General features: G+C 71.5%; 38 protein-coding genes, 2 CRISPR repeat arrays and 1 riboswitch. Of the genes, 28 read left to right on the top strand and 10 right to left on the bottom strand.

Annotated features, from left to right (window positions below; genetic code table 11):
* Nucleotides 1-49: 49 nt before the first annotated feature.
* Complete coding sequence (locus AB0P17_RS34885) at nt 50-700, bottom strand: peptidoglycan DD-metalloendopeptidase family protein (RefSeq protein WP_365817490.1); 651 nt, start codon at nt 698-700, stop codon at nt 50-52.
* A gap of 167 nt (nt 701-867) precedes the next feature.
* On the opposite strand from AB0P17_RS34885, the gene AB0P17_RS34880 reads away from it, so the two are divergent.
* Nucleotides 868-5,358, top strand: a complete 4,491-nt coding sequence (locus tag AB0P17_RS34880; protein ID WP_365817488.1) for a serine protease — start codon at nt 868-870, stop codon at nt 5,356-5,358.
* A 105-nt stretch (nt 5,359-5,463) separates the two neighbouring features.
* Here AB0P17_RS34880 and AB0P17_RS34875 read toward each other — a convergent pair whose 3' ends face one another.
* A complete protein-coding gene (locus tag AB0P17_RS34875; RefSeq protein ID WP_365817486.1) occupies nt 5,464-6,633 on the bottom strand; it encodes a cobalt-precorrin-5B (C(1))-methyltransferase in 1,170 nt (389 codons plus the stop codon).
* 17 nt (nt 6,634-6,650) lie between these two features.
* Here AB0P17_RS34875 and AB0P17_RS34870 point away from each other — a divergent pair, with 17 nt between their 5' ends.
* Nucleotides 6,651-7,493 (top strand): cobalt-precorrin-6A reductase, encoded by an 843-nt coding sequence (locus AB0P17_RS34870; RefSeq protein WP_365817496.1) that lies wholly within the window; start codon nt 6,651-6,653, stop codon nt 7,491-7,493.
* Here AB0P17_RS34870 and AB0P17_RS34865 read toward each other — a convergent pair.
* Genes AB0P17_RS34865 through cobG form a run of 3 tightly spaced genes read right to left on the bottom strand, consistent with a single transcriptional unit; the run spans nt 7,382 to nt 11,105 of the window.
* Nucleotides 7,382-9,094, bottom strand: a complete 1,713-nt coding sequence (locus AB0P17_RS34865; protein ID WP_365817484.1) for a precorrin-2 C(20)-methyltransferase — start codon at nt 9,092-9,094, stop codon at nt 7,382-7,384. The two genes, AB0P17_RS34870 and AB0P17_RS34865, sit on opposite strands and share 112 nt — an antisense overlap.
* Nucleotides 9,091-9,732 carry a precorrin-8X methylmutase gene (locus tag AB0P17_RS34860; RefSeq protein ID WP_365817482.1) on the bottom strand — a complete coding sequence of 214 codons (642 nt, stop codon included), beginning with the start codon at nt 9,730-9,732 and terminating at the stop codon, nt 9,091-9,093. The genes AB0P17_RS34865 and AB0P17_RS34860 overlap by 4 nt, the downstream gene beginning before the upstream one ends.
* Nucleotides 9,729-11,105 (bottom strand): precorrin-3B synthase, encoded by a 1,377-nt coding sequence (gene cobG / locus AB0P17_RS34855; RefSeq protein WP_365817480.1) that lies wholly within the window; start codon nt 11,103-11,105, stop codon nt 9,729-9,731. Before cobG ends, AB0P17_RS34860 begins: the two co-directional genes overlap by 4 nt.
* A gap of 133 nt (nt 11,106-11,238) precedes the next feature.
* Nucleotides 11,239-11,317: riboswitch (cobalamin riboswitch) on the top strand.
* Nucleotides 11,318-11,372: 55 nt separating this feature from the next.
* Between cobG and cobN the strand changes: the two genes are divergently transcribed.
* From cobN to AB0P17_RS34820, 7 genes are all read left to right on the top strand, one after another.
* On the top strand, nt 11,373-15,050 hold the full coding sequence (cobN, locus tag AB0P17_RS34850) for a cobaltochelatase subunit CobN (protein WP_365817478.1): 3,678 nt from the start codon (nt 11,373-11,375) through the stop codon (nt 15,048-15,050).
* A gap of 1 nt (nt 15,051) precedes the next feature.
* Entirely contained in the window at nt 15,052-15,258 is a 207-nt protein-coding gene (locus AB0P17_RS34845) for a hypothetical protein (RefSeq protein ID WP_365817476.1), read from the top strand.
* A gap of 96 nt (nt 15,259-15,354) precedes the next feature.
* The gene (locus AB0P17_RS34840) at nt 15,355-15,636 is read left to right on the top strand and encodes a hypothetical protein (RefSeq protein ID WP_365817474.1); all 282 of its coding nucleotides are present in this window, start codon (nt 15,355-15,357) and stop codon (nt 15,634-15,636) included.
* A complete protein-coding gene (locus tag AB0P17_RS34835; RefSeq protein WP_365817472.1) occupies nt 15,633-16,016 on the top strand; it encodes a hypothetical protein in 384 nt (127 codons plus the stop codon). The genes AB0P17_RS34840 and AB0P17_RS34835 overlap by 4 nt, the downstream gene beginning before the upstream one ends.
* A 70-nt stretch (nt 16,017-16,086) precedes the next feature.
* The gene (locus AB0P17_RS34830) at nt 16,087-16,590 is read left to right on the top strand and encodes a UTRA domain-containing protein (protein ID WP_365817470.1); all 504 of its coding nucleotides are present in this window, start codon (nt 16,087-16,089) and stop codon (nt 16,588-16,590) included.
* The gene (locus tag AB0P17_RS34825) at nt 16,587-17,420 is read left to right on the top strand and encodes a GntR family transcriptional regulator (protein ID WP_365817468.1); all 834 of its coding nucleotides are present in this window, start codon (nt 16,587-16,589) and stop codon (nt 17,418-17,420) included. Before AB0P17_RS34830 ends, AB0P17_RS34825 begins: the two co-directional genes overlap by 4 nt.
* 118 nt (nt 17,421-17,538) lie before the next feature.
* Nucleotides 17,539-18,687 carry a winged helix DNA-binding domain-containing protein gene (locus AB0P17_RS34820; RefSeq protein ID WP_365817466.1) on the top strand — a complete coding sequence of 383 codons (1,149 nt, stop codon included), beginning with the start codon at nt 17,539-17,541 and terminating at the stop codon, nt 18,685-18,687.
* Between the two features lie 18 nt (nt 18,688-18,705).
* On the opposite strand, the gene AB0P17_RS34815 is transcribed toward AB0P17_RS34820, so the two are convergent.
* The gene (locus tag AB0P17_RS34815; RefSeq protein WP_365817464.1) at nt 18,706-20,040 is read right to left on the bottom strand and encodes a geranylgeranyl reductase family protein; all 1,335 of its coding nucleotides are present in this window, start codon (nt 20,038-20,040) and stop codon (nt 18,706-18,708) included.
* A gap of 252 nt (nt 20,041-20,292) precedes the next feature.
* Nucleotides 20,293-21,069, bottom strand: a complete 777-nt coding sequence (locus AB0P17_RS34810; protein WP_365817462.1) for a hypothetical protein — start codon at nt 21,067-21,069, stop codon at nt 20,293-20,295.
* A 668-nt stretch (nt 21,070-21,737) separates the two neighbouring features.
* Between AB0P17_RS34810 and AB0P17_RS34805 the strand changes: the two genes are divergently transcribed.
* From AB0P17_RS34805 to AB0P17_RS34775, 7 genes are all read left to right on the top strand, one after another.
* Nucleotides 21,738-23,822 carry an FAD-dependent oxidoreductase gene (locus AB0P17_RS34805; protein WP_365817460.1) on the top strand — a complete coding sequence of 695 codons (2,085 nt, stop codon included), beginning with the start codon at nt 21,738-21,740 and terminating at the stop codon, nt 23,820-23,822.
* On the top strand, nt 23,819-25,714 hold the full coding sequence (locus AB0P17_RS34800; protein WP_365817458.1) for a thiamine pyrophosphate-binding protein: 1,896 nt from the start codon (nt 23,819-23,821) through the stop codon (nt 25,712-25,714). Before AB0P17_RS34805 ends, AB0P17_RS34800 begins: the two co-directional genes overlap by 4 nt.
* A 158-nt stretch (nt 25,715-25,872) precedes the next feature.
* Entirely contained in the window at nt 25,873-26,382 is a 510-nt protein-coding gene (locus AB0P17_RS34795) for an inclusion body family protein (RefSeq protein ID WP_365817456.1), read from the top strand.
* A gap of 288 nt (nt 26,383-26,670) precedes the next feature.
* Complete coding sequence (locus AB0P17_RS34790) at nt 26,671-27,288, top strand: hypothetical protein (RefSeq protein WP_365817454.1); 618 nt, start codon at nt 26,671-26,673, stop codon at nt 27,286-27,288.
* 130 nt (nt 27,289-27,418) lie between these two features.
* A complete protein-coding gene (locus AB0P17_RS34785) occupies nt 27,419-29,551 on the top strand; it encodes a flotillin family protein (RefSeq protein WP_365817452.1) in 2,133 nt (710 codons plus the stop codon).
* 226 nt (nt 29,552-29,777) lie between these two features.
* Nucleotides 29,778-34,757: a DNA repair ATPase gene (locus AB0P17_RS34780; protein ID WP_365817450.1), complete on the top strand. Its 4,980-nt coding sequence runs from the start codon at nt 29,778-29,780 to the stop codon at nt 34,755-34,757.
* Nucleotides 34,758-35,422: 665 nt separating this feature from the next.
* Nucleotides 35,423-37,720 (top strand): M4 family metallopeptidase, encoded by a 2,298-nt coding sequence (locus tag AB0P17_RS34775; protein ID WP_365817448.1) that lies wholly within the window; start codon nt 35,423-35,425, stop codon nt 37,718-37,720.
* An 84-nt stretch (nt 37,721-37,804) separates the two neighbouring features.
* Here AB0P17_RS34775 and AB0P17_RS34770 read toward each other — a convergent pair whose 3' ends face one another.
* Nucleotides 37,805-38,269 carry a lamin tail domain-containing protein gene (locus AB0P17_RS34770; RefSeq protein ID WP_365817446.1) on the bottom strand — a complete coding sequence of 155 codons (465 nt, stop codon included), beginning with the start codon at nt 38,267-38,269 and terminating at the stop codon, nt 37,805-37,807.
* 149 nt (nt 38,270-38,418) lie between these two features.
* On the opposite strand from AB0P17_RS34770, the gene AB0P17_RS34765 reads away from it, so the two are divergent.
* Nucleotides 38,419-40,659, top strand: a complete 2,241-nt coding sequence (locus AB0P17_RS34765) for a M4 family metallopeptidase (protein ID WP_365817444.1) — start codon at nt 38,419-38,421, stop codon at nt 40,657-40,659.
* A gap of 204 nt (nt 40,660-40,863) precedes the next feature.
* Here the strand turns inward: AB0P17_RS34765 and AB0P17_RS34760 are convergent, their stop codons facing one another.
* Together AB0P17_RS34760 and AB0P17_RS34755 are read right to left on the bottom strand one after the other, a co-directional pair.
* Entirely contained in the window at nt 40,864-41,175 is a 312-nt protein-coding gene (locus AB0P17_RS34760) for an SCO5918 family protein (RefSeq protein WP_365817442.1), read from the bottom strand.
* 212 nt (nt 41,176-41,387) lie between these two features.
* Nucleotides 41,388-42,779: a DEAD/DEAH box helicase gene (locus AB0P17_RS34755; RefSeq protein ID WP_365817440.1), complete on the bottom strand. Its 1,392-nt coding sequence runs from the start codon at nt 42,777-42,779 to the stop codon at nt 41,388-41,390.
* Between AB0P17_RS34755 and AB0P17_RS34750 the strand changes: the two genes are divergently transcribed.
* The 11 genes from AB0P17_RS34750 (at nt 42,778) to cas2 (ending at nt 55,699) form a co-directional block, all read left to right on the top strand.
* Nucleotides 42,778-43,722, top strand: coding sequence for an RHS repeat domain-containing protein (locus AB0P17_RS34750; RefSeq protein WP_365817438.1), 945 nt, complete (start codon nt 42,778-42,780; stop codon nt 43,720-43,722). The genes AB0P17_RS34755 and AB0P17_RS34750 overlap by 2 nt on opposite strands.
* Before the next feature lie 79 nt (nt 43,723-43,801).
* A complete protein-coding gene (locus AB0P17_RS34745) occupies nt 43,802-44,179 on the top strand; it encodes a hypothetical protein (RefSeq protein ID WP_365817436.1) in 378 nt (125 codons plus the stop codon).
* 209 nt (nt 44,180-44,388) lie between these two features.
* Nucleotides 44,389-44,574, top strand: a complete 186-nt coding sequence (locus tag AB0P17_RS34740; protein WP_365817434.1) for a hypothetical protein — start codon at nt 44,389-44,391, stop codon at nt 44,572-44,574.
* A gap of 600 nt (nt 44,575-45,174) precedes the next feature.
* Nucleotides 45,175-47,231: a CRISPR direct-repeat array (repeat unit 29 nt; unit sequence GTTGCGACCCCTCCAGGGGTGATGACGAC).
* A 395-nt stretch (nt 47,232-47,626) separates the two neighbouring features.
* Nucleotides 47,627-48,277: a CRISPR-associated endoribonuclease Cas6 gene (gene cas6 / locus AB0P17_RS34735; protein WP_365817494.1), complete on the top strand. Its 651-nt coding sequence runs from the start codon at nt 47,627-47,629 to the stop codon at nt 48,275-48,277.
* Entirely contained in the window at nt 48,274-49,740 is a 1,467-nt protein-coding gene (locus tag AB0P17_RS34730) for a hypothetical protein (protein WP_365817432.1), read from the top strand. Before cas6 ends, AB0P17_RS34730 begins: the two co-directional genes overlap by 4 nt.
* The gene (cas7i, locus tag AB0P17_RS34725) at nt 49,740-50,798 is read left to right on the top strand and encodes a type I-B CRISPR-associated protein Cas7/Cst2/DevR (RefSeq protein WP_365817430.1); all 1,059 of its coding nucleotides are present in this window, start codon (nt 49,740-49,742) and stop codon (nt 50,796-50,798) included. The genes AB0P17_RS34730 and cas7i overlap by 1 nt, the downstream gene beginning before the upstream one ends.
* On the top strand, nt 50,795-51,490 hold the full coding sequence (locus tag AB0P17_RS34720) for a CRISPR-associated protein Cas5 (protein ID WP_365817428.1): 696 nt from the start codon (nt 50,795-50,797) through the stop codon (nt 51,488-51,490). The genes cas7i and AB0P17_RS34720 overlap by 4 nt, the downstream gene beginning before the upstream one ends.
* Nucleotides 51,472-53,922 (top strand): CRISPR-associated helicase Cas3', encoded by a 2,451-nt coding sequence (gene cas3, locus AB0P17_RS34715; protein ID WP_365817426.1) that lies wholly within the window; start codon nt 51,472-51,474, stop codon nt 53,920-53,922. The genes AB0P17_RS34720 and cas3 overlap by 19 nt, the downstream gene beginning before the upstream one ends.
* The gene (locus AB0P17_RS34710; RefSeq protein ID WP_365817424.1) at nt 53,919-54,449 is read left to right on the top strand and encodes a CRISPR-associated protein Cas4; all 531 of its coding nucleotides are present in this window, start codon (nt 53,919-53,921) and stop codon (nt 54,447-54,449) included. Before cas3 ends, AB0P17_RS34710 begins: the two co-directional genes overlap by 4 nt.
* A complete protein-coding gene (cas1b, locus tag AB0P17_RS34705; RefSeq protein ID WP_365817422.1) occupies nt 54,449-55,429 on the top strand; it encodes a type I-B CRISPR-associated endonuclease Cas1b in 981 nt (326 codons plus the stop codon). Before AB0P17_RS34710 ends, cas1b begins: the two co-directional genes overlap by 1 nt.
* A gap of 12 nt (nt 55,430-55,441) precedes the next feature.
* Entirely contained in the window at nt 55,442-55,699 is a 258-nt protein-coding gene (gene cas2 / locus AB0P17_RS34700) for a CRISPR-associated endonuclease Cas2 (protein WP_365817420.1), read from the top strand.
* A 103-nt stretch (nt 55,700-55,802) separates the two neighbouring features.
* Nucleotides 55,803-57,526: a CRISPR direct-repeat array (repeat unit 29 nt; unit sequence GTCCTCATCAGCCCAGGAGGGTTCGCAAC).
* Nucleotides 57,527-57,671: the final 145 nt, after the last annotated feature.

Raw genomic sequence — 57,671 nt, 5'->3', positions numbered from 1 at the left:
GAGGAATCTTCCTTTCCGTCGTGGTGTACGTGGCTGTGCGGAGCCGTGTTCACCAGGACGGCTTGCGGACGTTCCCGTAGCCGCCGCCATGCGGCCGGTCCTCCAGGTGCAGGTGCGGGCCGGTCGAGTTGCCGGTGGAGCCGACCTCGCCGAGCTTCTCGCCCGCCTTGACCTTGTCGCCGACCGAGACGCTGCGCTTGGAGAGGTGGCAGTAGACGTAGGTCCTGCCGTTGTCGGCCTTCAGGTGGATCCAGGTGCCGTACGAGTCACCGTTGTTGTTCGACACGGCGATGGTGCCGGCGCGTACGGCCACGACCTTGGTCCCCTTGGGCGCCGGGTAGTCGCTGCCGGTGTGGAAACCGGCGCTGTAGTTTCCGGGCTTGCCGTACGGGTTGCCCGCGTTGATGCCGTAGCCGGGCACGGGTGAGGCCACCCTGGTGCTCGAACTCCCCGACTTGTGGCCGCCGTCCTTGAGCCCGAGGAGGTCGAAGGTCTGCGGTCCCGGGAGCCCGTCGGCGTTGCTGCCGGTCCACCCCTGGGCCTTCTGGAACTTGGCGCAGGCGGCCTTGGTCTCCGGGCCGTACAGACCGGTGGGGCCGGACGGGATCTTGCCCCCCTTGGCGATGAGCGCCTTCTGGAAGCTTTTGACGCACGCGTCCGTCTTGCCGTATTTCACGTGATCGAATTCGATCGTGGCCATGTCAAATCCCCCTTGACGTGTTCACTTCGATGACCTGACGGGCAGCCATCTGTGCGTCATCCTGGGTAAGGCAAAGAAACGTTCAATAAATAGCCAATAAACGTCCACGTGGTCCTGGGTGTTGTAAAGGGTTGCCCGCCGCCCGGGGCGCACCGAGGGGGAGTTCCGTGTACGCCGCCGAACCACCGCTTGCCGCCGCCGTTCTGAGGGTCCGGGTTCCCGATGACGGCACGGTCGTCGGCGCGGGCTTTCTCGTCACCGGTGAACTGGCCCTGACCTGCGCCCATGTCGTCGCCTCCGCGCTCGGGCTGAGCCCCGGCGAGCGTCCCGCGGCGGGGGCGGTGGTCGAGGTCGACCTGCCGCTGGGCGACGGGTCGGGGGTGACCGCCTCGGTGGAACTGGCGCACTGGCCGGCGGACGGCGGCGCGTCCGGCGCCGAGGACATCGCCGTCCTGCGCTTACGGGCCCCGCTGCCCGGCGCCGTACCCCTGCGCATGACCGAGGCCGACGACGTGTGGGGGCATCCCGTACGGGCCCTCGGTTTCCCGGCGGGGTACCCGGACGGCGTCTGGCACGCCGGGGTGCTCCGGGCGCGGCAGGGAACGGGGTGGCTGCAGTTCGAGCGGGCGGTGGACGGCAACCACGAGATCAGCGGCGGCTTCAGCGGCGCGCCGGTGTGGGACGACCGGCTGGCCTCCGTCGTCGGCATGGTGGTCGCCGCCGACGGCACCCGGCCCTCCGCCTTCCTCATCCCGACCCGGGCGCTGCTCGGCGCCGTACCGTCGCTGCGGACGGCCGTGCTGCCGCCGTCACCGTTCCGGGGCCTGTCGGCGTTCCAGGAGACCGACGGCGACGTCTTCTTCGGCAGGGACGAGGAGAGCGACGAGGTCGCGGCGCTGGTGACCGAGCACCCGGTGGTCGCGGTCTTCGGCCCGTCGGGCTGCGGCAAGTCGTCGGTGGTACGGGCGGGTGCGGTGCCCCGGCTGCGGCGGGCCGGGTACGCCGTCGTGGTGGTACGCCCGAGCGGCCCTTCCGGCCTTCTCGGCGGCCTGGCACGGGAGTTGGCGCGGCTCACCCGGCCGGAGCTGACCGGCGGCGCGCTGCGGAGCGAGAGCCGCGCGGTGGAGGCCGAGATCGCCGAGCACGGGCTCGCGGGGATCCTCGCCGAACTGACGGAGCGCCGACGGGACGACGGGGAGGGAGAGGAGGAGGGGGTACGGGGCCTGGTCGTCGTCATCGACCAACTGGAGGAACTGCTGGCGGACGAGCCCGGGCCCGAGTCCGATTCCGGGCCGGGTTCGGTCGCGCGGGCGGTCGCCGTTCTCTTCCCCGCCCGGCCGCCGGCCGCGCTGCGCGTCGTCTCCACGCTCCGCGCCGACTTCCTGGAGGCGGTCACCGCCCGGCCCGGCCTCGGGCGCGCCGTACGCGGCAAGTCGCTGCTCCTGCTCCCGATGTCCGGCGAGCAGGTGCGCGAGGCCGTCGTCCGGCCGGTCGAGGCCGTCGCCGCCGTCCGGTACGCGGACGGCCTGGCGCAGCGCATCCTCGACGACTGCGGCGACGGACAGGGGGTGCTGCCGCTGCTGGAGTTCACGCTCGACCAGCTCTGGGAACGGCAGCGCGGCGGCCTGCTCACGCACCGGGCGTACGAGGAACTCGGCGGCGTCAGCGGCGCGTTGGCCGAGCGGGCGGAGGCCGTGTGGCGGCGCGAGGTGCGCGGGGCGTCCGGGACGGCGGATCCGGGCCCGGGCGGACAGGCCGACCTGGCCGGCCCGAGTGGACAGACCGGCGGCGCGACCGGCGGGGAGGACATCGCGCGGCGGCTCTTCACCCGCCTGGTCCGGCTCCCCCTCGGCGGCCCCGGGGCCACCCGCCGCGTCGTCCCCCGTGCCGAACTGGGCGAGGCGGAGTGGAGCCTGGCCCGCGCGCTGGCCGGGGAACGGCTGGTGGTCATCGGCCTCGACGGGGAGCGGCGGGAGACCGTCGAACTGGCCCACGAGGCGCTGATCAGCGCATGGGGCCGGCTCGGCGCGTGGGTGGAGCGCGACCGGGACTTCCTCGCCTGGCGGGAAGCGCTCCGCCACGACCGGGAACGCTGGGAGGCCGCCGGCCGCTCGCCCGACCTGCTCCCGGCGGCGTCGGCGCTGGACGCGGCGCGGCGCTGGGAGCGCGAGCGGGACGCGGAGCTGAGCGAGGCGGACAGCGACTTCCTGCGGCGGGGCCGCGACCACGAACGGCGCCGGACCAGACGCAGACGCGGGCTGTTCTCGGTGATCGGTACGGTGCTGGCGCTGGCGGCCGTCCTCGGCACCCTCTTCGTCTACCAGACCGGGGTGACCGAGGAACGTACGGCGGAGGCGGGCTCCCGCTCCCTGGCGGCGGCCTCGACGGACCTGCGCACCACGGACCCCGCGCTCTCGGCGCTGGTCGCGGTCGCCGCGTACCGCCGCTCACCCACGGAGTCCGCGCGCGACGCGCTGCTCCAGAGCTACCTCACGTACGGCCGGACGGGCTCGCTGCTCTCCGGGGCGCTCGGCCGGATCGAGCGGATCGCCGCGAGCGACGACGGCCGGGTGGTGCTGGCCGTCAGCGTGCTGGGGCGGGCCACGCTCTTCGTACGGGGCGACGGGGAGGGGGAAGCCGAACAGGTACGGCGGGTCCACCTCCCGGCGGGCACGAAGGCGCACTACCCGGTGGTCGCGCGGGACGGGACGGGCGCGGGGTACGTCGGCACGGACGGGACGCTGGTCTGGCACGATGTGCGCGCGGAGGGGAGCGGGAACCCGGACTCGGACCCGGACTCGGACCCGGACTCGGACGCGGACCCGGACTCGGACGCGGACCCGGACCCGGATGCAGGCGCCGGCGCGCTGATCGGCCGGGCGTGGACGGCGCCCGGGGGACCGCCGGTGACCCGTGAAGGGACCTCCGTCCGGAGCGCCGCCGTCTCGCCGGACGGGAGCCGGGTCGCGGCCGGGATCGACGGGGACATCGTCATCTGGGACCTCACCGACCGGAGCGCCCGCGTCCGGACGATCCCGCCACCGGCGGGCATGGCGCGCTTCGACGCGGTCTGGTTCGGCCGGGACCGGGACACCGTACTGGCCGCCGGAAGGCCACCCGCGGATCTGACCACCGGCCCGGACGCGGACCGCGCGAACAGCACGTCCGTGCTGGCCTACGAGGGCTCGCGCCCGCCCCGCACCGTGGTGACCGGGGTGGCGCGGGCCCAGGTGTCCGGCGACGGTACGGCGCTGGCCTACTGCCGGGTCCTCCCGGCGAAGGAGAAGGGCGTCCACCACGTGATCCGGGTGGCGGACGGGAAGGAGCGCGGACGGTACACCGGCAGGCAGTGCGAGGAACACCTGGCGCTCGACCGTACGGGCCGGCGCGTCGCCGTCGCCCAGAACCTCTCCGGTTCGGTGATGGAGATCGCCGACACCCGGGACGACACGTTCCTCTACGCCGCCGGTACGGAGAGCGAGACCGGCACGGCGGGTTCCGTGCCGGCGGGCCTCGGAAGCCGGCGGGTGATCCACGGACAGCTGGTGGACGACGAGGGCCGGCTCGGGCTGCTGAGTCACGACGGGGCCGGTGTCACCCTGAACGCCGTACCTTCCCAGGAATCCGACGAGCAGGAGACCCTGCCGCAAGGACCGTTCTTCTATGCCGCGCTCACACCCGACGGCTCCACCGCGATCAGTGCGGCGGGGGCCCTGAGGCTGCTGCGGACGGACAAGGTGGGCCAACGGTTCGAAGAGATCGCCGCGGCCGAACGGCCGTCCCCGGAACTGGGCCGGGAGACGCTCCGTACCAACAGCGACGGCTCCCTCGTCGCGGAACCGGTCGCCGGCCGGGAGATCCAGATCCGCGAAGTGCCGTCGCTCCGCCTGGTCAGCAGCATCCCCGTCGAGGCGACCGCCTCGTCCGACTTCCGGTTCGACGGCGAGGGCCACCTCCTCGTCACCACCGGGAGCGTCGTCGAACGCCGGGACGCACGAAGCGGCCGCCGTACGGACGCCGTCGACCTGCGCGACCTGGGCATCGCGGGGGACGACACCGGTTCGTTCGCCCAGCCCGTCACCTGGCCGTACCCCGAGGCCGGGCATGTCGCGGTCCTCGACGGCACGTCCGTCCGTGTCGTGGACGTCCGCGCGGGCCGCGAGGTGAAGGGGCTGCGGATCGACATCGGCGGCGGCGCCACCGGCGTCCGGTTCGACAAGGGCGCGCGGTTCATGGCGGTCTTCCGTACGGGCGGGGTCTGGGAGCTGTGGCGGCTCGATCCCCTGCGCAGAGAACTCGGCCCGATGCGCGGGATCGGTGAGTGGGAGGGGCGGTACGCCGCCGAGTTCATCGACGAGGACGGGGGCTTCCTCGTGGCGGACACCGGAAGGGTACGGATCTACCGCGCCGGACAGCGCTCGTACGAACGGTCCTACGACTTCGGGGCGGCGTACCGGCGCGCGGGCGCCTTCCCGGCCGTGTCCGCCGACGGCTCGACGGTCATGGCCACCGACGGCCGCCAGGTGATCGCCGTACGCCTCGACCCCGAGGCGTGGATCCGCACGCTCTGTACGGTGACGGGGCAGCGCGCGCTCACGGACGAGGACCGCGCGGCGGTGGCGGCGGACGTCCCGGCGGGACCGGTGTGCGGGACGTGAGCCCCCGTGGGCCTACGACGTGCCGCGGGCCCACGAGACGTGCCGCGGCTTACGCCGTGCCTCGGGCCTACGAGACGTCCCGCGGGCCTACACCGTGTCGCGGGCCTACGCGGGCCCCTCGCCCCCGGTGCTCGGCTCGCTGCGTCCCACCACCGCCCCCGCCCGGTCGACGCAGATCACGTCCACCGCCACCGGCGCCCCCCGCAGCACCGCCAGCGCCTCCGCCCTGGCCCGTACCGCCACCGCGTCGCCCAGCGCCACACCCGCCGCCTCGCACAGGCGCAGCGCCTCCAGGCCCGTGTTGGACTCCGCGACCCGGGCCGCCAGTGCCGCGTCCGCGCCTGCCGCCGAGGCCAGTTCCGCCAGGAACGCCTTGTTCACCTGGGAGCGCCCCGAGTGCAGGTCGAGGTGGCCCGCCGCCAGTTTCGAGAGCTTCGCGAAGCCCCCGCAGAGCGTGAGGCGGTCCACCGGGTGACGGCGGATGTACTTGAGGACCGCCCCCGCGAAGTCGCCCATGTCCAGCAGCGCGTCCTCCGGCAGCCCGTGCACGGCGCGGACCGTCTTCTCCGAGGTCGAGCCCGTGCACCCCGCCACGTGCCGGCGTCCCGCCGCGCGCGCCACGTCCACACCCCGCCGGATCGAGTCGATCCACGCCGAGCAGGAGTACGGGACGACCACCCCCGTCGTGCCGAGGACGGACAGGCCGCCCAGGATGCCCAGGCGCGGGTTCCAGGTCGACCGGGCGATCTCCTCGCCGTCGTCCACCGCGACCGTGATCTCCACGTCGCCCGTGCCGCCGTACCGCCGCGCCACCTCCGCCACATGGTCCCGCATCAGCTGACGCGGGACCGGGTTGATGGCCGGTTCGCCGACCTCCAGGGGCAGCCCGGGACGCGTCACCGTCCCCACGCCGGGGCCCGCCCGGAAGACGACGCCCGCGCCCGGCGGCAGCAGCCGCACCGTGGCGCGGACCAGCGCGCCGTGCGTGACATCCGGATCGTCGCCCGCGTCCTTGACCACGCCCGCCATGGCCGCCCCGCCGGACAGCTCCTCCGTCGCCAGCGCGAACGCCGGGGTCTGCCCCTTCGGCAGCGTGACCGTCACCGGGTCGGGGAAGCCGCCGGTCAGCAGGGCGGTGTACGCGGCCGTCGTCGCCGCCGTCGCGCAGGCACCGGTGGTCCAGCCGGGCCGCAGACCGGTGTGCTTGAGTTGGGCGTCGCGGCCGCCCCCACCCGCGCCCGCGCCCGTAGTCGTATCCGTACCGCCGTCCGTCATGGAGAGAACCGTTGCCCTTGCACGTGCTGATCCTCGGCGGGACCACCGAGTCGCGCCGCCTCGCGGAACTGCTCCACCCGCGGCTGCGCGTGACGACGTCCCTCGCCGGGCGCGTCGCGCGGCCCGTGCTGCCGCCGGGGGAGGTGCGCGTCGGCGGGTTCGGCGGGGCGGACGGGCTGGCGCGCCGGCTGCGCGAGGACCGGGTGGACGCGCTCATCGACGCCACCCATCCCTTCGCCGCGGCCATCAGCCGGAACGCGGCCCTCGCCGCCGCCACCGCCGCCGTCCCCCTGCTGGCGCTGCGCCGCCCCTCCTGGGTGCCCGTGCCCGGCGACGACTGGCGTACGGTCGGGGCGCTGGCCGGCGCCGCCGAGGCGCTGCGCGGGCTCGGCGGCGCCCGCAGGGTCTTCCTCACCACCGGGCGGATGGGGCTCGCCGCCTTCGTGGGCCCGGAACTCGACCGCCACTGGTTCCTCGTACGGTCCGTGGACGCGCCCGAACCGCCGTACCCGGCCCGCACCGAGACCCTGCTCGACCGGGGGCCCTTCACGCTCGACGGGGAGCGCGAGCTGCTCCGGCGGCACCGCATCGACGTCGTCGTGACCAAGGACAGCGGCGGCGCGGCGACCGCGCCCAAGCTCACCGCCGCCCGGGAGGCGGGGATTCCGGTCGTGGTCGTGCGGCGGCCGCCCGTGCCGTCGGGGGTGACCGTCGTGGAGACCGCCGAGGACGCGGCGGCGTGGGTGGCTCACCTCTCGGAGGGGGCGGGCGAATCAGCGGTCGGGAACGGCTCCGGAGATGGAGCTGGAGACGGAGACGGAGACGGAGACGGCGCGTGGGACGGAGAAGGCTCCGGGTAGCGGCGCGGGGTCCAGACGATCTCCTCGCCGCCGCCGTCTCCGTCGCTTCCCCCTCGCCGTACGGTCACCGTCTGCGACGAACCGACGATCAGGATCGTCCGCATGTCCACCTGCGCCGGGTCGAGTTCCGCCAGCCGTACGATCCGCACGCTCTCCTCCGGCCCGCCCACATCGCGTCCGAGCACGACTGGGGTGTCCGGGGCGCGGTGCTCCAGCAGCAGCTCGCGGGCCTTGCCGACCTGCCAGTCGCGGCTGCGGGAGCCCGGGTTGTAGAGCGCCAGCACCAGGTCCGCGCGGGCCGCCGCGCGCAGCCGTTCCGCGATGACCTCCCACGGCTTGAGGCGGTCGGAGAGCGAGAGCACGGCGTAGTCGTGACCGAGGGGCGCACCGGCGCGCGCGGCGGCGGCGTTGGCGGCGGTCACGCCCGGGAGGACCCGTACGGGTATCTCCCGGTACGGGTCGGCCGACGCGGCCTCCAGAACGGCCGTGGCCATCGCGAAGACCCCCGGGTCACCGCCGGAGACGACGGCCACGCGGCGGCCCCGCCGCGCCAGGTCCAGGGCGAACTCGGCGCGCTCGGACTCCACCTTGTTGTCGGAGCCGTGCCGCCGCTGGCCGGGGCGGACCGGCACCCGGTCCAGATAGGTGGTGTAGCCGACCAGATCCTCGGCGGCGGCCAGCGCGCCGCGCGTCTCGGGCGTGAGCCACAGCGGACCCGCCGGGCCCGTGCCCACCACCACGACCTCACCGGAGCCGGAGCCCGAGCCGGGTGCCGCCGGCGAAGGTGCCGGGGACCGCGTCGCGGCCACGCGGCTCGGCAGCACCGCCACCGAGAAGTACGGCACCGAGTCCGGGTCCGTGTCCGCCAGTGCGCCCGTACGCTCCCCGCTCATCGTCGCGCGCTCCACGTACCGCGCGTCCGCCAGCCGCCCCGCCCGCTCGACCGCTCGCCGTACCGTCGGGAACGTCCTGCCCAGCTTCATCACCACCGCCGAGTCCGCCGAGGCCAGCCGGGCCGTCAGCTCCTCCTCGGGCAGGGTGCCCGGCAGGACCGTCAGCACCTCCTCGCCCTCGACGAGCGGGGTGCCGAGCCGCGCGGCGGCGGCGCTCACCGAGGTCACTCCGGGGACGACCTCGGTCGGATAACGGTCGGCGAGCCGTTTGTGCATGTGCATGTACGAGCCGTAGAAGAGCGGATCGCCCTCCGCGAGCACCGCGACGGTGCGCCCCGCGTCGAGATGGGCGGCGAGCCGGGCGGCGGACTCCGTGTAGAACTCGTCCATCGCGCCCTGGTAGCCGCCGGGATGGTCGGTGGTGCCGGTGGTGACCGGGTAGACCAGCGGCTCCTCGATGTGGTCCGCGCGCAGGTGCGCGGCGGCTATGGAGCGCGCGATGGAGCGGCCGTGGCGGGCGCTGTGGTACGCGATCACGTCCGCCTCGGCGATGACCTGGACCGCCCGTACGGTCATCAGGGACGGGTCGCCGGGGCCGAGGCCGACGCCGTACAGCCGGCCGGTGCGGAGGCCACCGGTCTCGTCCGTCGCGTCGGCCGTGTCCGTCGCGTCGGACGGGTCCGTCGTGGCCGTGGTGTTCTCGGTCATTCCACTTCGCTCGCGATCGCGTTGATGGCCGCCGCCGCGAGGGCGCTGCCGCCGCGCCGTCCCCGTACGACCAGGTGTTCCAGGCCGGCGGGGTGGCCGGCCAGCGCGTCCTTGGACTCGGCCGCGCCGATGAAGCCGACCGGGACGCCGATGACGGCCGCCGGGCGCGGTGCGCCCGCCTCGACCATCTCCAGCAGCCGGAAGAGCGCGGTCGGCGCGTTGCCGACGGCGACGACCGCGCCGTCCAGCCGGTCCCGCCACAGCTCCAGCGCGGCGGCGCTGCGCGTCGTCCCCAACTCGGCGGCGAGGGCGGGCACGGCGGGGTCGGAGAGCGTGCAGAGCACGTCGTTGCCGGCGGGCAGCCGCTTGCGCGTGACCCCGCTCGCGACCATCTGCACGTCGCACAGGATCGGCGCGCCCGCGCGCAGCGCCGCGCGGGCGCGGGCCACCACACCGGGGGTGAAGGCCAGGTCGCGCACGAGGTCGACCATGCCGCAGGCGTGGATCATCCGCACCGCGACCTGGGAGACATCGGCGGGCAGCCCGGCGAGGTCCGCCTCGGCGCGGATCGTGGCGAACGACTGGCGGTATATCGCCGCGCCGTCCTTCTCGTAGTCGAACACTGTGGTTCCGCTCATCTCGTCACGGCTGCGTTGTCTGCGTTGTCTGCGTTTGGACCGTTGTCGTGCCGGTGCACGGAGACGGTGTAGCGGCCCTCCCCGGTCGCGACCCGGTCCACATGGTCGCCCCGCGGACGACCGCACCGCCGCGCGCATCCCGACCAGTACACGGGCAGGCCGTTCCCGTCCACGCCCGGGGCGGCGGCTTCGGCCACGGCCGCCGCGGCGTCGGCCCGTACGTCGGCGAGCGCCTTGGCGCACCCCGGCCGCCCGGTGCAGGCGCCGACGCCGAGCCAGGGCGAGCCGGGATCGGTGACCAGTCCGGCGGTACGGAGGTGCCCGAGGAGACCGGCGGCGGCCGCGGGAGCCAGGCCGGGGACGATCACCCCGCGCCAGGGCGTCAGCCGCAGGCCACGGTCCTCGGTGAGCAGGAGCCGCCACTGGGCCACGCTCAGCCTGCCGAGCCGGGGGTACGCGGAGAGCGCCACCGTTCCGTCGGGGGAGGGGATCGGCCCGGGGGCAGGGGTGGGGGCCGGAGTGGGGGCCGGGCCGGGGGCCGCCGCGTCCGAGCCCGCGTCCCCCGGCAGGACCGGGATCCCGGCCGCCGTCAGGCGCTCCGTCACCGCCGCCGTCAGCCCCCGCGCGGACTCGGCCGGCAGGTCCTGCACGCGCCAGGCGCCCGTGCCGCTCGCGCCCGCCACGGTGAGGAAGACCTCCGCCGCCAGCAGGGCCGCGCGCGGGGCGTCGGCGGCCGGGACCCGTACGTCCGGGACCCGTACGTCCGGGACCCGTACGGCAGGATGGTTCGCCCCGGTCCGTACCGTCACCGTGCCGTCCCGCCGTGCGAGCAACGTCACATCCGCGCCCAGCGCGGCCACATCGCCCCGGCCGTCGTCCAGCGCGAAGAGGAAGCGCCCGGAGAGCCCCGTCGCCGCGTCGCTCGCGCACAGCAGCTCGTCCAGCCGCCGGGCCCACAACTGGACGTCCCCCGCGCCGAGTCCGTCGAGGCCGGCCAGTGGCGAGGCGACGATGTTCCGTACCCGCTCGTGCGCCTCCGACGGCAGCAGGTCCGCCCCGTGCAGCAGCGCCGCCAGCTCCCCGCCGCAGCCCGCGTCCAGCCCCCGGAGCTGCACGTTGCCCCGGGACGTGAGGTCCAGATGGCCGTCTCCCAGGCGCTCTGCCGCGTCCGCCAGGACCTGTGCCTGACGGTGCGTCAACACCCCTGCGGGCAGCCGGAGTCTGGCCAGCGCCCCGTCGTCGGCGGCGTGCAGCCGCAGCGCGCCGGGGCAGGCGTCACTCCGTGCCCGTACGGCATCGCGCACCGCGCCCGGGGACGGAGCGCGCGCGGTGGCTTCGTCCCGGTTCACGGGTGTTGGCGAGGTGGGCGGCATGGCCGCGAGCATACCCACGTGGTCCTCGCCACGGACCCACTCGTCCGGGCGCCCTCCCCGCCCGTGACCTCAGCACTTACTATGCAGACGGCGGGCCCGTCAGCCCGCCGCACGCCAGTGACGGCGTCATGGGGAGGAAGCCCGGTGCGAACCCGGCGCGGTCCCGCCACTGTGAACCCGGCAGCTCCGGCCGCCGGGTGAGCCAGGAACTCCCGCCGTCCTCCACACCCGCCCGGGGCGCGGACCCCGAGGAAGGCCAGACGCCGCATGCTGCTGCTCCTGTCGACGTCCGACACCGATCTGCTCAGCGCCCGTGCCGCCAACGCGGCGGGGGGCCCGGTCCCGTACCGGTTCGCCAACCCCGCCCGGCTCGCGCTCGACGAACTGCCCGCACTGCTGGACGGCGCCGACCTCGTCGTCGTACGCCTCCTCGGCGGGCTGCGCGCCTGGCAGGACGGCATCGACGCGCTCCTCGCCCGAGACGTCCCGGTCGTGGTCCTCACCGGTGAACAGGCGCCCGACGCACAGCTCATGGAGGCGTCCACCGTCCCCATCGGGATCGCCGCCGAGGCGCACGCCTACCTCGCCCACGGCGGGCCCGCCAACCTGGAGCAGCTCGCGCGGTTCCTCTCCGACACCGTCCTGCTGACCGGCCACGGCTTCGAACCGCCCGCCGCCGCGCCCACCTGGGGCCGGCTGGAGCGCAAGGCCAGGCCGCCGCGCTTCGGCCGGCCCGGCCATTCGGTGGCGGAGGTGGCTCCGACCGTCGCCGTGCTCTACTACCGAGCCCACCACATGAGCGGCAACACCGCCTTCGTGGAGACCCTGTGCTCGGCCGTCGAGGACGCCGGAGCCCGGCCCCTCCCCCTCTTCGTCTCGTCCCTGCGCGCGCCCGAACCCGAACTGCTGGCAGCCCTGGGCGAGGCCGACGCGATCGTCACCACCGTGCTCGCCGCCGGAGGCACCAAGCCCGCCCAGGCGTCGGCCGGCGGCGACGACGAGGCGTGGGACGCGGGCGCGCTCGCCGCGCTCGACGTACCGATCCTGCAAGCGCTCTGCCTCACCAGCAGCCGCGCCGCCTGGGAGGAGAGCGACGAGGGGCTGACGCCGCTGGACGCCGCCTCGCAGGTCGCCGTACCGGAGTTCGACGGGCGCCTGATCACCGTCCCGTTCTCCTTCAAGGAGATCGACGAGGACGGGCTGCCCGCGTACGTACCCGACCCCGAGCGGGCCGCGCGCGTCGCCGGGATCGCCGTGCGCCACGCCTCGCTCGCGTTCCGTACGAACGCCGAGAAGCGCGTGGCGCTGGTCCTCTCCGCGTACCCCACCAAGCACTCCCGCATCGGCAACGCCGTCGGGCTCGACACCCCGGCCAGCGCCGTCGCGCTGCTGCGCCGGCTGGAGGCCGACGGGTACGACTTCGGTACGGAGCCGGACGAGCCCGTGCCCGGGCTGGAGTCCGGCGACGGCGACGAGCTGATCCGCGCGCTCATCGACGCGGGCGGCCACGACCAGGAATGGCTCACCGAGGAGCAGCTCGCCCGTAACCCCGTCCGTATCCCGGCGGCCGACTACCGGCGCTGGTACGCGGAGCTCCCCGCCGGTCTGCGCGCCTCCGTCGAGCGGCACTGGGGGCCGCCGCCCGGCGAGATGTTCCTCGACCGCAGCCGGGTCGGCGCGGGCGGCGACCCGGACGGCGACATCGTGCTCGCCGCGCTGCGGCGCGGCAATCTGCTGATCCTCATCCAGCCGCCGCGCGGCTTCGGCGAGAACCCGATCGCGATCTACCACGACCCCGATCTGCCGCCCTCGCACCACTACTTGGCCGCGTACCGCTGGATCCAGGCGTCCCGCCACGACGGCGGGTTCGGCGCCGACGCCATGATCCACCTGGGCAAGCACGGCAACCTGGAGTGGCTGCCCGGCAAGAACGCCGGGATGTCCGCCTCCTGCGCGCCGGACGCCGCGCTCGGTGACCTGCCGCTGATCTACCCGTTCCTCGTCAACGACCCGGGCGAGGGGACGCAGGCGAAGCGGCGCGTGCACGCCACGCTGGTGGACCACCTCGTACCGCCGATGGCGCGCGCCGAGTCGTACGGCGACATCGCGCGCCTGGAGCAGCTGCTCGACGAGTACGCGGCGATCTCCTCGATGGACCCGGCGAAGCTGCCGGCGATCCGCGCGCAGATCTGGACGCTGATCCAGGCCGCCAAGCTCGACCACGACCTCGGGCTCGAAGCGCGCCCGGACGACGACGGGTTCGACGACTTCCTGCTCCATGTCGACGGCTGGCTCTGCGAGGTCAAGGACGCGCAGATCCGCGACGGGCTGCATGTCCTCGGCTCCGCCCCGACCGGCGAGGCGCGCGTCAACCTCGTCCTCGCGATCCTCCGCGCCCGGCAGATCTGGGGCGGTACGTCGTCGCTGCCCGGCCTGCGCGAGGCCCTCGGCCTCGACGAGTCGGCCGCCACCCGCACCGCCGCCGACGACGCGGAGGAGCGGGCCCGCACGCTCGTCCAGGCGATGGAGGACGCGGACTGGGACCCGGCGGCGGTGCCTTCCGTGGCCGCCGGTCTGCCCGGAGCCGTGGCGGACATCCTCACCTTCGCGGCCCGCGAGGTCGTTCCGCGCCTGGCCGGCACGGACGACGAGATCGAGCACGTCGTGCACGCCCTGAGCGGCGGCTTCGTCCCGGCGGGCCCGTCGGGATCGCCGCTGCGCGGTCTGGTCAACGTCCTGCCGACCGGCCGCAACTTCTACTCCGTCGACCCGAAGGCCGTGCCGAGCCGGCTCGCCTGGGAGACCGGGCAGGCCCTCGCGGACTCGCTCCTCACCCGCTACCGCACCGACAACGGCGACTGGCCGACCTCGGTCGGGCTCTCCCTCTGGGGGACGAGCGCGATGCGCACCTCGGGCGACGACATCGCGGAGGCGCTGGCGCTGCTGGGCGTCCGGCCGGTGTGGGACGACGCCTCCCGCCGGGTCACCGGCCTGGAACCGGTCCCCCTGGCGGAACTGAACCGGCCCCGTATCGACGTCACCCTGCGCATCAGCGGCTTCTTCCGCGACGCGTTCCCGCACGCGATCGGGCTGCTGGACGACGCCGTACGCCTGGTCGCCGCGCTGGACGAACCGGCCGAGTCCAACTTCGTCCGCGCCCACGCCCAGGCCGACCTGGCGGAACACGGCGACGAACGGCGCGCCACGACCCGTATCTTCGGCTCCCGGCCCGGTACGTACGGCGCGGGCATCCTCCAGCTCATCGACAGCCGCGACTGGCGTACGGACGCGGACCTCGCCGAGGTCTACACGGTGTGGGGCGGCTACGCGTACGGCCGCGAACTCGACGGGCGCCCGGCGCGCGGCGAGATGGAGACCGCGTACAAGCGGATCGCGGTGGCCGCCAAGAACACCGACACGCGCGAGCACGACATCGCGGACTCGGACGACTACTTCCAGTACCACGGCGGCATGGTCGCCACCGTACGCGCGCTGAAGGGCACGGCCCCCGAGGCGTACATCGGCGACTCGACCCGCCCGGAGACGGTCCGCACCCGCACCCTGGTCGAGGAGACCTCCCGCGTCTTCCGCGCCCGCGTGGTCAACCCGCGCTGGATCGAGGCGATGCGCCGCCACGGCTACAAGGGCGCGTTCGAGCTGGCCGCGACGGTCGACTACCTCTTCGGCTACGACGCGACGACGGGCGTCGTGGCCGACTGGATGTACGACAAGCTGACCGAGACGTATGTCCTGGACCCGGAGAACCGCCAGTTCCTCCAGGAGGCCAACCCGTGGGCGTTGCACGGCATCGCGGAGCGGCTGCTGGAGGCGGAGTCACGCGGCATGTGGGAGAAGCCGGACCCGGAGGTGCTGGCGGCGCTGCGCGCGGTGTTCCTGGAGACGGAGGGGGAGCTTGAGGGGGAACCGGAAGGCGAGGACGGCTGAGGTGCGGGTCACGGAGGCGCAGTTCGCCGCGATCGATGCCCTGATCGCCGAGGCGGAGGAGGCAGCGGCGGCGCTCCCGCCGCTGCCGGGGTCCGCCGACGGCGCCCTGACCGAGGAGGAGCGGCGCGAGGTGCGCGCGGCGATGGACCTCGTCCACGGCGCCGACGGCCCGAACGGACCGGGCGGTCGCCCGGGTGCCGCCGTCTGACGGCCGTTTTCCGGGGGACGGCGGGAACGGGAGTACGGGCGCCAGGAACGGCCCGTTACGCCGCACAGTGGTTCTACCGCGAGTAGAGTCGACGGTATGAGCGGTGATGACGACACGAGCATCAAGGTGTCCAAGGCGGCCAGGGCGCGGCTGGGCCTGCTGGCGAGCGAGCAGGGCACGACCATCCGCGGCCTGGTGGAGGAACTTGCCGCGGAGCGGTTCACCAGCGCGGAGCTCGCGGAGCGCGGCGAAAGGGCGCGTGCGTACCTCCGTGACCACATGGGCGTCGAACTCACCGCGTCCGACGAGGAGAGCGGTCAGCGCCTGCTGAGCGCCATCGAGGCCCGCTCGGGGCGGCATCGTGGGGCCGCTGCGTGATCCCCTTCCTCCTCGACCACACCGCTCTGCTCGCGCTGGGCGCGGGTCATCGGAAGCTGTCCTGGCTCGTGGTGGCGGCGGCCGAGGGGCGGGCGCTCGGTCACGTCCCCTCGCTGTGCCTGCTGGCGGCGGAATCCGACCGCAAGGGCGTCGGCGAGCACGTGGCGAGCCTGCCCGGCCTTGAGGTCGAATCCCTCGATCTGACGGCCGGGCTCGACGCGGGCGCGCTGGTCGGCGGCGGAGCCGACTGGCGGATCGCGCACGCCGTCCATCTGGCCAAACCATCGGCGGAATGGCCCGTGGGCCGGACCGTACTGTCCGTACGCCCGGAGCTGTACGAGGGCACCGGCATCGACCCGATCGACCCCGACGCGATCTGAACCCCGGACGGGGCCGGACGACGGGTCCCGGGCAGGTCGGTGACGACGGTGCCGCGCAGGGCGGTCACCCGTGACACCGCCGGGCGCGGGCAGGCCCGACGCGTGGGGCGCGGAACTGGCCGCGCGGGGGCGTCGGGGCGGTCAGCGGATCGTCGGAGCGGATGAGATCCAGGCGGAGGACGAGGTGGCCGGACTGCTCGGGATCTCCGTGGGAGACGCTGTCGTGGTCCGGAGGCGGGTGATGTACCTGGAGAACCAGCCGTGCGAGCTGACCAACACGTACTACCCGGCGTCCATCGCGCGCGGCACCCGGCTCGCCGGAACGGCGAAGATCCCCGGTGGGGCGGTCACTCTGCTCGCCGAGTTGGGGCACATCGGGGTCCGGGTCCAGGAAGATGTGACTGCCCGAATACCCGACCGGGGAGAGGGTGAGGCCCTCGGTATTGAGGAGGGCCGGCCCGTACTCTGCCTGACCCGGGTCACTTTCGACCGTGAGGACCGCCCCATCCAGGTGGATCGGATGACCATGCCCGCACACCGTCAACGGCTGCGCTACGAGATCAGGATCGGATGACGACCGTGGACCGGACCGAAGAGAACGCCCACGACCGCCGGTCCCTGCACGAGCGGATCGCCGCTGACCTGCGGGACGAGATCATGGCCGGTGGACTCGCGCCGGGAGCCAGCCTGCCGTCCACCGTGCGGCTGAAAGAGAGATTCGGCGCCTCGAACGCCACGGTGCAGAAGGCGCTGCAACTCCTCAAGGACGAAAGGCTGGTTGTCGGCCGGCCGGGGGCGGCCGTGACCGTACGGGAACACCGGCAGCGGACCGTCCGCCCCGCCGCGTCCCTCGCTGTGGCCGGCGCCGAGGACCCGTATCCCTGGCTCGCCGAGATCACCGAACGCGACGGACCCGGCGGGGAAGCCCGCAGCCAACTCCTCGACGTGGGCGAGGCCGTACCGCCCGCGGACGTGGCGGTGGCGCTCCGGCTCCCCGAGGGCGGTACGGCGCTGGTCCGCCGTCAGGTGCTCGTTCTGGGCGAGGAACCGGTGGAACTGGTCCACTCCTATTACCCGCTGGACATAGCCCAGGGCACCGCACTGATGGAACGGCGCCGGATCTGGGGTGGAACGCCCACTCTCCTCACCGAACTCGGCCATCCACCCCGGCTCGCCGTCGACCATGTCTCGGCCCGGGTCCCCACGCAGGAGCAGTACGAGGTTCTCCGCCTGCCCGGGGATCTCCCGGTGCTGCGGACGCTGCGTGTGGTGTACGGCGACGACGAACGGGTCCTCGAAGCCACGGTGATGGTCAAGGCGGGACATCTGTACGAGCTGCGGTACGAGTTCACTTCGGATCCGCATAGGGCTGCCGCGCGAACCTCGGATTCCGCAGGCGTTTGAGCCGGTGCGGCAGCGGCTGGCCGGACGCGGGGCGTTCGAGACGGTGGGGCGTTCCGGCCGGTCCTCTCGTGGCCGCCGGTCCGGCCGTACGGGTGAGGCGGGGCGGCATAATCCGGCCATGAGCCTTACCGCCCGACAGCTCGCCCTGGCCACCCTGGACCGTCAGCTCCTGCTCGAACGCAAGCGCCTCGACGTGGCGGAGGCCGTCCGCCGGGTGTGCGCGATCCAGGCGCAGACGGCCGCGTCGCCGTATCTGGCGCTGTGGAACCGCGTGCGGGACTTCGCGCCGGAGGATCTCGACGCGGCGTTCGCGGAGCGGCGGATCGTGAAGGCGACCCTCATGCGGATCACGCTGCACGCCGTCCACGCCGAGGACCACGCGCCGTACCACGCCGCCATGCTCGGCACCCTGCGGTCGGCGCGGCTCCACGACCGGCGCTTCACCTCGACCGGCCTGACCCATACCGACGCCGACGAGCTGCTCCCGCGGCTGGCCGCGTACCTGGCGCGGCCCCGCACCGGGGCCGAGGTGGAGAAGGAGGTCACGGGGCGGTTCGGCGAGCACGCGCACCGGGTGTGGTGGGCGCTGCGCACGTACGCGCCGATACATCACGCGCCGACCGGCGGCCCCTGGTCGTTCACCCTGCCGAACGCCTACCTCGCCTCCCCCTCGGCCCCCGGGGCCACGCCACCGGACGTAGCGGACGCGGCGGCCGGGACGCGGCGGCTGCTGCTCGGCTATCTGCGGGCGTTCGGGCCCGCGTCGGCCCAGGACTTCGCCCGGTTCACCCTGCTGGGGCGCGCGGTGATCACGGAGGCGCTGGACGCGCTCGGGGACCAGGTGGTGCGGGTGGCGGGTCCGGGCCGTGCCGCCCTGTTCGACGCGGCGGGAGCGACCGTGCCCGCCGAGGACACCCCGGCGCCGCCGAGGCTGCTGCCGATGTGGGACAGCACGCTGCTGGCCCACGCAGTCCCCGGGCGGGTGCTGCCCCCGGAGTACCGGCCACTGGTCGTCCGGCGCAACGGCGACATGCTGCCCTGCCTGCTGGTCGACGGGCAGGTGGCCGGAGTGTGGCGCGCGGTCGCGGGCGGGCTGGAGCTGACCGCCTTCCACCGGCTCGACAGGGCCGCGTGGCGCGGTCTGACCGAGGAGGCGGAGAAGCTCTCCGCGCTGCTCGCCGGCCGCGATCCGGCCGTCTACCGGCGCTACGGGCACTGGTGGGACAAGGGACTTCCGGGCGTCGAGAGCGTGATCGTCAAGAGCTGACCGGGCCGCCCGGCTCCGTCACCGGGCCCTGCGCCGGACCGGTGGCGTCGGGACGAGGCGGACCGCCGTATTGATCAGGTGGTCGATCGTGTCGCGCGACGGCTTGTCGGTGAGGTCGGTGAGCAGCCGGGCCAGGGCCTTGAGCAGGAACGGCGAGCCCAGAACGTAGCGGTTGAGGAGCGGCTGGAAGCCCGACCGGCTGAAGACGAGGTCGGCGGCGGTGTTGCCGAGGCGGTAGTAGCGCCCCCAGCGACGGTTCATCTCCACCGGGTAGTTGAGCAGGATACGTTCCCGCTTCGGCCCCTGGGGAAGGGCCAGGGCGAGTGCGGCGCTCCCGGCCGCGACCTCGCCGGCCTCCAGCGCCTGGGCGATGCCCTCGCCGTTCCAGGGGCTGATCATGCCGCCCGAGTCGCCGACCAGAAGGAGCCCCCGGGTGTACAGGGGGTGCCGGTTGAAGCCCATGGGCAGCGCCGCGCTCCGCACGGGGCCCTCGGCGTTCTCCTCGCGCAGTCCCCACGCGTGCGGGGTGCGGGCCAGCCACCGGTCCAGGGCGGGGCGCAGCTCGACCTTCCCGTACCGGCGGTGCGGCAGCGCGCCGAGCCCGACATTGACCCTGCCGTCGCCCATCGGGAAGATCCAGCCGTATCCGGGCAGATAGCGGTCCGTCCCCGGAAAGCGGAGGTCGGCCCACAGCTCCAGATACTCCTCCTGGGAACGCTCCGGGCTGCGGTAGTAACGACGGGCGGCCGTCGCGATCTGCCGGTTCTTGTCCCGTTGCAGCCCCAGGGCGAGGGCGAGGCGGGCCGAGGCGCCGTCGGCGGCGATGACGATCGGCGCGCGGTAGACCGTCGCCTCCTCCGCCCCCTTCGCTTTCTCCGCCTCCTTCGACCTCTTTGCTCCGGCCGCCACGCCGACGCCGCTGACCCCGGTGACACGGCCGGAGCGATCGAGCACCGGGTGGGTCACCTTCACACCGTTGAGCAGCCGTGCTCCGGCGGCCGCCGCGTGCTGGGCGAGGATGTCGTCGAAGTCGTGCCGGCTGCGCGAGAGACCGAAATCGGGGTAACTCCCGAGGCCGGGCCATTCGATATGGACCTGGAAGCTCCCGGCCACCCAGCGCATACCGCGTGACCGCATCCACCCCGGGGCGTTGATGTCGATCCCCATCCGGATCAGCTGGTGCACCGCCCGGGGGGTCAGACCGTCTCCGCACACCTTCTCCCGGGGGAAGTGGGACTTCTCCAGAAGCAGCACATCGACGCCCGCCTTGGCCAGGTGAAAGGCGGCGGACGACCCGGCCGGCCCCGCGCCCACCACGATCACCTCGGCGTCCGTCTCCCTCGACTCACTCACCAGGAACCCCCTCTTGGGACCATCGCCGCCGCACCGAGGCCACCGCCCCGCACCTCATCATGGGTCAGGACGAGCCGGTGCGGAACACGGCCTGAGGGGCCGGCCGCCGCGTTCTCGCTGTACGTGCCCGCTTTCCCGTGGTCGGAGTGGTCCTGGCCGGAGGCGTCAAGGAAAGGTGTTCGAGAGGCGTACGCGGTCGGACGGCGGTGGTCGGACGGCGGTGGTCGGACGGCGGCGGTCAGACGGTCGTGGTCAGACGGTCGCGGCCACCGGGTCCTCACTGTCCCGGTCGGCCAGTGCCGCCTGCTTCCGCTGCCGGCGCATCGTGTGACCGATGAGCGCCGCGAGCACGGCGAGGAGGACGAGGGACGAGCCGATCGTGCCGAAGCCCAGCCCGCCCTTGACCACGGGCTTGCTGAAGAAGTCACCCACCGTCGCGCCGAGGGGGCGGGTGAGGACGAACGCGATCCAGAACAGCAGGGTGACGGAGATCCGGCTGCGGTATTTGGCGAGAACGGTCAGCGCCAGCAGGCCACTGATCAACAGGGCACCGCCCGCGTATCCGAGTCCGGAACTGTCGGCGAGGAAGTCACCCAGGGAGGTGCCGAGCGTGTTCGAGAAAAGAATCGCCGTCCAGTACAGCACCTCACCGCTGAAACTGCCGATGCGGGTGACATCGAAGGTGAGACCGCTCAGGCGCCAGACCACGAACACCGCGGCCAGCGCGGTGATCAGGACCATCGCACCCGTGGCGTAGCCCAGACCTGCCGTGCGGTTCATGAAGTCCGACATGGTGGTGCCGGCGGTGCTGGTCGAGAGGATGACCGTCCAGTAGAGCACCGGATGGAATGTCTTCGCTTTCAGTTGGATGACCAGGCTGATGAAGAACAGACCGATGAGGATCAGCGAACTCACCAGGTACCCGACGTTCATCGTCTGCGCGAGAAGATCGCCGCCAGTCTCTCCGAGCGTTGTGGCGGCGATCTTCATGATCCAGAAGGCCAGAGTGATCTGCGGGAGCTTCTTCACAGGCGTATTCCTCTCGGGATCCGGGCCGTACCGGTGACGACGCGGCGAGAGTAGAGCCCTGAACCTGAACAGAGCCTGACCGTGTGATCAGGGCAGCCGTGATCAGGGCACCGAGGCCATCCGTGGGCGTGGGGCGGGCCAGGGTCAGGCGAGGGCCAGGTGCTCGATCGTGCCGAGGCCGCGTGGTGCGCGACCCGTGCCGCGTTGGCGGGCTTGTCCTCGGTGACGCCCCCGACGATGACCGGTGCGCCGGCCGCGAGCGCCTGCCGGGTGCCGCCGAGGCCGCCTCGACGAGTCGGGACAGGTCGCCGTTGGCGAGGGTCCCCTGCCGGTGGCCTGTGGCGGAGTTCGTCGGGAATTCGGGATGCTCCCGGCCGAAAACCTACAGCGCGAGGGAGAACGAATTTTCGGGTCAGATCTTCGGGGTGTGGTGGAATGGGAAAGTCCGGTGGGGTTGTCGCGGCCGAGGCCCCCGGACTTTCCCATTCCGCGAGGAATGATTGCCTCGGCTTCGTTCCCGGTTCCCTTCCGTCCCTGGCGAAACTCAGGTTCTCGTAAGGGAAATGCGGGCAAGTCGAAATTACGTCAGGCAATGCGATCGGCGCTTTTAGGACTTTGTCTTCCGGGGGAACTGGGAAACCGTTTCTTCATATCTACGATCGTCAGCTATGACCGACACCCCACGCGACAACTCCGCCACCCGTGCGCGCTGGCAGACGTGTCTCAAGCTCGCCCGCGAACTCCTCCTCGTCGGGCCGGACGGCAAGGACCTCAAACTCGGCTATCTCCACACCCTGATCGACACGGGCCACCTCGGCCCCACCCGCCACCCGCGCAAGAAGATCCTCGTCGTCGGCGCCGGTATCACCGGCCTCGTCGCCGGCCGGCTGCTCAAGGACGCCGGGCACGACGTCACCATCATCGAGGCCAACGCGAGCCGCGTCGGCGGACGCATCAAGACCGTCCGCGCCACCAAACACCACCAGCCCTTCGACGACCCCGCCCAGTACGCCGAGGCCGGGGCCATGCGGCTGCCCGACTTCCACCCGCTCGTCCTCGCCCTCGTCGACAAACTCGGGCTCGGCCGCCGCCAGTTCTACAACGTGGACGTGGACCCCGCCACGGGCAGCGGTCCCGACACCCCCGTCCCCCCGGTCACGTACACCTCCTTCACCGGCCGGACCTGGAGTTACGGCGACGACAGCCCCGACTTCCGCGAACCCGACAAGGTGGGCAACTCCTGGATCCGCGCCAACCGGGTCCAGGTACGGCGCAGCGCGTACGCCACCGCTCCCGAACGGATCAACGAGGGCTTCCACCTCACCGACGACGAGGTCCGCGCGCCCGTCGTGAGGACCGTCGACGGGGCGCTGGAGAGCGTGCGCGACTACTACTCCGACCTGGTCGACGGGGAGCGCGTCAACAAGCCGTTCGACGAATGGGTCGAGGGCTGGGCCCGGGTGATCCAGGACTTCGACGGCTACTCGATGGGCGGCTTCCTGCGCGACTACGCCGGGCTCAGCGACGAGGCGGTCGAGGCCCTCGGAACGCTGGAGAACATGTCGTCACGGCTGCACCTCTCCTTCTTCCACAGCTTCCTGAGCCTCGGCGACATCAACCCCCGCGCGCGCTACTGGGAGATACCCGGCGGCAGTTGGCGCCTGCCCCACGCCCTGTACCAGGGGCTGCGCGACGAGGTACGGCTCGGCCACCGCATGATCCGCCTCGAATACCACGACCCCAGCCGCGACGCCGACCCCGAGGGCACCGGCGCCGTCGGGCCGGACGGATGGGGCGTGGCCGTACAGACCGTCGCCGAGAACGACCCGGGCGCTCCGCCGCGGCTGTGGACCGGGGACCTGGCGATCGTCACCATCCCGTTCTCCGCCCTGCGCTTCGTGGAGATCGTCCCCTCGATGTCGTACAAGAAGCGCCGCGCCGTCATCGAGACCCATTACGACCAGGCCACCAAGGTGCTGCTGGAGTTCAGCCACCGGTGGTGGGAGTTCACCGAGGACGACTGGCGCAATGAACTGGAGAGCCTCGCGCCGGGCGCGTACGAGGACTACCGGACGGCCGCCGGGGCAGACAGCGGCGCGGACAGCGGGCCGGATCCCCACGCGGACACCGGCGAGGACACCGACTCCGCCCGCACGCCCGTCGAGGCGGACACCGGACTGCTCGGCGCCGCCGTCAAGGACAGCAGCGTCACCGAGGAGATGCGGCGGCTCGACAGCACCATGCCGTTGCGCGGCCCCGCCGTCCGCCCCGCCACCCACTGCTTCGGCGGGGGCTCCGCCGCCGACAACCCCAACCGGTTCATGTACTACCCGTCGCACCGGGTCGAGGGCAGCACCGGCGGCGTGGTGCTCGCCGCGTACTGCTGGTCCGACGACGCCACGCGCTGGGACTCCATGCCGAACGCGGAGCGCTACGTCTACGCCCTGCGCAACCTCCAGGCCCTGCACGGCCGGCGCATCGAGGTGTTCTTCACCGGCCGGGGCGCCACCAAGAGCTGGGCCCGCGACCCGTACGCCTACGGTGAGGCCGCCACCTACACCGCGCACCAGATGACCAGCTTCCATCTGGACGTCCCCCGGCCCGAGGGTCCCGTCCATTTCGCCGGGGAGCACACCTCCCTCAAGCACGCCTGGATCGAGGGCGCCCTGGAGAGCGCCGTGCGCGCCGCCACCGACGTCCACCAGGCCCCGCCGGTCACCACCCCGGGCCCGGACGCGGAGGGCGGCTCGTGACCGCGACCACCCCCCGGTGCACGGTCGCCCGCTATCTCGCCCTGCGCCTCGCCGAGTTGGGCATCACCCACCTGTTCGGCGTCCCCGGCAACCACCTCGGCCCTTTCCTGACCGCCCTGCGCGCCGAGGGCGACGTCGAGTGGGTCGGCACCCCCACCGAGGGCGGCGCGGGCCAGGCCGCCGACGCGTACGCCCGTATCCACGGCATCGGCGCGGCCGCGGTCACGTACAGCGTCGGCGCGTTCAACCTGCTCAATGCCTGCGGCGGCGCCTACGTCGAGCGGATCCCGCTCGTCGCGATCAACGCCTCCCCGCCGTACGAGCAGTGGCAGAACTACCGCGCCATCGGCATGCTCACCTCGCACATGAGCCCCCGCGCGGAGAGCAACCTGGACGTCTACCGGCAGGTCACCGTGGACGCGCGGGTCATCTCCCACCCGGGGCTCGCCGCCGGCCAGATCGACGCCGCGCTCACCGCGTGCCTCTCCGAGCGCAGGCCGGTCTACCTGGAAGTCATGGAGGACCTGTGGGACGAGCCCTGTCCCGAGCCCGAACAACCGATCCTCCCCCGTGAACGGCCGTTCGGCGCGCGCGACCAGCCGATGCTGGACCGGGCCGTGGACGCGGTCCTCGCCCTGGTCGCGGCGCATCCCGGTCCGGACGGCAGGCCCCGCCCGATCGTCTGGGCGGGCGAGGAGATCGACCGGTTCCGGCTCGGCGGGCGCCTCACCGACCTGGTGCAGGCCACCGGGGTGCCGTACTGCACCACCGTGGGCGCCAAGGCAGTCGTCGGGGAGGACCTGCCGCAGTTCCACGGCGTCTACAACGGAAAGGCCAGCCATCCGGACGTGCACCGGATCTTCAAGGAGTGGGCCACCTGCCGGATCGGGCTCGGCGCCTGGTCCACGTCGAAGAACCTCGGCGGCGAGCAGTACATCGGCGACGACTGGGTGACGGCCGCGAACGGCGGCGTCAGCGTCGGTACGTCGTACTTCCCCGACGTCCAGCTCGAACCGCTCCTGTCCGCCCTCCAGGACGCGCTGGTGAACCGTTACGGATCCGGGGGACTGGACGCCGACTACTACGCCGAGGCCTACGCCCACCACGGGGCGCCCCGGGACCGGCCCGCCGACCTGGAGCACCACCGCGCCTCGCTCCGCGTCGCGGGCTCGCCGTCCGGGCACGCCGAACGGCTCACCTACGACGGCCTGTTCGACCGGATCAACCACTTCCTGGGCCAGGAGACCCGGCAGAAGTGGACGGTCGTCTCCGACGCCGCCTTCTCCCTCATCGGCTCGATGAACCTGGCCCTGCCCGCGGGCGGTTTCCTGTCGCAGATCAGCTGGCTGTCCATCGGCTGGTCGGTCGGCGCGGCCACCGGCGCGGCGCTCGCCCCCGAGCGCGGGCACGCCCGCCCGATGGTGTTCGTCGGGGACGGCGCCTTCCAGGAGACCTGCCAGGAGATCTCCACGCACACCAGACTCGGGCTGCGGTCGGTGGTGTTCGTCATGGACAACGGGCACTTCTACGGCATCGAGCAGATGCTGGTGCGTCCGTCCTACTACGCGGAGCCGGGCTCCGGAGATCCGGACGGCGCCGACGGCCCGGCCGGCTCGGACAGCCCGAACAGCTTGGACAGCCCGGACTTCTACAACGTCCTCCACCCGTGGCACTACGACCGCCTCGCGGACGTCTTCGCGGGCAAGGAGACCCCGGCGACCGGCGTCAGCATCGCCCACGCCTCCGAACTGGACGACCTGCTGGCCCGCCTCGCCGACCCGGCCGACCCCGTCAACGCGGGACCCCTGCTGGTCCGCGTCCGGCTGCGGCGGCACGACTACCCGCGGGCGATGGCGTACAAGGTGCCGCAGCCCTCGGCGACGACGGGCTGACGGGCCGACGGGCCGGTCGTACGGGTGCGCTCGTACGGGTGCGCTCGTACGGGAGCGCGACGGTGAAGGCGAAAGGGGGGGCGCAGGGGCAGTATCCCAGGAGAGCGGTATCCCGGAATGCCTTGTCAGGGAATTCTTATGTTCGAGAGGGGCAGGAAATGGCTGATCTCAACGTACTGATCGCATTCGACGCGGCCACGATCGTCGAGCGCAATCCCAACGCGTCGAGGAACCCCGACGTGCCGACGCAGGTCGACCACGACCTGATCTACATGACGACGCGTCACGATCACATCATCGGCAACTCGGGGGCCGAGTTGAACCTCCGCGCCGAGCCGGGCGACAGCATCCGGTGGCGGGAGACGACGATCTCGCTCAGCAGCGACTACAAGGCGCTGCTCTACCGGTACGTGAGCAGTGACAGCGGGCACACCCTCATCAGGACGCCGGAGATCGAGGTGATCGACGGCATCTATCCGATGCCGAAGGAAGGGTCCGAGGGCAAGCCGGATTTCGTGACGCAGAACTACGAGGACCACTACTGGCGGACGACCGTCAAAAAGGCCGGCAAGGTCGTGTACCACTTCTACTTCCAGATCCTGGACCGCCACCGGCAGGTGCAGGGCTACTTCCAGTGGGACCCCTTCATCACCATCGAGAACCCCTGACGGTCCCCGGGTGAGGGCGGCCGCCGCCCTCACCACCATGGGGTCCGCCGCGAGCCGCCGCCCGTCCGGGTGGCGGCTCGCAGTGCGTGGGCGCCGGTGGTTCCCTCGGTGCACACGCCCGGCATTAAGGAAACGTAAAGATTGCCGGGATCCGGCAATGCGGGCACATGCGCCCGGGGGCCACAATGGGCTCAACGCAAGCGGGGGACAGATCCGGGTGCCGGGACACGGAAGCGTGTTTCGCACCCGGGTAGGTGCCGCACGGACGGACACCGGGGGGTGTGGACGATGAGTGAGTTCTTCGACGCCGCTCTCGGGTTTCCCGCCGTCCTCTTCGGCGCCGCGCTCCTCGTCGTCATCGGCTTCTGGCTGCTGGTCGTCCTCGGCGCCGCCGAACACGATGCCTTCCCCTCGCCGCTGACCGGGGGAGTCCCGGTCACCGTGCCCGCGTCGGCGCTGATCGCCACGGCCTGGTTCGTAAGCCTCGCCGGGTCGGTGCTGGTACGCCGCTCCGTGGAGCCGGGAGGCGCCCGGGCGCTCTGGTCGGGCGCCGTGCTCGTCGGGGCCGCGCTGATCGCCTGGGGGGTGACGCGGCTGCTCGTACGCCGACTGCGCGACCTCGTACCTGAACAGGCGCCGCCGTCCCGGCTGGACTTCATCGGGCTGACCTGCACGATCCGTACCGGCTCCGTCTCCGCCGACTTCGGTCAGGCCGAGGTCGCGGCGGCCGACGGCTCTACCGCGCTCGTCCAGGTCAGGTGTCCCGACCCGGGCACGGCCGGCCGGGGCGAGGCCGGGGCGCTCGGCGCCGGGTCGACCGGGCTGCTGTACGCGTTCGACGCCGAGGGCGAGTTCTTCTGGGTCGCTCCGTACGACCCGGCGCTCGACCCTCGCTCCGCCGCCTGACGACTCCGCCTGGCCACTCCTCAGCCCGACAGTCCTGCCGCCCGACAGTCCTGCCGCCGCCGGCCGGTGCATCGCTGCCCGCTGCCCCGCTCACGCTCGCTTCTCTTTCTCACGTTCTCAAGGACTCCTCATGGATGCCATCTCCTTGGGCCTCGGCGTGCTCGTCGCCGTCGTCCTGCTCATCGCCATCGCGCTGTTCCTGGTGATCAGCCGGCTGTTCCGCAAGGTGGAGCAGGGCCGCGCGCTGATCATCTCCAAGACCAAGAAGGTCGACGTGACCTTCACCGGCGCCGTCGTCCTGCCGGTGCTGCACAAGGCCGAGTACATGGACATCTCGGTGAAGATCATCGAGATCCGCAGAACCGGCCGCGAGGGCCTGATCTGCCAGGACAACATCCGCGCCGACATCCACATCTCGTTCTTCGTCCGCGTCAACAAGACCGTCGAGGACGTCATCAAGGTCGCCCAGGCGATCGGCACGGAACGGGCCAGCGACAAGGTCGCCATCCAGGAGTTCTTCGCCGCGAAGTTCTCCGAGGCGCTGAAGACGGTCGGCAAGCAGCTCGACTTCGTCGACCTCTACACCAAGCGCGAGGAGTTCCGGGACCGGATCATCCGCGTCATCGGCACCGACCTCAACGGATACCACCTCGACGACGCCGCCATCGACTTCCTTGAGCAGACCCCGATGTCGCAGCTGGACGGCGCCAACATCCTCGACGCCCAGGGCATTCGCAAGATCACCGAGCTGACCGCCGTCGAGCACGTACGCACCAACGAGTTCCAGCGTACGGAGCAGAAGGAGATCACCCGGCAGAACGTCGACGCCCGCGAGACCATCCTGGAGCTGGAACGCCGGCAGGCCGAGGCCGAGATCAAGCAGCACCGCGAGGTGGAGACCCTGCGCGCCCGCGAGGAGGCCGCGACGGCCAAGGTGCAGGAGGAGGAGCGGCTCGGCGCGCAGACCGCGTACCTCCGCACGGAGGAGCAGCTCGGCGTGCAGCGCGAGAACCAGGCGCGCGAGATCGCCGTGGCGCAGAAGAACCGTGAGCGGGTCATCGCCGTCGAGAACGAGCGCATCGAGAAGGACCGCGTCCTGGAAGTCATCGGGCGTGAGCGCGAGACGGAGCTGAGCCGTATCTCCAAGGACAAGGAGGTCGAGGCGGAGCGCCGCGAGGTGGCCGATGTCATCCGCGAGCGGATCGCCGTGGACCGTACGGTCGCCGAGCAGGAGGAGTCGATCAAGAAGCTCCGGATCGTCGAAGAGGCCGAGCGCACCCGCCAGTCCGTGATCATCGCCGCCGAGGCGGAGGCTCAGGAGAAGCTGGTCAAGGACATCAAGGCGGCCGAGGCCGCCGAGGTCGCCGCCCGCCACCACGCGGCCGAGCAGCTCACGCTCGCCGAGGCGCGGCTGAAGGCCGCCGACCTCGACTCGCAGGCCAAGCTGCGGCTCGCGGAGGGCATCCAGGCCGAGACGGCGGCGCCCGGACTCGCGGCGGTGCAGGTACGCGACAAGGAGGCGGACGTCCTTGAGAAGGCGGGCCTCGCGGAGGCCGGCGCGGCCGAGGCACGGCTGCGCGCCGAGGCGGAGGGGGCCAGGCTGAAGGCCCTCGCGACGGCCGAGGGCACACAGGCGCAGGCCGTGGCGGAGGCCGCGATGATCGGCGAGAAGCTGAAGGCGGAGGCGGCGGGGCTCACCGAGAAGGCCGCGGCGATGGCCGCGCTGGACGACGCGTCCCGTACGCACGAGGAGTACCGGCTGCGGCTCGCCGCCGACAAGGAGATCCGGCTCGCGGGTCTGGAGGCGCAGCGGCAGGTCGCGGAGGCGCAGGCCACGATCCTCGCCACCGGTCTGGAGAACTCCGACATCAACATCGTCGGCGGCGACTCCGTCTTCTTCGACCGGCTCGTGTCGTCGATCTCGCTCGGCAAGAGCGTGGACGGCTTCGTCCGGCACTCGGAGACGGTGCGGGCGCTCGGGAAGCCGTGGCTGGACGGGACGGCCAGCTTCCCGGAGGACCTGACGCGGATCCTCGGCTCGGTCTCGACGGCCGACGTACAGAACCTGACGGTGTCGGCGCTGCTGATGAAGCTGATGAACGCCGGCGGCGACGCCGCGGCGACCGGACAGCTCGGTCAGCTGCTGGAGCAGGTCCAGCGGATGGGCCTCGCCGACACCCCGCTCGCCGCGCTGGGCGGAGCACCGGACGGAGCACCGAACGGTGTCCTGAACGGTGCCCGGAACGGCGCGGTCCCGGCCTGAGACTCCGGTCTCGGGGACGCGCGGGTCCGGAGCTGCCGCACGGGGGTCGGCGGTTCCGGGCCCGCGCCACGACGCGCGGCGATGAGCGGCGCGCGTACATCAACAGCGCGCCCATGAGCAGCGCACGTCATGAGCAGGGCACGTCATGTGCAGCGCGCGCGTACGCGGACGGACGCGGCGCGCGTAAGGAAGCAGTCCGAGGCGGTGCGGGGAAATGAACAGTCCGATGGAAACCGGTACGTACGAGGTGCTGCGCGACCGGCTCGGGGCGCAGGCCCGGGAGCTGGCCCGCCGGGCCGGGGAGCTGAACTCCCGCCGCGTCGCGGCCTTCGGCTCCACCGAGCTGGCCCTCACCGGCACCGCGCACCTGCGCACCGAGCGGCCCAGCGTGCCCCGCGACATCGTCGCCGTCGGCGGGGCGCTGCTCCTCGGCCACCATGGGCGGCCGGGCGGCGGCGCCGGGGCGGCGGTCGAGGTCGGGGACGTCCTCGCGCTGTACGACCGTGAGCTGAACCCGCTGCCGCAGGACGCCGTGCCGGGGCTGCTCGACGACCCGCGCTTCGTCAAGGAGTTCGCGGAGCTGTACCGCTACTTCCGTGACGCGCGACTGCGCCGGCTGCGGATCGCCGACGGCAGGCTGCTCGCCGTCTTCCGGACCGGCGAGAGCGCCGACGACGTCAGTGTACTGCGCTGGGCACTCTCCGCCGAAGGCGACGGCACCGCCGTCGAATTCCTGGACGCGCGCGGCGAACGCGACCATGTGCTGCCACCCGCCCACGACTTCACGTGGACGCCCACCACCCGCGAGGACCAGGTCCCGGGACGCCACCCGTACGTCTCCGTCGACGGCGGTCGGCTCCACGTCTCGACCGTCGGCGGTGTCCTCACCGTCAGGAGCGGGGACGACGGCGGGCCGGACGCGGCACCCCTGTACACCGAGCCGGTCACCGAACCCCTCCAGTCCCTGGCCGACGCCGAGATCGAGTACGCGACGGCCGGCGCGCTGACGCTGCTGCGCGTCCGCCCGTACAAGGAGGAGACCCGGCGCCATCTCGTCGTCCACACCGCGACGCGCACGGCGCTGCGGCTCGACGGGGTCGGGCAGGCGTGCCGGCGGCTCCCCGAGGACCAGGGGATCATCTTCCCCGGCGGCCGGGTGCTCGCCACCGGCGCCCACAAGACCTTCGAACTCGACACGGAGGGGCTGGAGTTCGAGCGCGAGCTGCGCTCCCCGAACGGCGAGGACGTGCTGTACGCGTTCCACGACCGCGTCCGGGGCCGGGGGCTGCTCCTCCCGTACAACCTGATCCGCGAGGAGGCCGCCGCGCCGCTCCTCTGCCGTGGCCACGCGCTCTTCGAGGACGGCACCCTCGTCGCCCTCCGCTCCGCCCCGGCGACGGCGGGGGAGACGGAGGAGCCCGCGCGGGTCCATCCGGCCCAGCTGTGGCGCTCGCCGTTCGTCTCCGACACGTACGCCGCCGCGACCCCCGCCGGGGACGGGCCGCTGGCGCGCATCGGCAACGCCGAGCTGGTGCGCGGCATCTCCGACTGCCTCTCGCTGGCCCGCTCCGTCACCGAGACCTCCGCCCCGACCACGGAGGCGTACGGGGCGCTGCTCGCCGCCTGCGTGCGGGTGACCGACACGTACCACTGGCTGGGCGACCCGGACGTGGGCGATCCGCGTGAGCCGCTGGCCGGGGTGCGGGCCACGGCCGGGCAGGTGCTGGCCGAGTTCGAGACCGTGACGGCGCTGACGCGGCAGGCGGCCGAGGCGTTCGCGGAGTCCGCCGCCGGGATCGCGGCGCTGGTACGGCGGGCGCGCGGCGAGGCGCCGCGCACGGCCGCCGGGTGGGTGGAGCGGCTCACCGAACTGCGCCGGGCGCACGGCCACCTGCTCACCCTCAAGGAGCTGCGGTACGCGGACACCGGGGCCGTCGACGCGCTCGCGGCGGAGCTGACGGGCGACCTCACGTCGTTCGGGCAGCGCGCGGTGGGATTCCTGCGGGGCGCGGACGCCTTCGCCGGGTACCACGGCGACATCGCGGCGCTGAGCGCCGAGGGCGACGCCCTCGCCACCGTCGCCGAGGCGGCGCCGGTCACCGCGCGCCTGGACGGACTCGCCGCCGGGCTGCGGACCGTGACGGAGGTGGTGGCGGGGCTCGACATCGGCGACGCCACCGTCCGTACGTCCATCCTGGAGCGGATCGCCGAGGTCCTGGCCGGCGTCAACGCCGCCCGCGCCACTCTCGAAGCGCGCCGCCGGGAGCTGCTGGACCACGAGGGCCGCGCCGAATTCGCCGCCGAGACCGCCCTGTTGGGGCAGGCGGTCGCGGGTGCGATGGCGGTGGCGGACACGCCGGAGGCCTGCGACGAGCAGATGGCGGCGCTGCTGCTGCGGCTGGAGGACCTGGAGGCGCGGTTCGCGGAGTCGGACGACTTCCTCGCCGAACTGGCCGCCAAGCGCACCGAGGTCCACGACGCCTTCGCCGCCCGCAAGCAGAGCCTCCAGGACGCGCGGGCCAGGCGGGCCGAGCGGCTGGCCGGGTCGGCGGCCCGGGTGCTGGAGACCATCGCCCGCCGGGCGGCCACCCTCGGCTCGGCGGACGCGATCAGCACGTACTTCGCCTCCGACCCGATGGCCGAGAAGGTCCGCCGTACGGTGGCGGAGCTGCGCGGGCTCGGCGACGCCGTGCGGGCGGGAGAGCTGGAGGGGCGGCTCAAGGCGGCACGGCAGGAGGCGGCGCGCGCCCTGCGCGACCGGGCCGATCTGTACGCGGACGGCGGCACCCTGATCCGCCTGGGACGGCACCGCTTCGCGGTGAACACCCAGCCGCTGGAGCTGACCCTCGTACCGGACGGCTCCGAGGGCTCCGTGGGCTCCGACGGGTCCGGGGGCTCCGGCGGGTTCGCGGGCTCCGGCGGGTCCGCGGGAGGGCTGGCCTTCGCCCTCACCGGGACCGACTACCGCGCCCCCGTCACGGACCCGGAGTTCGCGGCGACCCGCGCGTACTGGACGCAGACCCTGCCCTCGGAGTCGGCGGACGTCTACCGGGCGGAGTACCTGGCGGCGCGGCTGCTGGCCGAGCACGGCCCGGAGGGGCTGCCGGGGCCCGGGCAACTGGGCGCCTTCGTACGGCGGTCGGCGGAGTCGGCGTACGACGAGGGATACGAGCGGGGCGTCCACGACCACGACGCCACCCTGATCCTCGGCGCACTGCTGCGGCTGCACGCCGGGGCCGGGCTGCTGCGCTTCCCGCCCGGGGTCCGCGCCGCCGCGCAGCTCTTCTGGGAGCACGGCACGACGGAGGAGGCGCGGGAGGCGTGGACGCGGCGCGCGCGGTCGATGGCGCGCGCCCGGGAGACGTTCGGCCTCGCGCCCGCGATCGCGGCGCTCCAGGCCGAACTGGCCGGCGTGATGGCCCCGTACGGCGGCGGCGCGCAGAGTGCCGCCTACCTGTTCGAGGAGCTGACCAGCGGCCCGGAGGGCCTGGCCACCTCCTTCGTCACCGGCGCGGGAGCCCGCACGCTGCTGGACACGTTCCGCCGCGCGGTGGGCACATCGGCGTACGACGACGATCTCGCCGCTCTCGGCGGCGATCTTGACACGCGGCGTCAGATTGTAGAGAACTGGCTGTCGGCGTACGTCCTGTCGAGTGGCACCGCGGCGGCTTCCCCGGCAGGTCAGGACGGTGAACCGGACCACGGCGACCTGGCGGAGGCCGTCGCGGTGGAGCTCTGCCCCGGCCTGGTCCGCCACGACTCGGGGGCGCCGCTCAGCGAGACCGTGGACGGACTGCTCGGCTCCCACCCGAGGATCGAGCGCCGCCGGCTGACCGTCCGGATCGACGAACTCCTCACCCGTACGGCCGACTTCCGCGAGCGCGTGGCCCCCGGCTTCCGGGAGTACCAGCGCCGGCGCGGGGCCCTCGTCGCCGCCGAGCGGGCCCGGCTGCGGCTGGACGACCACCGTCCGCGCGTCATGTCCTCCTTCGTACGCAACCGGCTCATCGACGAGGTCTATCTGCCGCTCATCGGGGACAGCCTCGCCAAGCAGCTCGGCACGGCGGGCGAGACCCGGCGCACCGACTCCCACGGGCTGCTGCTGCTCGTCTCCCCGCCGGGATACGGCAAGACGACGCTGATGGAGTACGTCGCGGACCGCCTCGGCCTGGTCCTGGTGAAGATCAACGGCCCGGCGCTGGGCCACGGCGTCACCTCGCTCGACCCGGAGCAGGCGCCGAACGCGACCGCGCGCCAGGAGGTCGAGAAGATCAACTTCGCGCTGGAGAGCGGCAACAACACCCTCCTCCACCTCGACGACATCCAGCACACCTCGGCCGAACTCCTCCAGCAGTTCATCCCGCTGTGCGACGCCCAGCGCCGGATCGAAGGCGTGCGGAACGGGCAGGCGCGCAGCTATGACCTGCGGGGGAAGCGGTTCGCGGTGTGCATGGCGGGCAATCCGTACACCGAGTCGGGGCGCCGCTTCCGGATCCCCGACATGCTCGCGAACCGCGCGGACGTCTGGAATCTGGGCGAGGTGCTGACGGGCAAGGAGGACGTCTTCGCGCTGAGCTTTGTGGAGAACGCCCTCACCTCCCATCCGGTGCTGGCCCCGCTCGCCGCCCGCGACCGCGCCGATCTCGACCTCCTGGTACGGCTGGCGGCGGGTGACCCGACGGCACGCGCGGACCGGCTGAGCCATCCGTACGCACCGGCCGAGTCGGAGCGGATCCTCGCCGTGCTGCGGCATGTGCTGACGGCGCGCGAGACGGTTCTCGCGGTCAACGAGGCGTACATCGCGTCGGCGGCGCAGGCGGAGGCGTCCCGTACGGAGCCGCCGTTCCTGCTGCAGGGTTCGTACCGGAACATGAACAAGATCGTGGCCCGGCTGGACGCGGTGATGAACGACGCGGAGGCGGCGGCGGTCGTCGCCGACCACTACGCGGGTGAGGCCCGGACCCTCACGGCGGGCGCGGAGGCGAACCTCCTCAAACTCGCCGAGCTGCGCGGGACGTTGGACCCGGAGCAGGCGGCCCGGTGGACGGCGGTCAAGGCGGCGTACGTACGGTCGGCGGCGCTCGGCGGCCCGGCGGACGACCCGGTGACGCGCGCGGTGGCGGCGCTGGGGGTGCTCGCGGACCGGGTGGGCGCGGTGGAGTCGGCGATCACCCGGGAACGATCACACGGGGCGACGCCCTGTTGACGGAGCGTGCGAGAAGGTTGACGCTTGGCATCACGGTGTCATGTCGGATGAGGCGATGAGCGCACGGGGGAGTGCGGGGGCCGCGGGGGCACCGGGCCGGGGGAAGAGGGGGATCGGGGGGGCGGGGCGGGGCGGAGGCGACATCTCCGCCCCGCCCCGACATGTTGGGCCCCCTTACTTCTCACAGAACCCCTGTTGAGAGCCCTGCCGGGGCGTCTGCCAGGGGCCGGAAGCGGCCAAAGCGCCGGCGGGCGCGGTCTGTTGCGACCACGTAAAGGCCCATGTGATCGCTGGCATATTCCGCGCGTCGGACCCCGAGGGGCCGACCTTGTTTCGGACAACCATTCGATGCGTTGCTGACAAGCGCGCCCTCCGCTGAAACGATTTGCGAAGCGCGCTTTACGCGCGGCGCGTACCTGTACACAGCAATTTCTGGCGGCATTTCCGGCATTCGGCACCCGCCGTACACCGTATGTGCCGCACTCCGCACGGGCCGCCGTCGCGCCCGTACGCACCCCGGCCGGGCACCGTCGCCCGGGCACCGTCGCCCGGGCCGTACCCCGCACGGGCGCCATCGCACCTCTCCTCGCCGGACGGCACATCCAGCCGTCCGGTCCCGTTCCAGCCGGTCGTCCCCGGACGCCCGGACAGAAGGAGCACCAGGAGTGACGAACACTTCCCGTACCACCTTCCGTAGGACCCGTACAGCGGCCACCGCGGCCTTCACCCTGGCGGCCTTGGTCGTCACCGCGCTCCCCGCGTCGGCCGCGCCAGCCGTGCCACAAGAGCGCTCCGGCGCGATAGCCGCGGAGCCCAGACCTGGGGCCAGAAACGTGGCCCTCACCCCCGCGCGGCGCGCGGAGCTCCTCAAGGCCGCCGCGACCGCGGGCGCCGGCACCGCCCGCTCCCTCAAGCTGGGCGCCGAGGAGAAGCTGATCCCGAAGGACGTCATCCAGGACGCCGACGGCACCGTCCACACCCGCTACGAGCGGACGTTCGCCGGACTCCCGGTCCTCGGCGGCGACCTGGTCGTCCACGAGAAGCCGGGCGCCGCCCGTACCGTCACCCACGCGATGGACGCGCCCCTCTCCGTACCGACGACCCGGGCCGCCGTCCCCGCCGCCGAGGCGCGGAAGTCGTCCCTGAAGGCCGCCGCCGACGCGGGTACCGGGAAGGCGGCCCCCGACGGCGCGCCGCGCCAGGTGATCTGGGCGAAGGACGGGGTCTCCACGCTGGCGTGGGAGTCCGTCGTGAAGGGCGTACGGGAGGACGGCGGCCCCACCGAACTCCATGTCGTCACCGACGCGAAGAGCGGCAAGAAGCTCCAGGAGTTCGACCGGATCCAGGCGGGCATCGGGCACGGCCAGTTCAGCGGCGAGGTCGAGATCGGCAGCGTACGCAACGGGGACCTCTACGAGCTGACCGACTCCCGGCGCGGCAACCACAAGACGTACGACCTGAACGGCGCCACCTCCGGCGACGGCACGCTCGTCACCAGCCCCGAGGACGTGTGGGGCGACACGACCGTGACCAACCGGCAGACGGCGGCCGTGGACGCGGCCTACGGCGCGCAGGTCACCTACGACTTCTACCACGACCAGTTCGGCCGCGACGGCATCGCGGGCGACGGCGTCGGCGCCTCCTCCCGCGTCCACTTCGGCAACCAAGTGGTCAACGCCTACTGGGACGACGACTGCTTCTGCATGCTGTACGGCGACGGCGCGGGCAACGCCAACCCGCTGACCGCGCTCGACGTCGCCGCCCACGAGATGACGCACGGGGTCACCTCCGCCACCGCGGACCTGTACTACTACAACGGCGAGTCCGGCGGACTGAACGAGGGCAGCAGCGACATCATGGCCGCCGCCGTGGAGTTCTTCGCCGACAACCCCCACGACGTACCCGACTACGAGGTCGGCGAACGCATCGACATCAACGGCGACGGAACCCCGCTGCGTTACATGGACCAGCCCTCCAAGGACGGCATCTCCCAGGACTACTGGAGCCCCCGCACCGAGGGACTCGACCCGCACTTCTCCTCCGGTGTGGCGAACCACTTCTTCTACCTCCTCGCGGAGGGCAGCGGAAAGAAGACGGTCAACGGACACGACTACGACAGCCCCACCTATGACGACCTGCCCGTCCCCGGACTGGGCCTGCACAACGCCTTCACCGTCTGGTACCGGGCGCTGACCCTCTACATGACGAGCACGACGGACTTCGCGGGCGCCCGCGCGGCCACCCTCCAGGCCGCCGAGGACCTGTACGGCCGCTCCAGCGAGGCGTACGAGGCGGTCGGCAACACGTGGGCGGCCGTCAACGTCGGCAACCGGTTCGTCAACCACATCGCCCTGACACCGCCGACCGCCCAGAAGGCGGCGGTGGGCCAGCCGGCCACGCTCACCGTCGACGCGGCGACGAGCCGCCCGGGCGGACTCACGTACAGCGCCACCGGCCTGCCCGCCGGCCTGACGATCGACTCCGGTACGGGCGTGGTCTCCGGCAGCCCGACCGAGGCGGGCGACTTCACTACCGAAATCACCGTCAGCACGGCGGACGGCGGCGGGGCGACGGCGGCCTTCCCGTGGACGGTGATCGCCTCCGGGGGCGACTTCTTCGTCAACCCGGGCCGGGTCGACATCCCGGACGGCGGCGGCCCGGCCGCAGAGTCCCCGCTCGTCGTCACGGGCCGCGAGGGCAACGCCCCCGCCGACCTCAAGGTGACGGTCGACATCATCCACACCTGGCGCGGCGACCTGGAGATCGACCTGGTCGGCTCGGACGGCTCGGTCCACCGCCTGAAGAACAGCGCGAGCTCCGACTCCGCGGACAACGTCCACGCGACGTACACGGTGGACGCGTCGGCGATCGCGGCGAACGGCACGTGGAAGCTGCGGGTGAGGGACGTCTACCAGGCGGACACGGGCTACATCGACAGTTGGGCCCTGACGTTCACAAGCTGACGTGACACCCCACGCGGCAGGCCCCATTTAGCAGGTCCCCGCCCGCCCGCGGCAACGGACGGGCGGGGACGAGGCCCGGAAGGGTCAGCACATCTTGTAGTCGACCTTGGTGGAGTTGTACGAGCAGGTGTCCGCCTTGGTGCCGTTCGCCTTCTTCAGCGTCGCGGTGTCCTTGTCGTTGTTCCACACGTAGGCCGCGCGGTTCTGGTACCGGTTGGCGGCCGTGTCCTTCCCCTTGCCGGTGCGTACGGTCACCGTCTTCCCCTTGCCGAGGCTGTACGTACCGAAGACGTACTTGTGGTTCGACGCGTCGACCAGCGTCCAGCCCTTCAGGGAGACCGCCTTCGACGTCGTGTTCCTGATCTGCACGTACTCGGCGTTCAGGGACGCGTTGGAGCGGTTGTCCGTGCCCGGCGAGTCGTAATTGAGCTTGTACAGGTGCACGGAGCCGGCCGCGGCTCGTACTTGTGCCTGTGCCTGTGTCGGCAGCAGGACGACCCCGGCGGCGACCGCCAGGGCGGCGGCGGTGAGCGTGCGGGTGCAGCGCATGAGCAATCCCCATTGATCTCAGGCCGGGCACCCCCCAATGGCAGCCCGGCAGACGCACAGACTATGGCAGCCCTGGCGTTATGGTGTGTTTCTCGGGAAATCAGAGACACGCCGTGCGTGGGGCCCCACAGAGGAGCTGACGCACAGCAATGACACGTACGCCACGTTCGACGCGCGCGGCAACAACAGCAGCGCTCACACTGACCACTCTGGCCGCACTGACAGCCACCACACTCCCCGCGACCGCGTCCCCGAAGTCCCCCGCCCCGGCCCGCATATCGGCGACCCCCAACCCCGGCGCGAGACCGGTGCCGGTCTCTCCCGAACAGCGCGCGGACCTCCTCAGGTCGGCGACGAGGACAAGCCCGGACACGGCCCGCTCCCTCAAGCTGGGCGCCGAGGAGAAGCTGATCCCGAAGGATGTCGCCAAGGACGCGGACGGCACGGTCCACACCCGCTACGAGCGCACCTACGCCGGACTTCCGGTCCTGGGAGCCGACTTGGTGGTCCACCGGAAGCCGGAAGCGGCCCCCACCGTCACCCAGGCGCTGGACGCGCCCCTCTCCGTACCGACGACCACGGCGAAAATCACCCCCGAGGAGCCCCCGGGCGGCACACGGCGCAAGGTGATCTGGGCGGGGGACGGTGGCGCGCCCACTCTCGCCTGGGAATCCGTGGAGAAGGGCGCACGGAAGGACGGCACCCCCAGCGAACTCCACGTCATCACGGACGCGGCGAACGGACGGAAGCTCCAGGAGTTCGACCGTATCCACCCCGGCGTGGGCGAGGGCCAGTACAGCGGCCGGGTCGAGATCGGTTCCATACGCAACGGGGACCTGTACGAACTGACCGACGCGGGGCGCGGCAGCCACCGTACGTACGACATCGCGGCCGGCGGATCCGGCGTGCTGCTCACCGACGCCGACGACATCTGGGGCGACGGCACCCCCGCCCACCGCCAGACGGCGGCCGTGGACGCGGCGTACGGGGCGCAGCAGACCTGGGACTTCTTCCAGGAGCGGTTCGGCAGGGCGGGCATCAGGGGCGACGGCGTCGGCGCGCGCTCCCGCGTCCACTACGGGAACGGGTACGCCAACGCCTTCTGGAACGACTCCTGCTTCTGCATGACGTACGGCGACGGCGTCGACAACGCCCGCCCGGTCACCTCGCTCGACATCGCCGCCCACGAGATGACCCACGGCCTGACCTACGCCACCGCGAACCTGACGTACTCCGGTGAGTCCGGCGGTCTGAACGAGGCGACGAGCGACATCATGGGCGCCGCCGTGGAGTTCTTCACGGACAACCCGAACGACGTCCCCGACTACCTGATGGGCGAACTGGCCGACCTGCGCGGTACGGGCAAGCCGCTGCGCCACATGGACCAGCCCTCCAAGGACGCCTCGGAGAAGGGCACTTCACAGGACCACTGGACGCCCGGCACACGCAAGCTCGACCCGCACTTCAGCTCCGGCGTCGCCAACCACTTCTTCTACCTGCTCGCCGAGGGCAGCGGACAGAAGACCATCAACGGCATCGCGTACGACAGCCCCACCTACGACAACGCCCCGGTCGCCCCGCTGGGCCTGCCGCTCGCGACCAGCGTCTGGTACCGGGCGCTGACCCTCTACATGACCAGCTCCACCGACTACGCGGGCGCCCGCACCGCCACGCTCCGGGCCGCGGAAGACCTCTTCGGCCGCGACAGCGAGGGATACGAGGCCGTCGGCAACGCCTGGGCCGCAGTCAACGTCGGCCCCCGCTACGTCAACCACATCGCCGCGGCGGCCCCGTCCACTCGCGACGCGGCGACCGGCCAGCCCACCACCCGCCGCATCGAGGCCACCACCTCCCGCCCGGGCGCCCTGACCTACACGGCCACGGGCCTCCCGCCGGGCCTCACGATCGACCCCACCACGGGCCTGATCTCCGGGACCCCGACCACCGCGGGCGCCTACACCCCGACGATCACGATCACCACCACGGCCCACGACACCCTGAAACTCCCCTTCCCCTGGACCGTCCTCGCCTCGGGCGGCAACCACTTCGTCAACCCGGCCCGCTACGACATCCCCAACTGGTCCCACATCGAGGCCCCGCTCACCATCACGGGCCACGAGGGCAACGCCCCCACCGACCTGAAGATCACGGTCGACCTCGTCCACGACTTCATCGGCGGCCAGATCCTCCACCTGGTGAACGAGGACGGCACGGCGCTCCTGGTCAAGGACTTCGTCTGGGACACGGGCACGGAACTCCACACCACGTACACCGTCGACGCCTCATCCCTCCCGGCCAACGGCACCTGGAAACTCCGCGTCACGGACAACACGCCGGGCATCTTCACTGTTGATCCGGGGTACTTGGACCGCTGGAGCATGACGTTCTGACCTTCTGACGTCGCTGACGTGCGCGCGGTGTTGGGCGAGGCGAGCCCGAATTCCTCGCCCACACCGGGCGACCTCGGGGCAGTGCTCTTTCCTCCCCAACACCGCATGTGCGCGCGGTGGCAGTTCGATCCCGCGGGGTCCGACCGGCGCGTCCCGGCCGGACCCTCACCACTGTTCCGGTGGCGGGGCGCGCCTGCCCGTCGGTCAGACGGCCTCAGGGGCGCCGAGCATCGCGGAAGCCTGTTGGAACGGGCTGAGGACGCGCGTGGGCGCGGCGGTCCGGGGAGGGCCGGGGCAGGTGAAGCCGAGCTGGGTCATGGCCCGGAGGACTTCGCCGGCGCTGAAATCGCGGCGGTCCTGACCTGTGACGACCTGCCCGACCTGCTTGACGGGGTAGGTGCGGCGGCCGATGATCACGGACTCACCGATGATCAGCTCGGGCTTGACGCCCTTCATGGATTCCAGGACGCCGCTCCTGGTGAGGTCGAACGGGAAACGGGCAATGACACAGCGCATGAAGCCTCACAGGAGAGGAACGAAGGGGGATGGTTCTGCCGCCGGGTGAGGCGGCTCAGCGGGCAAGGTCGAGGATGCCTTGAGCACCGCGTTGTTCGTCGACGACAGGCAGGGCACCGGCCCGGCGGCGGTCCGATGCGTGCTCGGCTTCGGCCGTCGTTGCCGCGGACTAGCAGGCGCCAGGAGCGGTCACCTGCCGAGACGGACGAACCTCAGGCCGCCGCGTCAAAGGAGGACTGCCGCACGGTCACGCGCCGGGCAGCCGAAGCGGGGCTGCGCCGACCGCGCGAGGGCGCGCCGCGCCTACGCCGCTCGGGTGCCGGCGCGGTGATCGTCACGGGGATACCGGAGGGGGTCCGGGCGCCGGTGATCCGGCTGAGTGCCTCCTCGCCGGAGCGGACCTGGGTGGTCCGGGGCACGATGCCGGCGGCCGACATGAGGCGGGTCATGTCGCGCCGCTGGCTGGGGGTGACCAGGGTGACGACGCTGCCGGACTCGCCTGCCCGCGCGGTACGGCCGACGCGGTGGAGGTAGTCCTTGTGGTCGGTCGGCGGGTCGACGTTGACGACGAGATCGAGGTTGTCGACGTGGATGCCGCGCGCCGCGACGTTCGTCGCGACGAGCACGGTGACGTGCCCGGTCCTGAACTGGGCCAGGGTCCGGGTGCGCTGAGGCTGCGACTTCCCGCCATGCAGGGCCCCGGCCCGGACACCGCTGTTCAGCAGGTCCTGCGTCAGCCGGTCGACGGCGTGCTTGGTGTCCAGGAACATGATCACCCGGCCCTCGCGCGCTGCGATCTCCGTCGTCGTCCGGTGCTTGTCGGCGCCGTGGACGTGCAGAACGTGGTGCTCCATCGTGGTGACCGCGCCTGCGGACGGGTCGACGGAGTGGACGACCGGGTCGGTGAGGTAGCGGCGGACCAGGAGGTCGACGTTGCGGTCGAGGGTGGCGGAGAACAGCATCCGCTGGCCCTCGGGGCGGACCTGGTCCAGCAGGGCGGTGACCTGGGGCATGAAGCCCATGTCGGCCATCTGACCGGCCTCGTCCAGGACGGTGATCGCGACCTGGTTCAGCCGGCAGTCACCACGGTCGATGAGGTCCTTGAGGCGGCCCGGCGTCGCGACGACGACCTCGGCGCCACCGCGCAGCGCACTGGCCTGCCTGCCGATCGGCATTCCGCCGACGACAGCGGTCAGGCGCAGCTTCACCGAGCGGGCGTAGGGGGTGAGTGCGTCGGTCACCTGCTGCGCCAGCTCACGCGTCGGCACGAGGACCAGAGCCAGCGGCTGGCGGGGCTCGGCGCGCTGTCCGGCGGTGCGGCCCAGGAGGGCCAGGCCGAAGGCGAGGGTCTTCCCGGAGCCGGTGCGCCCGCGCCCGAGGACATCGCGGCCCGCGAGGGTGTTGGGCAGGGTCGCGCCCTGGATCGGGAACGGGACACTCACACCTTGCGCGGTGATCGCACTCAGCAACTGCTCGGGCATGTCGAGGTCGGCGAACGCCTCGACGGCGGGCAGCGCGGGAGTGATCGTCTTCGGCAGGGCGAATTCGCCCTGTACCGCTGCCGGCCGCCGGCCGTAGCCGTCCGACGCCCCGGCCTGGGGCATGCCGGCGGGCCAGACCGACCCGAACGGCAGGCGGACGGGCCTCGCCTATGACGCGCTGGGACCTCTGACCTCCGTATGGCTGGCTGACCGGGCCTCTACCCAGACGCCGAGCATCAAGTATTCGTACAACGTCCGCAAGGACAAGGTCACCTCGATCAAGACCGAGAAGATCGAGAACGACGGCTCCTACGGCGCAGAGTTTCAGCTCTACGACAGCATGCTGCGGCCCCGCCAGATTCAGACCGAGGGCCCCGACGGCACCCACATGGCCGCCGACACCTGGTACGACGGTACGGGCAACATCAGTAAGACCAACGCGACGTACAACGCGACGGGCGCGGCCACGGACGAGTTGCTGCTCGTGAGCAACGGCCAGGTCGGCCAGCAGAGCCTGTTCGAGTATGACGGCCTGGGCCGCGCCACCGCCCAGGTCCTCGCGGTCGGCGGCGCCGAGCAGTGGCGCACCACCACGTCCTACGACGGCGAGATCACCCGAGTCGACCCGCCAACCGGCGGCGTGCCCACCACGACGATCACCGATGGCCAGGGCAACGTATCCGAGATCCGTCACCACCGCGGCGCCTCGCCCAACGCGGGCGTGCCCTACGACTCGACGAAGTACACCTACAACACGGCCGGCCTGCTGGAGACGGTCACCGACGCCAAGAACAACGTGTGGCGCTACGAGTACGACCAGTTGGGCCGCAAGAAGCTCAGCGTCGACCCGGATGCGGGCACCTCGCGCACGGAGTACGACGAGCCGGCTACGACACGTCGGCCCAGGTGGTCACCGAGCAGGCGGGGCCGAACACCAAGCAACTGGCGTTCCGGCTTCCCAACGCCCGAGCGGCCGTCAAGGCCCAGCTCAAGTCCCTCAACGCGGATCTCGGCCAGTACGACAGGAGCAACAACAGCTGCGTCACCTACTGCCTCGACATTCTGAGAGAGGGTGGGGTCGACATACCCACGGGCAGGGCCGGATCGGTGAGACTCGCCCGCATGGCAAGGGAGGTCGGGAACTGATGCTGGACGGAGAAGAGCACTGGAACGCGGTGCTGGCCGAGATCCTGCTGAGCCCAAAGATCGGTGTGATCCACGCGAAGCTCGTGGGTGATCTGATCTCGGTCACCGCTCAGCTGGACATGGCCGCCGCACGGAGCCGCCGACCGGCCCTCGCGCTGGACGGGATCATCGAGTACGACGAGAAGGTCGGTCCGCTGGAAGAGGCGTACAAGGAGGCTTGGCAGGCTGTGCAGGCCGCGCCTGACAGGGAACGGCGTTGGCCTGAGCAGAGGAGGCTCACGGCCGCGTTGACGGCCGCGGTCGAGGGCGTCGCAGACTTCGCCCGTCAGCAGGGCGTCGAGGTGTGGCTCCACCGCTTCGGCGACTCCGGCTCGTAGACCCACGGGGCCCGGGTCGATCCCCCGACCCGGGCCCCGTGTCGGTCCGACGACTGCCCTCCGTTGCGAGGCAACGGTCCGCAACCACATTGTCGAGCAACTCGGCCGACGTGAGCTGCGGGCCCTCAACCAGCCTCCAGTCATCCAGGGGTGGATCCGCACCCTCCAGGACAGTGGCCTCGAAGTGTCGACGATGGAGGGCATCGCCCTTGCTGCCCAACTGGCCGCAGCCTCAAGGCCCACATGAAGGGTTCCCGCCGGTCGAGATCACCCTGCTCTGGGCCAAGCCGGACAGCGAGCCGAGGACCTTTCGCCTTCTCTTCGTCGACGAGAAGGAGCGGGCCCGCAACCGCGGCGCCTTCAACATGGGTGACGGGAAGAGCGTTCCGGCGTGATCCCTCTCCGCGATCGCGGCGCATCCGCTTCTGTGCCCCTGGACGCGGGGGGAGAGCATCAAGGCGCTCTCCGAGCACCTCGGTCACTCGGACCCGGGCTTCACGCTCCGGACGTACAGGCACCTGCTGCCGTCAAGCGGGACCCGCACCCGTAAGCCGATCGACGTCGCCCTCACGGAAGCCGAGCCGGACGATGGCCGAGACGCCCAGGGCCTATCGGCGCCCGCGGGGAGCTGATAGGCCCTCAATGGGCCCTGGCCGCCCGGCGGCTCGCTCCGGCGCAGGAACACCAGTGCGGAGCCCGAAAGAGCCCCGCCCGACGCCGCGAGACCCTGCGTCAGGGCCACACCAGGCAGTACGGCTGGTGCCCAGCCTCGTGCAGGCGTACCGAGAAGTCCTGCCACTCGTGCAGCGAGTGGGGGCGGTAGGGGGCTGGCCTGGTGCTTCTCGGTGAAACGTGTGTTGACCTGGGGAAACTGATCTCGCCAGTTCTCACCGGTCAACGCCGTTTCCCAGGCTCATGTGCCCTGGATGTGCCCTGCGGGCCCATTGCGGGGCGGGGCGACGGCACCGGAGCAGTACGCGAGTGATCTGCCAAACATTGCGCTCCCTCCACGGGGGATGGTGATCGACGACGAAAGCCCAGGAATTCGGCCAGGCGTATGTGTTGCGACCCCTCCAGGGGTGATGACGACCGGTGCACGGTGACCGGCATGTGCGGCAGGACGTGCTGTTGCGACCCCTCCAGGGGTGATGACGACCGCCTGCTTCATCCACTGCCGGGACATCACCGTCCGGTTGCGACCCCTCCAGGGGTGATGACGACTTTGTGGACCTTCCACAACCTGGCCGACAACCTGGCGTTGCGACCCCTCCAGGGGTGATGACGACGTTCGTATACCTGGGTGTGCCATTCGGCGGGCACGTGTTGCGACCCCTCCAGGGGTGATGACGACTGCTCGGGTCGTGGCCGGACCGGGCACCTGGAGCTGATGTTGCGACCCCTCCAGGGGTGATGACGACTGGCCGCCGCTGGCGTGGAGTCCCTCCCAGATTTCACGATGTTGCGACCCCTCCAGGGGTGATGACGACGAGTCTCCTCGCGCAGCTCCAGCGCCTCGCCACCAAGTTGCGACCCCTCCAGGGGTGATGACGACGCACGTCCTCACCAACTGGGCGACCTCCTGGGCCCGTTGCGACCCCTCCAGGGGTGATGACGACGTGAGCATGTCGGCGGCTTCGGCGCCTTGAGGTACGGGTTGCGACCCCTCCAGGGGTGATGACGACGGGACTTCAAGCCGAGGGGCGACCAGCGCGTCAGCACGTTGCGACCCCTCCAGGGGTGATGACGACCGCCGCCGGCACCTACACCCTGTGGCACGGCCTCACGTTGCGACCCCTCCAGGGGTGATGACGACCTGCTACCCACAGGACCAGGACCACGCGCCGCTCCTATCGTTGCGACCCCTCCAGGGGTGATGACGACAGGGTGAACGCGGCTGCCCACAGTCCGGCAAGCGCGGGTTGCGACCCCTCCAGGGGTGATGACGACGCGCGGCACCAGCAGAAACGGTGGCGGAAGTTCGTGTTGCGACCCCTCCAGGGGTGATGACGACTCGCGCAGGAGCTTGGCCGCCTCCTCGAACCAGGGTTGCGACCCCTCCAGGGGTGATGACGACTCCGCGAGCACCTGACCAGCGCGCTCACCCAACGTGGTTGCGACCCCTCCAGGGGTGATGACGACCCGGGGCCCGCAGCCGGACAGCAACCGGCCGTGGCGGTTGCGACCCCTCCAGGGGTGATGACGACCGGCCACGGCGGACACCGCCACCGTCAGCAGCAGCACGTTGCGACCCCTCCAGGGGTGATGACGACCCGTGCACCAGGCACTACGCGAAATCGGGCTCCCCCCGTTGCGACCCCTCCAGGGGTGATGACGACCGAGAACCAGTTCTGGGGCAAGGTCGCCGACGCGCAGTTGCGACCCCTCCAGGGGTGATGACGACCCTTGCGGTGCGCACCTGGCGGGCGCCGCATTCCAGGTTGCGACCCCTCCAGGGGTGATGACGACTCGGCATGACCTTGGAGTCCATCGCCTCCTTCGCCACGTTGCGACCCCTCCAGGGGTGATGACGACTTGAACTCGTCGCGGGTGAAGACGGCGTGGCCGCCAGGTTGCGACCCCTCCAGGGGTGATGACGACGGGTTTCGAGTTCGGCGGCCAGGTCCGGGTTGTGCGGTTGCGACCCCTCCAGGGGTGATGACGACGGATGGCGCGGACTCCAGTGAGCTGATGGAGATCGCGTTGCGACCCCTCCAGGGGTGATGACGACTCGTGGTCCGCCGACGACCGGCTTCTGCTCTCCACGTTGCGACCCCTCCAGGGGTGATGACGACACGAGCCGTACGAGCACCGACCAGGCCGCGAGATCCAGTTGCGACCCCTCCAGGGGTGATGACGACTCAAGCCCACCGAAGACGACCAGCGGGTACGCAAGTTGCGACCCCTCCAGGGGTGATGACGACGCGAAGACCCGACCGGGCCCGGCTGGCATCGCCTGTGGTTGCGACCCCTCCAGGGGTGATGACGACCGGTGCCGGGGGGTGGCAGCCGGGCCCGTGTGACGCGTTGCGACCCCTCCAGGGGTGATGACGACCCGACGGTAAAGCCGCTGGTCACCAGCGTCCCCGTCCGGCATCGCGCGGCTCATTTTGCAGCGATCCGGCGGTAATGCATCAGCGCAGGTCAGAGCGTCGTAGAACACCGGCATCCGAGGTGCCTCGGGGTGGCTGTCAGTGGTCACCGCTAGCTTACGGCTTTGAGTGACCGAGTTACACGGGGCGTTCACTGCACCCACGAGAGAGTCCCCTATAGCATAGATGGTAATGCTTTGAGGTATTTATGGAATAGTGGCACTTCCATCCTCCTGGTCCGCTACCTTCCTCTTGTCGCCGCCTGTCGACCGGCAGCGGTGGCGTAACGCCGTTGCTTTGCAGTGTTCTTGGGGGTGTGGTGCGGGTCAGGGTGGACATCGACGCCGATGTTCCGAGCATGGGCTGGGAGCATGTGCACGGGCCGGCGCGCGCCGTGATGTACGAGTTGCTCGGGAGCCAGGACGCCGCTCTCGCCAAGTCGTTGCACGATGAGGGATGGAAAGGGCAGCCGCTCAAGCCGTTGGGCTTGACTGCGCCTCAGTTCAAAGGCGCCCCGAGGAAACGAGGCGTGTACACGACCTCGCCCGAAGGATCGGTCTGGCTGGGGTCGCCGGTCCCGGAGATCGCGGCGGTTCTGGTGGCGGCGCTCGCTTCCCGTACCGAGATCGTGTGGGGGCCCGCGCGGTTGCGGGTGCGGGGCTTCACCGTCGATGTCGGGGCGCCGGTGGCGGACGGTCCGGTGGAGTTGGAGTCTGCGACTCCGGTCGTGGTCAAGCACGAGAGCCGATATCTCCTCCCGGGAGACGACCATTACCTCGCGCGGCTTCAGCACAATCTCGCGCACAAGGCGGACATCCTGGGACTTCCGGCGCCGAGCGGCTTACGCGTGCTGGAGGCCGGACCGCGTCGGCGGTTCACGGTGCGGGGGGCGCCGCGTATCGGAGCGCAGGTGCGGGTGGGCCTGGAGGCCGACGCCCGGTTCGTGGACGCGTTACGGTCCTGGGGCCTCGGGCTGGACACGGTGCAGGGATTCGGGTGGATCCGGTGACCGCGCCCGCCATCAATCCGCCCGGGTTGTCCGCGACGAGTCACCCGATTCAGCGTGCGGGGGCCTGGGCGGTTGCGGTGCTCGCCGATCGGGCGAACCCGCAGGAGGTCACGGAGGCAGACCTCGACGCGGTGGCAGCTCGCCTGGTCGAGGATGTGATGGCCGCCGCGCTGGCGCCGAAGAACTCGACGGCGTACGACTGGTGGAAGGTCCTCTTCGCGCTCTTCCCCAACTCCAAGGCGACCCACAGCAAGCGACCCCGCGATCGCGCCGTCCTGCTGCCGGAGATCGTCGCGCTGTTCGTCCCCGACGGCCCGGGGTCCCCGACGTGGCCGTGCACCTTCTGCGGAGTGCCCGCCACCGCGGTGTGGACGAAGAAGAATCTGCCGATGTACGACACCAACAAGGCCCTCAACACGTTGCCGCCAGGCGTCGCGGGCTGGCCGATCTGCCGCGGCTGCCGAATCGCCGCCTGGGCCTTGCCGTACGGAGCATGGGTCACCGCCGGGTCGGCGACCGTGCTCTCCTGCGAGCAGGAGGCGGCCGAGCGTGAGTTCTCGGCGCGCAATGTGCTCCGTGCCAGGCGCATTATGCAGCTCGGCTTCGACGGGCTCGCGGCAGGCGCCCGGCCCGAGGTGGTGGTCCTGCGAGCGCTGAAGGCCCTGGGCCCGGATCTGCCGGCAGCCGCCACGCTCTGGAGTTTCAAGAACGACAACCAGGAGCCGTGGTTGCGGGTCACACGTACCCGCCGGGCCGTGCCCCTCTTCCTGGCGACGGTGGAGGGCAACGCCGAGCTCCGCCGCGCATGGCGCTTGCTGGAGCTGGCCCTCACCCGCCGGGACAAGAACGGGCAAGTGGTCGCAAGCGGGCCCGCCGAGGCGGCCCGGCTGCTGTTCGAGGCCGAGGACGGCCGTAGCCGGTCGTTGCTGTCACAGCTCCACCAGCTTCTGGACGAGCCGGAGAAGTCCTGGAGCCTGCGGAACCGAGCGGCCCTGACGCAGCTCGCCTTCATCTACGCCGAGGAGATTCTGGGCATGAACCCGGACCTGAAGCCGGTGGCGACGGTGATCGCCGACTGGATCGAGTACGGCAGTGGTGCGCCCCGCGGGCGCCTCGCGGAGTACCGGAACGTCGCGCTGAGCGACTACAAGCTGGGTGCCCTGCTGATGCAGGCGCATTTCCGCCTGACCCTCGACGGTCGTGCGGTGTCGGCCGGGCCCGAGGACTGGCGGCCACTGATCCAGCAGCGCCCTCGCTCCTGGGAGCAGCGCATGCTGCTGTCCGCCACCGTGCTTCAGCTCCTTCAAGAGCGGGGTGTGGCCGTGAACGAACGGCCGATTGACCCGGATGACGAAGACCGTACCGAAAGGCTGCTGGCGCGGCCGATGCTCGGCCAGGGCGACGGTGAGGCCGTGCGGGACGACGACTGCGTGGACGATGACGACGACAGGGGAGCGGCGTAATGGCCTACCTGGCAGGGAAAATGGTGCTGGCCGTCGAGGCGGGCGCGCCCAACAACGGTAAGGGAGAGGAGACCAAGGCCAGAGTCAAGTACGCCCGGATCCGCGGCAGGCACTACCCGTACGTCTCCGCTCAGGCCGTACGGCGCTGGACCCGCGACGGGATGGTCGAACTCGGTTCGGTTCCCTCGCCGGTGAGCCGGGTCGGCAAGGCGCAGAACAAGGCGCAGAAGGGCAACACCGAGGCCAATCCGGTGCGTTACGCCGACGACGATCTGTTCGGGTACATGAAGGCTGGCGCGAAGAAGGACGGCGCGGCCACCACCCTGCGGGACAGCCCGTTCATGCTGGGCACCCTGATGTCGGTCGAACCCGCTTACCCGACCGAGGACTTCGGCGTCATGTCGCGCGGCGTGTCCGAGCCGGTCCTGCACGGACACGAGTTCTACACCGCCGATCTGGCCGCCCCGTTCCTCCTGGATCTGCCGAGGATCGGCACCTTCACCCTCCCCGATGCCGCGGGCGCCGGCCGACCCAACTACCTCAACCAGGAGGAGGCGATGCAGGTGGCGGAAGCCGCGCAGGCCGGCGCCTCCTCGGTCGTCTTCCGGGATCAGCCGGCCGTACGGTTGCCGATCGAGGAGCGCCGCAACCGCGCCGCGCTCCTCCTGGAGGCCCTCGCCCACCTGAGCGGTGGCGCCAAGCAGGCCCTCCATTACGGGGACCGCGTCCCCGCCCTGCTGGTGATGGTTCCCTTCAAGGGAGGCATCAACCCGCTGGCCCACTGCGTGGACGGCGAGGAAGGCACCGGCCTGCGGGTGCGCGGCGAGGTACTGCGCGAGGAGCTGAAGGCGTGGGAGGGGGAGTGGGAGCCCCCGGTCCGGATCGGCTGGCGGCCCGGCTTCCGCGACCTCCTGCGGGAGGACTTCGAGAAGGAGTGCGCCCAGGAGATCGAGGACGGGACCATCGTCATCGACCACCCCCGAACGATCCTGCGCGATCTGGCGGCCGAACTGCGGGACGGCCGACTGGACGGCTGGTTCGACGACCCCGGCCGGTGATCTCCGTGCCGGACGCATCCCGAACGGCGCTCCGTACAGCGTGGCGGGCGGACTTCTGGGCGCCTGTCGCCTCGTTCCGTGATCCGCTCTTCCCCGGGCTCAGCCGCTGTCTACCGTTGCCCCCGCCCTCGACGGTACGTGGCCTGCTGGCCGCGGCCACCGGGGAGCGGAGCGAACCCCTGGCCTTCGGCATGGCCGCCCGTGCCGAAGGCGGCGGGGTGGACGCCGAGACGTACCATCCCATCTCCACCGACGGCTCCAACCCGGCGGTCTCCGGCCGCGTGCGCGCCGTCAAGGGAGGTATGACGATCCGCGACCGTCCCTTCCTCGCGCATGTACGTCTTACGGTGTGGCTGCCCGGCACCGACGGCGACCGTATCGCGCGGGCACTCCGCCGCCCCCGCTGGCCGCTGCGTCTGGGACGGTCCCAGGACCTGGTCCACCCGCTGGAACTGCTGCGTACCACTCTCCGTCCGGCGACCACGGCCACCGTCGATCACGCGCTGGCGCCGACGGGCGGACATGACGTGCCCCAGGCGATGGTGCACCGCCTGGCGGCGAGCGTGTCCACCGACCGGCTCTCCACCACGTGGTCCGACTACCTCTGGTGCGACACCCCCACCGGGGCGCGCCCGGTGCGCGACGCGTACGAGGACGACGCGGGGCAGGCGGTATGGCTGCTCGCTCCCTGAACCGGAAGCCCGCGCCGCGCGCTCTCACCGATGTCCGCGCGAAGTCCACGCCGAAGCACGACCCCGAACGACTGACCACGCACTCACGCATCGTCCACGACACGGTGGCGCAGATCCAACAACGCGTCGCCACCGCCGGGGTGCTCGCGACGGAACCCGCGTTCTGGACCCGCGTACGGGCAGCGGCTCTGCTCCACGACGCGGGCAAGGTCGCCGAAGGCTTCCAGCAGCAACTGCTGCCGGGCGGCACCTTCTGGGGGCAGCGCCATGAAGTGCTCTCGCTGGCCTACGTAGACCTACTGGCATCGGCCACCGGCTGGACGGACGAGGACCGGCTGATGATCGCCACGCTCGTCGCGACCCACCACCGGGCTCTGCACGCGTCGACCTCCGGCGCGGCCGGCGGCAAGCCGAGCCTTTCTCAGCAGTACAACTTCCGTACGCGGTGGGACGAAGCCTTCACCCTCACCCCACGCCCGAACTGTGACCCTCAGATCCAGGTCACCCGAGGGCTCCACCGTGAACTCCTCGCATGGTTCTCCGGCGCCCTGCAGACGGACCCGCCCTCCCTGCCCAGTGGCGGGCCCACGGTGGCCGATCGCGCGCGGCTTTTTCTCGACGAACTGCTCGACGCCTGGCGGCAGCCGGTCGCAGCCGATCGAGGACTGCTCGCCGTCCTCGCCCAGGGCGCACTCACCCTCGCCGACCACGCCGGTTCGGCACACGAGCGCCTCCAGACCCACATGCCACTGCCCGCCGATTACTTCCACCGGCTCCCCTACCCGCCCTACCCGCACCAGCGGCGGGCCGCCGAGACCGAGGGGCACCTTGTGCTCATCGCACCCACCGGCAGTGGCAAGACTGAGGCCGGACTGTCCTGGGCGGGGGAGCAGTTGCGCACGATGCCCGGCCTGCCCCGCGTCGTGTGGACCCTGCCCTACCGTGCCTCCCTCAACGCCGCACGCCGAAGGCTCCAGAGTGACCTGAACCCGCATCCAGCCTCCGGCGAGGACACTGCGGACATCGGCCTCCTCCACGGCACGGTCGCCCACACGCTTCTCGGCGAGGCAGCGGAGTCCGAATGCACCGATGCGGATACCGATGCCGACGCCGACACGACCCGAGGCGCCGGACCGACCGCCGCGATGGCCCGCCAGGCACGGGCCCGCGCCGGCGCCATGCGCCTGTTCACCCAGCGCCTGCGCGTCGCCACCCCGCATCAACTGCTCCGAGGCGCCATCGCCGGTCCGGTCTACTCTTCCGTACTACTGGAACAGACCAATTCGGTCTTCGTCCTGGACGAACTGCACGCCTACGAACCGGAGACCTTCGGTCGCCTCTGTGCCGCGATGGGCCTGTGGGAGCGGCTCGGCAGCCGCGTCGCCGTCCTCTCCGCCACGCTGGCCCCGCCGATGACCACCCTCATCCAGGAGAGCCTCACCCGTCCGGTCACCTGCCACCGCGCACCCCAAGGCACCAGCCCGGTCCGTCACCGCCTCGTCCTGGACGAGAACTCCCTCACCGACCCGGAGAGCGTCGAACGGCTGCGTAACTGGCTCGACGAGGGCCACAGCGTCCTCGCGGTGGTCAATACGGTGGCCACCGCGCAGGCCCTGTACGAGGAACTGGCCGACGACGCCCGCGCCCTCCTGCCCGAAGACCCCCACGCCGCCCTGCTGCTGCACTCCCGCTTCAGGAACCGCGACCGCGACACGATCGAGAAGAACCTGCTGCGACGCCACCCCGAACGCGACGCGGGCAGCCGGTCGCGCCGTGGCGGACTCACCGTCGCCACGCAGACGGTCGAAGTCTCGCTGCAACTGGACTTCGACCGCGGGGCAGTGGAGAACGCCCCCGTCGAAGCCGTGGCCCAGCGTGCGGGCCGCGTCAACCGCCGAGGGCGCCACCCTCAAGGGCCCGTCGAGTTCCGAGTGCACCGTACGGAAGCCGGCCGACCGTACGACGACGCCGCAGTCGACGCCTCCTGGAAGGCCCTGAGCACGCTCGTCGCGGACGGCAACGAAACCCTCGGCGAAGAGGACATCGAACGGCTTCTCCACCTCGCGTACGACACCCAGTGGGGCAGGGCGTGGGAGGCGGGGGCCCGCCGGGCCCGGGACGACTTCGCGGCCACCTTCCTCACCTTCACCGACCCGTTCCGCGACCGCTCCGAGTTCGCCGACAAGCTGAGTGAACAGTTCGACAGCGTCGAGGTGCTGCTCCGCGAGGACGTGGACGAATACCGCGACCTCACCACGGGCCCGGAAGGCCATGCACTGCGCGCGGCCGGCCTCCTCATCCCTCTCCGGTACGGCCAGCTCAAGACGTACAACGCACAGTACGAACGGAATCTGGGAGTCCGCGTGATCGACGGCACCTACGACGGGACCATCGGGCTGAAGCCGCCGACGGAACCGGACACCATCCTGTGAACCCCTCCGCAGGTTCCGGAAACGGGCCGGAAGACGAGGACGGGCAACTCGGCGGCGTCCACATCAAATACCTTCACCACTGTCCCCGTCAGCTCTGGCTCTACACCCGCGGCTACCGGCCCGAGCAGCGCAGCGACCTCGTCGCCTTCGGTGAGGTCGTCGACGACACGACCTTCACCCGCCGCCGCGACATCGACCTCGGCGAAGCGAAGATCGACTGGGTCACCACCGGGGCCGTCGTCCACGAGACCAAGTCCTCGCGCGCGCCTTCACCCGCCCACGCCGCACAGGTACGCCACTACTGCCTCCTGCTCGAACGCCGGGGCGTAGCCGTACGCGGCGGCACCATCCACTACCCCCTGATCCGCCGCACCACCGACGTCCCCTGGGACAGCGAGGCCCGCGCCGAAGCCGAAGCGTCCGAGGCCCAGGCCCGCGCCACCATCGCAGCGGCCCGACCACCTGCGCGCCTCACCCGCGCCAACTGCCGCGGCTGCTCCTACCTCGACTACTGCTGGGGAGACTGATGCCCGCCGTCGGCCGTACCTACTGGCTGACCGAACCCTGCCGCATCCGCCGCGAGGACAACAGCGTCCGCATCGAGCGCGCCGACGGCAACCCGGTCCGTATCCCCATCACCGACATCCGCGACCTGGTCACCTTCGACCATGTCGACATCAACACCTCGGCGCTCTCGCTCCTAAGCCGCAACGGCGTCGCACTCCACGTCCTGGACCACTACGGCAACCACGCCGGACACTTCAGCCCCTCGGAGTCCATGTCGTCGGCCGCCGTCGTACGCCGACAGGTAGAAATCACCGCGGACGCGGAGCACCGAGCTGCAACCGGCCGCGCCCTCGTGCTCGCCACGGCGGAAAACCTGAAGTGGGCCCTGGACACCGACCTTCTCGATCCAGCCCTCCAGTCACTGCGCACCGCACTGCCCGACTGCGGTGACAGCGACGCGATCATGGGCCAGGAAGGCAACTTCCGCCGGACCGCCTGGGCCGTCCTCGACACCCAGTTACCGGCCTGGCTCCGCCTCAACGGCCGCACCCGCCGCCCGCCGACCAACGCAGGCAACGCCTTCGTCAGCTACCTCAACACCCTCGTCTACGCCCGCGTCCTCACCGCCCTGCGCACCACACCCCTGCACCCGGCGATCGGCTTCCTCCACGCGGACACAGACCGCCGCCGCAACACCCTCGCCCTGGACCTGGCCGAACCCTTCAAGCCGCTCTTCGCCGAGCGTCTCCTCAAACGAGCCGCGGCCCAGAAGAAGCTGAAGCCCTCCGACTTCGAAACCGACGTCGCCCGCGCCTCCCTCAGCAGGGACGGCCGTAAGAAGGTCGCCGCCCTCGTCAAGGAGGAGCTGGCGACGACGGTTCACCACCGCACTCTCAAACGCAAAGTCAGCTACGAGGAACTCATCCACCTGGAAGCCCTGAAAATCGTCCGCATGTGCCTGGAAGACAAGCCGTACAAGCCCTTCCGGCCATGGTGGTGAGCGGCCATCTTCGTGATCCTCGTCTATGACACCGCTGTCGAACGCAACCCCAAGGTCCTCAAGACCTGCCGCAAATACCTCCACTGGACGCAGCGCAGCGTCTTCCAGGGCGAACTCACCACAGCGCAGTACCGCGCACTGATGGCTGCCTTGAAGACCACGATCGACCCGGACTACGACAGCATCGTCACGTACGCCGCCCGATCCCCCGACATGATCGAATCCACCACCCTCGGCATTGACCTGGGTGGCCCCGGAGACATCCTCTGACCGCTTTGACCTGCACCGATGCACTACCGGCGGACTGCTGCAGAAACACCACGGAAGCGTCGTACGGGAGGGGCACTGACCTGCGGCTTTACCGTCGGGGGAGGTCCTCATCAGCCCAGGAGGGTTCGCAACACGCGATCGACGCCTATCTGTCCGGGCGGCCCGAGTCCTCATCAGCCCAGGAGGGTTCGCAACCGGGAGACGACTCTGGGCTGACGCCCGTTCTCCAGTCCTCATCAGCCCAGGAGGGTTCGCAACCGGACTTCGTCCCAGGTGGCGCCGGAGCGGGGCGCGGTCCTCATCAGCCCAGGAGGGTTCGCAACACGTAGCCGGCCGCCTGCGATGCCGCGAAGTCAGCGCGTCCTCATCAGCCCAGGAGGGTTCGCAACCGGTAGTCGGACAGGCCGATCAGCACGGCGATCCGGTCCTCATCAGCCCAGGAGGGTTCGCAACATGTCCCCGCCCTCGGCCGCCGCGTTCCATCCGGCCGTCCTCATCAGCCCAGGAGGGTTCGCAACGACCAGGGCGAGCGCGCGGCGCAGGGCGAGGTCGCCGTCTGTCCTCATCAGCCCAGGAGGGTTCGCAACGGGACGAACGGCGGCTTTGGGAACCGCGGTGCGGGCGTCCTCATCAGCCCAGGAGGGTTCGCAACGTGTCGCCTCGGTGCGGCCCGACGGGCGGGTGCACCGTCCTCATTAGCCCAGGAGGGTTCGCAACACAAGGCGTGGGCCGAGGTCGGCCGCCACTACGACAGTCCTCATCAGCCCAGGAGGGTTCGCAACGCGTCATCCTCTTCTCGGTCTTCACCGTCACGCCGCTGTCCTCATCAGCCCAGGAGGGTTCGCAACTCGACCACGCAGCCGTACGACGCCCTGTAACCCGGTCCTCATCAGCCCAGGAGGGTTCGCAACCGTATCGCCGCCCCGTTCACCTGGAAGGTGGTTGGGGTCCTCATCAGCCCAGGAGGGTTCGCAACACGAGCCGTACGGCAAGGCGTACGTCGATGCCGAAGGTCCTCATCAGCCCAGGAGGGTTCGCAACCCACCGCAATGCCGTACCCATGAACAGGAATCAGCGCGTCCTCATCAGCCCAGGAGGGTTCGCAACCCGACCGGGCCGCAGGAGCTGCACACCACGGCGTAGGTCCTCATCAGCCCAGGAGGGTTCGCAACAGGTCCACCTGCCCCCAGTGCCGCCGCCGGTACTACGTCCTCATCAGCCCAGGAGGGTTCGCAACCACGTGCTCCAGCGGCGGAACCCGAACGGGTACCGGTCCTCATCAGCCAAGGAGGGTTCGCAACCTGAGCCGGGGGTGCAGGGGCTGGTTCACGGGGCGGGTCCTCATCAGCCCAGGAGGGTTCGCAACGCCTGGACGATCCAGGGGAAGGGGCGGCCGTCGATCGTCCTCATCAGCCCAGGAGGGTTCGCAACGTGCGCCCGGCACCAGGGGTCGGGATGGCCTCCTGCCCGGTCCTCATCAGCCCAGGAGGGTTCGCAACAACTCCAGCGCGAGGCGAACGCCGCCCGCCGCGAGGCGTCCTCATCAGCCCAGGAGGGTTCGCAACCGCTCCCAGTCGAAGACCTCACGGAGCGCGAGGAACGTCCTCATCAGTCCAGGAGGGTTCGCAACCCTACGGCGGATACCACCAACCACCTGCGATCCCCCGTCCTCATCAGCCCAGGAGGGTTCGCAACAGGAGCCCGCCGGCCGCGAGGATGAGGAGCATCCCGTGTCCTCATGAGCCCAGGTGGGTTCGCAACAGCGATGCCAGCGTGGGCGCTGGCTTCGGCGCCGGGGGTCCTCATCAGCCCAGGAGGGTTCGCAACTTGGGCGGGGACCTACGACGGGGTCGGCCGGCACCCGCGTCCTCATCAGCCTAGTACTCCAGTGCGGTTTCGTGATCTATCCAGCGGGTTCGTCGGTGGACCGTCGTCGGTAGTGGCTGCGTCGGGCTGTTGCCTGGTGGCGTCT

The sequence above is a fragment of the Streptomyces sp. NPDC088124 genome, assembly GCF_040685895.1.
Taxonomy (GTDB): Bacteria; Actinomycetota; Actinomycetes; order Streptomycetales; family Streptomycetaceae; genus Streptomyces.
Note: the sequence above shows the minus strand (reverse complement) of the source record. Positions and strands in the feature narration are given on the sequence as shown.

Coding starts and splice junctions, on each gene's coding strand:
- AB0P17_RS34885 (WP_365817490.1), bottom strand. CDS start 700: ATGGCCACGATCGAATTCGATCACGTGAAATACGGCAAGACGGACGCG.
- AB0P17_RS34875 (WP_365817486.1), bottom strand. CDS start 6,633: ATGACGGACGGCGGTACGGATACGACTACGGGCGCGGGCGCGGGTGGG.
- AB0P17_RS34865 (WP_365817484.1), bottom strand. CDS start 9,094: ATGACCGAGAACACCACGGCCACGACGGACCCGTCCGACGCGACGGAC.
- AB0P17_RS34860 (WP_365817482.1), bottom strand. CDS start 9,732: ATGAGCGGAACCACAGTGTTCGACTACGAGAAGGACGGCGCGGCGATA.
- cobG (WP_365817480.1), bottom strand. CDS start 11,105: ATGCCGCCCACCTCGCCAACACCCGTGAACCGGGACGAAGCCACCGCG.
- cobN (WP_365817478.1), top strand. CDS start 11,373: ATGCTGCTGCTCCTGTCGACGTCCGACACCGATCTGCTCAGCGCCCGT.
- AB0P17_RS34840 (WP_365817474.1), top strand. CDS start 15,355: ATGAGCGGTGATGACGACACGAGCATCAAGGTGTCCAAGGCGGCCAGG.
- AB0P17_RS34825 (WP_365817468.1), top strand. CDS start 16,587: ATGACGACCGTGGACCGGACCGAAGAGAACGCCCACGACCGCCGGTCC.
- AB0P17_RS34820 (WP_365817466.1), top strand. CDS start 17,539: ATGAGCCTTACCGCCCGACAGCTCGCCCTGGCCACCCTGGACCGTCAG.
- AB0P17_RS34805 (WP_365817460.1), top strand. CDS start 21,738: ATGACCGACACCCCACGCGACAACTCCGCCACCCGTGCGCGCTGGCAG.
- AB0P17_RS34795 (WP_365817456.1), top strand. CDS start 25,873: ATGGCTGATCTCAACGTACTGATCGCATTCGACGCGGCCACGATCGTC.
- AB0P17_RS34790 (WP_365817454.1), top strand. CDS start 26,671: ATGAGTGAGTTCTTCGACGCCGCTCTCGGGTTTCCCGCCGTCCTCTTC.
- AB0P17_RS34785 (WP_365817452.1), top strand. CDS start 27,419: ATGGATGCCATCTCCTTGGGCCTCGGCGTGCTCGTCGCCGTCGTCCTG.
- AB0P17_RS34780 (WP_365817450.1), top strand. CDS start 29,778: ATGGAAACCGGTACGTACGAGGTGCTGCGCGACCGGCTCGGGGCGCAG.
- AB0P17_RS34770 (WP_365817446.1), bottom strand. CDS start 38,269: ATGCGCTGCACCCGCACGCTCACCGCCGCCGCCCTGGCGGTCGCCGCC.
- AB0P17_RS34765 (WP_365817444.1), top strand. CDS start 38,419: ATGACACGTACGCCACGTTCGACGCGCGCGGCAACAACAGCAGCGCTC.
- AB0P17_RS34760 (WP_365817442.1), bottom strand. CDS start 41,175: ATGCGCTGTGTCATTGCCCGTTTCCCGTTCGACCTCACCAGGAGCGGC.
- AB0P17_RS34750 (WP_365817438.1), top strand. CDS start 42,778: ATGCCGGCGGGCCAGACCGACCCGAACGGCAGGCGGACGGGCCTCGCC.
- AB0P17_RS34755 (WP_365817440.1), bottom strand. CDS start 42,779: ATGCCCCAGGCCGGGGCGTCGGACGGCTACGGCCGGCGGCCGGCAGCG.
- AB0P17_RS34745 (WP_365817436.1), top strand. CDS start 43,802: ATGCTGGACGGAGAAGAGCACTGGAACGCGGTGCTGGCCGAGATCCTG.
- cas6 (WP_365817494.1), top strand. CDS start 47,627: ATGGGCTGGGAGCATGTGCACGGGCCGGCGCGCGCCGTGATGTACGAG.
- cas7i (WP_365817430.1), top strand. CDS start 49,740: ATGGCCTACCTGGCAGGGAAAATGGTGCTGGCCGTCGAGGCGGGCGCG.
- cas3 (WP_365817426.1), top strand. CDS start 51,472: ATGGCTGCTCGCTCCCTGAACCGGAAGCCCGCGCCGCGCGCTCTCACC.
- cas1b (WP_365817422.1), top strand. CDS start 54,449: ATGCCCGCCGTCGGCCGTACCTACTGGCTGACCGAACCCTGCCGCATC.